The following is a 57,671-nucleotide window of genomic DNA, read 5'->3' as shown; positions in this document are numbered from 1 at the left end:
TGATGCTTACTTCATTGTCGAGTAATACGCCGCTAAATTAGCCATATCAGCATCACTTAACATTGCTGCCATCGGTTGCATTACCGCTGCATTACCACCACTACGTTGTTTGTTTTTATACGCTTTTAATGATGATTCAATATATTGAGCATTTTGCCCTTTTAGATTTGGGTAACCTGGGATAACTGCAATACCATCAGCGCCATGGCATGATGCGCAAATAGCCGACTTTGCTTGGCCAGCGGCGGCGTCTCCCGCGGCAAATGTCGGTGCTGAGGCCAGTAATGCGATAACTGCCAATCCAATTGTTTTTTTCATTATATTGCTCCATTTATATTTTCAGTTATTTTGACAAGTTGGTCTCAAATGTCTATTTCAAGCCTGATTTCTTCCAGATCAGCTCACACTCTTTGCCTGAAAAGGTGCGACAGACAAACAATCCAGCAATAGCGGCAAGCTCTTCATTATAAAAAATCATCGGTAATCTACTTCTTTGCCAACTCGGGATCCCATACTCTTGATACAGTTTTTTCATTTTACGACTGCGTTCCCGTGTCTCAGGATGAACTGTCAGCCCTAAAACATTGAAGCGCACTTCTATTTTTTCATCTTGATTTGGTGCTCTTAACAATAAGCTTTGCTGATCATTTTTATTGTTTAACCCTCTCTCTTCCACTCCCATAGAAAAAATTAATCTACCAAGATCATCTGGTAACTCTAAGCTAGAGTTCAGCTCTTTTTTCCAAGCTGAAAGATCTTGGTATTGAGGTAAACAATATAGGTTATCTTGAAAACGCCTTAGTTGAATAGCGCCTAATTCCAATTGTGGATTAGCGTCTTCTTTGGCTTTTGCTACTTCATTCCACAATATTTGTAATTGCACTTGGCTTGGTAAAGGGATAGCAAACTGCTTTAACCACAGTCTTAATAACATATTACGAGCTAATTCCGATTCACCATTTAACTGTGAAATAGACATGCCTTGATACGCATTTTGAAACGCCATTAATTTAGGGTGAAGTAACTCACTTAACAGACTTTCTTGCTCGGCACATAATTGAGCACTGCGTGACACAGCAGATGCAAAACTTGGCCAACGTTGTATCAAATTAGGAACAATCTCATGACGCAAAAAATTGCGATCAAATCGAATGTCCTTATTACTTTCATCTTCAACCCATTCAAGCTCATTACCTTGCGCGTATAGCTCAATTTCAGTTCGAGAAACCGTGAGTAATGGTCGGCACTTATAGCCATTAGATAAAGGAATTACCGCAGGCATAGAAGATAAGCCTGCTGGCCCACTGCCTCTTTTCAATGCCAGAAAAAAGGTTTCAACCTGATCATCTTGATGCTGACCTGTGAGTAATAAACTATTGGCTTGCATATGTTTTTCTAAGGCTTGATAACGAGCTTTTCTTGCAACCTCTTCTAAACTGTCTTGCGCACTAACAACAAGTTGTACTCGCTCAATATGAAGCGGAATAGACAATAAATCACAATGTGTTTGGCATACCGCTTCCCAATCAAAGGCATGTTGACTTAATCCATGATTTACATGAACTGCAATGCATTCCAATTGTTTCTCTTTCGCATAAATAGAGGCAAGATGAAGCAAGACCATAGAATCAATACCACCACTTAAAGCGATGACTAGATGCGGTTTGGCTACAGGATAAGAATCCAATTGGAATGAGAATTGAGAGTTAAGCATAACAGTATGTCCAGATAATAAAAAAGCGAGCACTTAGGCTCGCTTTCACTTTACTCTATCTGACAGAAATTATCAGCAGTAACCGTAGCTCATTAGGCGTTGGTAGCGACGATCAAGCAAGGCTTCTTTATCAAAACCGTCAAGTTCATTTAATTGTTCAATCAAACGAGCCTTAATATTTTCAGCGGTTGCCTTATGGTTACGATGCGCACCACCTAATGGCTCATCAATGATCGTATCAATCAACTCAAGCTCTTTTAGACGAGGAGCAATAAGACCCATCGCTTCAGCAGCTTGTGGCGCTTTGTCTGAATCACGCCATAAGATTGAAGCACACCCTTCTGGTGAAATTACTGAGTAAGTAGAATACTGAAGCATGTTAACGTAATCACCGACACCGATAGCCAATGCGCCACCAGAACCACCTTCACCAACCACGTTACAAATCACAGGAACACTTAGTTCTGACATGATTTTTAAGTTCATCGCGATCGCTTCAGATTGTCCACGCTCTTCTGCTCCAACACCTGGATAGGCACCCGCGGTATCGATAAACGTAATGATAGGCATGTTAAAACGCTCCGCCATTTGCATTAAACGTTTTGCTTTACGGTAGCCTTCAGGTTTTGGCATGCCAAAGTTACGCAGTACTTTTTCTTTTGTACCACGGCCCTTTTGATGACCAATAATCATCACAGGACGACCATCTAAACGCGCCATACCACCAACTAATGCTTTATCATCAGCAAAAGCACGATCACCCGCTAATTCATCAAACTCGGTAAACATATGTTCGATATAGTCTAGTACATATGGGCGCTCTGGGTGACGAGCAAGCTGTGCCACTTCCCATGCGCCTAAGTCACTAAATGTTTTCTTTTTAAGCTCTAAACATTTATCTTCTAATTGCTTAATTTCTTTTTCTAGATCAAGCGTATTATCTCCACCACGACGAGAAATATCACGCAGTGCTTCAATTTTAGCTTCTAGTTCTGCAATCGGTTTTTCAAATTCAAGAAAATTTAGGCTCATCAAAGAATCCTTGTTAGTTCAAGGCCGCTCAAATTAGCAGCCTTAGTTATTCTAGTTAAATTCAAGCTCGACTTGCTGTTCGCCAAGCAACGACTTCAAATCATCCATCAGTTGGTCTGTTGGTGTAACTCGCCACTCTGTCCCTAAGACCAACTTAACACGAGCATCAGCTCGCTGATAATATACATTTACCGGAACCGTCCCTGCCCGATTAGGCTCTAGTATTTGACTAAAGCGCTCAAAAAATTGGTTATTAATTTGTGTTTCAGTAACAGAAACGGACAATCCACGAGCGTATTTTTCTCGTGCGTCTCCCAATGACATCACTTCACGGGCAGACATTTTAAGCCCACCATTGAAATCATCAAAGCTGACCTGTCCAGAAACGAGCACTATTTTGTCAGTTTCTAGCAAATCGGCGTATCGATCAAGTGCATCAGAGAATAACATGACCTCCATTCGACCCGATCTGTCATCCAAAGTCATCAAACCAATACGACTGCCTCGTTTTGTTGTCATTACTCTAGCAGCAATAACTAAACCTGCAACCGTTACCGTTTGATCGCGCCTCGTAACGTGAGCATCATTCAAACGCCATGTTGTATATCGAGACAGTTCTTTAATATACGCATTAACAGGGTGTCCCGTTAAGTAGAGCCCTAAGGTTTCTCTTTCCCCTTCAAGCCAGACTTTTTCAGGCCATCTTGGTACATGGATATACGCTTGCTCAACTTCTTCTGGTGCTTGAGTTAATACCCCAAACATGTCCGATTGACCAAATGATTCTGCTTGATGGTGCTGTCCTGCCGCTTTCATTGCATCATCTAAAGAGGCCATTAATGCAGCACGGTGTGGACCTAATCGGTCTAATGCACCAGAACGGATCAGCTTTTCAACCACTCGTTTATTGGCTTTCTTGGTATCAATTCGAGCACAAAAGTCGAATAAATCACGGAAATGTCCGCCTTTATTTCGTGCTTCAATAATGCTTGCTATTGGGCCTTCACCAACCCCTTTGATTGCACCGATACCATACACAATCGCACCACTCTCATCGACATTAAAACGATAAAGCCCCGCATTAACATCAGGTGGTAACACTTTTAATTTCATACGGAAACATTCATCAACAAGACCAATGATCTTATCGGTGTTATCCATATCTGCGGTCATTACTGCCGCCATAAACTCTGCTGGGTAGTGTGTTTTTAACCATAATGTTTGGTAAGAAACTAAGGCATAAGCGGCTGAGTGAGATTTGTTAAAACCGTAGCCGGCAAACTTTTCCACCAAGTCGAAGATTTTCATCGACAACTCACCATCGACACCATTGGCAATCGCACCTTCTTTAAAGGTACCACGCTGCTTTGCCATCTCTTCAGATTTTTTCTTACCCATTGCACGACGAAGCATATCTGCGCCACCTAGCGTGTAACCCGCTAAGATCTGTGCGATTTGCATTACTTGTTCTTGATACAAAATAATGCCGTAAGTTGGCTCTAGTGTTTCTTTTAATGATTCATGTTGCCATGTGGCATCAGGGTAAGATACCTCTTCTCGACCATGTTTACGGTCAATAAAGTTATCTACCATGCCTGATTGCAAAGGACCAGGACGGAAAAGTGCTACGAGTGCGATAATATCTTCAAAGCTGTCCGGTTGCAGACGCTTAATAAGATCTTTCATACCACGGGATTCTAGCTGGAATACTGCTGTTGTTTCTGAATTTTGAAGTAACTTAAATGACGCTTGATCATCTAATGGGATCGATTCGATGCGTACTGGGTCTTTACCTTCTTTTTTCAGACGAGGGTTAACAAGACCCAATGCCCAATCAATAATGGTTAATGTTCTTAGTCCCAAGAAATCGAACTTAACTAGACCTGCAGTTTCAACGTCATTTTTATCAAATTGCGTTACTGGAAAATTACCATCAGCATCACAATATAGTGGCGCGAAATCAGTAATGGTCGTGGGTGATATAACAACACCACCAGCATGTTTACCGGCATTTCGAGTACAGCCTTCCAAGATACGACACATATCAATCAAGGCTTTAACTTCTTCATCGGCCTCGTATAATTCTGGAAGTTGAGGTTCCGCTTCAAACGCCTTAGTCAGCGTCATCCCAGGATCTGGTGGTATTAATTTAGATAGGCGGTCAACAAAACCATAAGGGTGGCCAAGAACACGGCCAACATCACGAATTACTGCTTTTGCAGCCATAGTACCAAAGGTAATGATCTGAGATACCGCATCACGGCCATACATTTCAGCAACGTGTTCAATAACTTGATCACGTTTATCCATACAGAAATCGATATCGAAATCGGGCATAGATACACGTTCTGGGTTCAAGAATCGTTCAAATAGAAGATCGTATTCAAGGGGATCGAGATCGGTAATATCTAATGCATAGGCAACTAATGAACCCGCACCTGATCCTCGACCTGGACCTACCGGAATATCATTATCTTTAGACCATTGGATAAACTCCATTACGATCAAGAAATAACCAGGGAAACCCATTTGGTTCACAACGTCTAATTCGACTTGCAGACGTTCATCATATTCTGGACGGCGCTCTAAGCGTACTTTTTCATCTGGGAATAAAAAGGCTAGACGTCTTTCTAGACCTTCTTGAGACTTCTTGACTAAAAAGTCTTCAATCGTCATCCCTTCGGTTGGAAAGTTCGGTAAGAAGTACTCCCCCAAGCGAACGGTAACATTACAGCGCTTTGCTATTTCAACACTGTTTTCTAACGCTTCAGGAATGTCAGCAAAAAGTTCACACATCTCTTCTTCTGAGCGTAAATACTGCTGTTCACTATAAAGCCTTGGTCGACGAGGATCGACAAGAGTAAAGCCGTCATGAATCGCCACACGAATTTCATGGGCATCAAAATCATCCGCTTTAATAAAGCGAACATCATTGGTTGCGACTACTGGCAATCCTTCTTTTTCAGCTAGCTCGACAGCAAAGTGAAGATAACTCTCTTCATCAGGACGACCCGTTCGAGTTAGCTCTAAATAATAATGTTCCGAAAAATGAGTTTGATAAAAAGCAACACACTCATTAGCTAGCTCTTTGTTACCTTTAAGTAAGGCTTTGCCGACATCACCACTTTTACCACCAGAAAGAAGTATTAACCCTTCTTTATGCTCAACTAACCACTCTTTATCCATCACGGGAGTATGTTGAACATGGCCTCGTAAATAAGCTTTAGATATTAATAAGGTAAGATTTTTATAACCTTCATTATTTTTAGCTAAAACCGTTAAATTAAACAGTTCATTACCAAACTCTGTTGACTGAACTTTAAAGTCAGCACCAATGATCGGTTTAACCCCTGCTCCATGCGCTGCGTAATAATACTTAACCAAACCACATAGGTTAGTAAAGTCAGTTAAGCCCATGGCTGGCATGTTCATTTCAGCCACTTTCTTCACTAATGGTGGAACTTTAGAAAGTCCATCCACTAATGAGAAGTCACTGTGTACTCTTAGGTGTACAAATTTAGGTTCTGACATTACTCAATTCCTAACACACGTTTTACAGGCTTAAAGCTGCGTCGATGCTCTGAAATAACCCCATGCTCTTCAATTGCAGCAAAATGCGCTTTTGTTGGGTAGCCTTTATGCTTGGCAAAACCATATTGAGGAAATTCTTTATCTAGCTCTTCCATTTCTCTGTCACGAGTTACTTTTGCAATAATGGATGCCGCACTGATCTCTTGAACTCGTAAATCACCTTTTACTACCGCTAGAGCGTCCATAGGTAGAGCGGGTATTTTATTGCCATCAATTAAGGCAAAATCTGGGGTTATCTTTAATCCCGCAATGGCTCTTTGCATCGCAACCATCGTAGCTTGTAAGATATTCAACTCATCAATTTCATGAGCCTCACAGCGACCTAATGACCATGCTAATGCTTTTTCTTGGATTTCAGGAAACAGTAAATCACGTTTTTTATCTGTTAATTTTTTAGAATCCGTTAATCCTTCAATAGGGTTATTAGGATCTAAAATAACGGCAGCAGTCACAACAGCACCGACAAGCGGGCCTCGGCCTACTTCATCAACCCCTGCAAATAATTGATAACCTTCAGGATATTCAAATGGTGGTAATTCTTTAGTGTCTGTTTTTTTTGTCATGTGATTATTCTGCTGTTTCTTTATTGATTAGACGTAATACGGCGTGAGCGGCTTGCTTATCCGCGTCTTTTTTAATCCACTGATGCATTTCAGTGAACTTTTCAATCAGTTCGTGATTATCGTTATTTAATACTTTTTCCATTGCAGGATAAAGAAAATCTGGATGACACTCTTCTTGAATAAACTCTTGTACCAACTCTTTTCCTGCCAATACGTTAGGCAAAGAAACGAACTCTGTAATAGACAGCTTTTGAGCGATCCAACCCGTTAGTTTGTTTACTTGATACCCAACAACCATTGGTCGCTTAACTAACATACATTCTAGAGCAACTGTGCCAGAAGCAAGCAATACGGCATCTGCTGCTGTCATTACATTACGAGCTGTATCTTGAATAATAGTAAAGTCTAATTCTGGTGCCGTTTCTTTCCAGATGACTTCAAATTGTTCACGTCGTTTTTCATTAACCGCAGCAACAACAAAGCCTATCTCTGGATGTTGTTTATGAATGCGCTGACAGGTTTCAATGAAGGGTTTAGCGATTAATGCCACTTCACCACCACGGCTGCCCGGTAAAACAGCAAGCCATTGACGATCTTGCTCCAATCCAAGCAGCTCTCTTGCCGCGGCTTTATCACTTTGCATTGGAATCGCATCAGCAAGCGTATGACCAATAAATTCACAGGCCACATTATATTTATCATAAAATGCTTTTTCAAAAGGCAAGAACGCCAATACTAAATCAGTAGCTGCATCAATTTTAAAGATGCGTTTTGGTCGCCAAGCCCATACAGAAGGACTCACATAATGAACCGTTTTAATGCCTTTTTGTTTTAATGTTTTTTCTAAGCGTAAGTTAAAATCTGGAGCATCAATACCAATAAAAACATCCGGTGGATTTTGCGTAAAGTAACGCACAAGCTCCGCTTTAACTTTTAATAAGCGCGGCAAACGACCTAATACTTCTACCAATCCCATTACCGCCAGTTCTTCCATATCAAATAATGACTCACAGCCTTGAGCTATCATTTTTGGTCCACCGATCCCAACAAACTCTGCATTAGGATATTGCGCTTTAACTGACTTAATAAAGCCTTCACCTAGCGTGTCACCTGAAAGTTCGCCAGCGACAATGCCGATTCGTAATGGTTTGGTCATTTTTGCTCCAAAATAAAAAAGGCCTACATCAAGAGGCCTTTATAATATGCTTATATATTTTCTAAACGCCGTGATTAACGAATAATACCGCGCGTTGATTTCTCAAACAAATCTAAGAAGCCTTGAAGCACTGGAAATTCATCAATTTCTTTATTTATTTCTGCTTTTGCCTCTTCTAGCGTATTACCATTACGATAAAGGGCTTTATAAGCACGGCGAATTGCATGAATTTCAGGTCGCTCAAAACCACGACGCTTTAGGCCTTCGATGTTGATACCAAAAGGTTTACAGTGGTTACCTTGTGCCATAACAAACGGAGGTACGTCTTGAACAACAACAGAAGCGCCACCAATAAAGCTATGTGCGCCAACTGTACAGAACTGGTGAACAGGTGATAATGCAGAAACAATCGCATAATCTTCAACTGTTACATGCCCTGCTAACGTGGCGTTATTACCCATGATGATATTGTCACCAAGGATACAATCGTGTGCGATATGAACATTTACACAAAGTAGGTTATCACTACCAACAGTAGTCACACCACGATCTTGAATCGTACCACGGTGAATCTGAACACTTTCACGGATAACATTACGATCGCCAATAACAACGGTAGTAGCCTCACCATTGTATTTTTTATCTTGGCTTTCTTCACCAATAATTGCAAAAGCAAAAATACGGTTGCCTTTACCTATCGTCGTATCGCCCTTGATGACAACGTGCGACATAACTTCGGTGTCTTCTCCGATCGTCACATTACCTGAAATATAAGTAAACGGACCAACAGAAGCATTAGCTCCAATAGTTACGTTTCCTTCAATCACCGCTGATGGGTGAATTTTAGCAGTTTCATGAATCATAATTAAAACTCTCGTCTTGCACACTTAAGTTCAGCAGAACAAACGACATCACCGTCAACTTTAGCCACACCATTAAATAATGCGATGCCACGACGGTCTTTAATAAATTCAACTTCAAGAACTAATTGGTCACCTGGTACTACTGGTTTGCGGAATTTTGCTTTATCGATACTTGCAAAGTAATACAGTTCATTTTCAGCAGGAGCACCAAATGATTTAAACGCCAATAAACCGGTTGCTTGAGCCATCGCTTCAAGAATTAATACACCAGGAAAGATAGGCATTTGAGGGAAGTGACCAGTAAATTGAGGTTCATTCACTGACACATTCTTGATCGCGTGTAAGTATTTCTCTTCTTCGAAATCAGTTACTCGGTCAACCAATAGAAATGGGTAACGATGAGGTAGTAACTCTTGGATTTCAGTAATATTTAATGTTTTATTTTCACGAGTCAAAATAGTATTCCTGTAAAACAATATCGTATCTGAACAATAGTGTAGCTCAAATAGAGTAATAATAGATAGAAAAAGGTCTGCAAAATGCAGACCAATACTTATTAATTAGAATGTAGTAAAGCCAATATTAATCAACTAGCTTTTTCTCAACGGCTTTTAGTCGCTTGTTCATTTCATCAATTTTATGAACTCGAGCCGCTGTTTTACGCCATTCTTTATTGGTTTGTAGTGGAATGCCTGATGAATACATACCTTTTTCATCAATACCTCTCATCACCATGCCCATACCAGTGATAGTCACACCATCAGTAATTTCGATATGACCATTAATTACCGAGCCACCGCCAATAATACAGTGCTTACCAATTTTAGTACTGCCAGCAACTATAGTACCACCAGCCATCGCAGAACCAGATCCGATTTGTACGTTATGCGCAATTTGAATTTGGTTATCAATGATTACATTGCTTTCAATAACCGTATTATCAATCGCACCACGGTCAATTGCCGTATTAGCGCCGATCTCAACATTATCACCAATAATCACAGAACCTAACTGTGGGATTTTAACCCAAGTACCACGATCATTCGCATAGCCAAAGCCATCAGAACCAATCACGGTTCCTGATTGTACGAGACACGATTCACCAAGTTCAACACGGTGGTAAATAGAGACATTTGCCCACAATTTAGTATTTTTACCAATTTTGGCTTCTTGTCCAATAAAGCAACCTGCACCGATAATTGCACCATCAGCAATAACGGCTTTTGATTCAATAACTGCATTATGTCCAATAGCAACACCTTCACCAATCACTGCATCGTCAGCAATGAATGCTGACGCCGCGATGTCTTTTGCTGGTGCAGGTGTTGTATCTAACGCTTGTGCCGCTAATGCAAACCCTAGGTATGGGTCCTTCATTATTAATGCGTTTGATTGGCAAAATTCAATATCTGCTTCTTTTACTATCACCGCAGACGCTTTACATTCTGCTAAGTGCTTACGGTATTTAGCGTCTGAAAGAAAAGTAATATCTCCTTCAGAAGCTTTACTCATCGAAGCGATAGAGTGAACAACAACATCTCCATTTCCATGAACTGTTGCACCAAGTTTTTCTGCCAATTCAGCAAGCGTAATACGTATCATGATGAACCTTATTTAATTGCTTTAATTACTTTTTCAGATAGGTTGTCTTCTGGTTTTGCCCAAAGCAGTGTCGCTGCATCAACAACCATATCGTAACCTTCTTTGTTTGCTACTTTTTCAACAGTTTGTTGAACTTGCATAATCAGTTTCTGACGCTCTTCACCTTGACGACGACGGTTATCTTCATCCAATGCTTGTGCTTTTAATTTGTAATCTGATTGTAGAGATGCAATTTCACGCTCTAGTTTCGTTTTACCAGATGCACCTAGTAGCTCACCGTCACGTTTGATTGTTTCTACTTTATCTTTGATTTTTGATTCTAAGCTGCGTAGTTCATCAATACGATCTTTAAATTCAGCACGAAGTTTTTCTGAAATAGCTTCACGCTGTGGCATCTGTTGAACGATTTGAGCCATGTTCACATAACCAATTTTAGTTGCTGCTTCTGCTGCATTAGCAAAAAAAGAACCACTTAACATTACTGCGCCTAAAGCGGCTACTTTTACTAATTTTTTCAAAATCATATCCTTACTTGATTATTATTGACCTAAATAGGTTTGTTTTACATTAACACTTTTCTATTAGAGCTATCAATACTTAGAAAGTTCGACCGATGGTGAAACTGAAGAATTCTTCATCATCACCTTCATAAATTTTCACAGGTTTCGCTACTGAGAATACTAATGGCCCCATCGGTGACATCCATTGCACAGCGGCACCATATGAAGAACGGAAGTTGGCTGGATCAGAATAGTCGTAATAATATTGATTACCACTTGCGATTTTACCGTCATATTTTGCTTCGGTATCCCACACACTTGCCATATCAAAGAACACACTGGTTCGGATCTGGTTTTGAGTTTCTTCACTAGCAAATGGAGTTGGGACAATCAATTCTACACTGGCTAGCGCTGTCGCATTACCACCAGTTGAATCATCCGTAACGATATATTCAGGATTGTTTCCTCCAGCAGAACCAGAACCTTGAGCATATACTGCCCTAGGTCCTACTGAGTTTGAACCAAAACCACGTAAGGTTGTAAAACCACCTGCATAAAAGTTCTCATAGAATGGATACAGGTTATCATTGCCATCGGTTTCTCCATAACCGTTACCATAACCCGCCTTACCACGCATCAATAGAGCAAACTCATGCTTTTTAGTTAATGGGAAGTATTGGCGTACTTCATATTGTGCTTTAAAGTACTTAGCATCTGAATTTGGTGTTGATATTTTATATGATGCACGTTGATAGTTACCTGCGGTTGGGAAGTATCCTTTGTTCAGGTTATTACGTGTCCACGATAAAGTAATATCAAAATCGTTTAAATTTAACTCATTATTTTTATCATCATAAGCATCACCAACCGATTTTTTAAACTTACTTACTTGTTCGTTCTCATCCAAGTTACCGATCTTATTATGAGTATAACCAACACCAATCTCAAAATAGTTAAGCTCATCAAATGGAAAGCCCCAGGTTAAACTTGTACCGTAACTTTGGTTGGTATAATCAACAATACCTGCATCGGACGCTTCAAATTCGTTATAGAAAACCTTACCACCCAAGCTGACACCATCAAGGTTCCAGTAAGGGTCTCGGTAGTCTAAGCTGATGTTCTTTTGATAATCATTCATCATGGCATTGATACCGACACGGTTACCAGAACCAATGAAGTTATCTTGCTGAAGACCGATTTGGAAACTGATGCCGGATTCAGAACCATAACCAACACCAAAGTTTACGCTGCCCGAGTTTGCTTCTTTTACAGAATAAACCAGATCAACTTGATCATCTGAACCAGGAACACGGATTGTTTGTACATCTACCGTTTCAAAGAAACCAAGACGATTAAGACGGTTTTTACCTGTTTCAATTGATTTTGAGTTTAACCACGCACTTTCCATTTGGCGCATTTCACGACGTAATACTTCATCTTTAGTCGAGGTGTTACCGACAAATTTAATATCACGGACGTACATACGATTGCCCGCTTCAACATTAATCACTAAAGATACGGTTTGGTTCTCATCATCAAATTCAGGCATGGTACGAACTTGAGGGTAAGCGTAACCCGCTTCACCTAAGATTCGCTTTACGTTTTCTTCTAAGCGAGTAACGGCAGAACCGTTATAAATATCGCCATCTTCAAAAGTAACCAGCTTTTTAAATTCGTCTTCTTTACCGATTAGCTCGCCTTGAAATTTTATACCATTAACCGTGTAAGGAGCACCTTCTTCAATCGTCAATGCAATATAAACGCCTTTTTTATCTGGCGATATTGATACTTGAGTTGAATCTACTTGGAACTTCAAATACCCACGGTCTAAGTAATATGAACGTAAAGCTTCAATATCACCTGCCAATACTTGTTTTTGGTATTTTTCATCCGCTAAAAAGTTCCACCAAGCAACATCAACACTTAGATTAAAGCGGCCAAGCAATTCTTCATCAGTAAAAACGTCATTACCAATAAAGTTAATTTGTTGAATTTTAGCTGATACACCTTCAGTAAATACAAATTTCAAATCCGCTCGATTTCGAGGAAGTGGAGTAACAACCGCGTGTACCGTCGCATTGTATTTACCGACACTGAAATAGAAATCCTCTAAGCCTTTTTCAATATTACTTAGTGTCGTTCTATCTAAAGCTTCACCGACACGAATAGAAGAGGCTTCTAAGTTCTGCTGCATCTGCTCTTCTTTAATGGCTTTATTACCAGAAAAAGAGATGTTTGCAATCGTTGGTCGTTCAGTAACCTTGATCAGTAATGCATTACCATCACGGTATACTTTAACATCTTCAAAGTTACCAGAAGCAAACAGTGCTTGAATGACTTGTGATACATCCTGCTGGCTCATGGAATCGCCAACTCGAACTGGAGTTTTAAGTAATGCAGCACCTAATGCTACACGCTGTAATCCCTCAAAGCGTATATCATCAACCACAAAAGTTTCTGCGCTCTGCGCTGCTACACTGCTAAAAAGCAGCGAAGCAATCAACAATTTTTTCATCGCCATAATACGTTTTATAATTCCCTTGCTACTACTTAAAGGCGCATAAAGTCGTTAAATAAAGCGACAGCCATTAATGACATGATCATTGCTGTACCTACTTTATAACCAATTTCCTGAATTCTTTCCGATACGGGTTTACGAGTAATACCTTCAATAGCAAAAAAGAGTAAATGTCCGCCATCCAATACCGGGAGAGGCAATAAATTAATAATACCTAAATTAACACTAATTAAAGCTAAAAATCCTAAAAATGATACTAAACCATACTCAGCGGTAGTTCCTGCTCCTTTTGCTATGGAGATCGGGCCACTTAAGTTATTTAAAGCAACATCACCTGTGAACAATTTTTTAGTCATCGTTAATGTTAAATCAATAATACTGCCTGTTTTTTCAATCGCTTTTCCAAACGCAATAATTGGGCTGTACTGTTTTTCATAACGATAGCCTTCAGGCCATTGCTCAAATACAGGAGAAACACCTGCGAAACCGATCACATCACCTTTCGCATTTTCTTTACTATCTGGCGTTAATGCCAGAGTAATTTCAATCCCATCACGAAGAACCGTGACTTCAATCGTTTTATTTGGGTTAGCTTGAATGGCGTTCACCATATCTTGCCACTTCGTTACCTGAATTTCATTGACTGAAACTAAGCTATCTCCAACAAGTAACCCTGATTTTTCAGCGGCACTGTTCGCACTAACGTTAGCTATATTAAGTGTCAATTCAGGGCGGTAAGGTAAAAAACCTAATGACAGCATCGGTGAATCTTTTTCTGGGTCAAATGCCCACTCAGATAAATCAAGATTTTTAGTAATATCTACACCAATATTATTTTTATCGCTGTAGGTTACCGTCATTGATTCATCACCAATATGAGAAACAATCGCCATGTTTACCGCTTCCCAATCGGAAGTTTCGATTCCTGAAATGGCTTTTAGTTCCACTCCAGATTCAATTCCTGCTTGAGAAAAAATAGAATTATTATCAATATGACCAACAACAGGCTTAAGTGCTGTCACTCCGATCATAAAAGCAAGCCAGCATGCTATCACGGCAAAAATAAAGTTTGCGATAGGACCTGCAGCAACAATCGCACTTCTCTGCCATAGAGGTCGATTATTAAAGGCGTGTTTTTTTAGCTCTTCAGGCACATCATCAACACGCTCATCCAACATTTTCACATAACCCCCAAGAGGGATCATTGAAATGCTGTACTCGGTGCCATCTTTGCCTTTTTTACTCCAAAGCGCTTTACCGAAACCAATTGAAAACTTCTCAACAATTACACCACAACGGCGCGCAACCCAAAAGTGGCCGTATTCATGCACAGCAACAAGAATGCCTAGTGCAATAATAAATGATGCTAAATTCCATAGAAGTTCTGACATAGTTAAACCTTTTTAATTGCCTCATTGGCATAATGACGCGCCATTCTATCTAGGTCAATCAGGCTTTCCAAGCTATCTAGCTCAAGGTTTTGGAAGTTTGCACATACTTTGTTCAAAACCAGCTCATTAATTCGAGCGATATCGGTAAATTTAATCTCACCGTTCAAAAAAGCGGCTACCGACTGTTCGTTTGCCGCATTTAAACCCGTTGTGGCATGTTGGCCTAAATAACACGCATCAATAGCCAATTTTAAACATGGGTATCGAGAAAAGTCAGGCGATATAAAACTAAATTCACCCACTTTAGTAAAATCTAGAGGCTCCACCCCTGCATTGACTCTCTGAGGATACGACATAGTGCAAGCGATTGGTGTTCTCATATCAGGAAGTCCCATCTGAGCTAGCACAGAACCATCTTTATATTGCACCATAGAGTGAATGACAGATTGTGGATGAATAACCACTTTCAATTGTTCTTTGCTCGCATTAAATAGCCAACGAGCTTCAATATACTCTAAGCCTTTATTCATCATGGTCGCTGAATCAACCGAAATTTTAGGTCCCATTGACCAGTTTGGATGGGCAATTGCCATCTCAGGAGTCACCGTTTCAAGTTCACTTACATCGGTATAACGAAAAGGACCACCAGAGCCTGTTAATAAAATAGAGCTAATACCATTAGCATCTAAATCACAACGACCAAGTTTGTCTTGAATTGATTGAGGGAGGCATTGGAATATTGCATTATGTTCACTATCAACCGGAAGCAATTCAGCACCATACTGCTCAACGGCATCAATAAACAGTTGACCAGACATCACTAAAGCTTCTTTATTTGCTAACAGAATACGTTTACCCGCTTTAACTGCTGACATCGTTGGTAATAGACCGGCTGCACCAACAATAGCGGCCATCACGGTATCAACTTCATCAAGCTGAGCTATATGACACAAGCCCTCTTCACCAGAGAATACTTCCGTCGTTATGTTATGCTCTTTTAGCTGCAGTTTTAGATTATCAGCAGCCGTCTGGCACGCCATCGCAACGTATTTAGGCTGCCATTCACAGCAAAGTTCTAGCATTTTATCGACATTAGAACCCGCACCCAGAGCCACAATTTCAAATTGATCCACGTTCTGTTTTGCGACTGAAAGTGTACTACTGCCAATTGAGCCCGTAGCGCCTAAAATAGTTAACTTGCGCATAATAAAATTGCCATGATGAGTAAAAGATAGAAAAACGGTAGATAATAATATCTACCGTATAACTTAAAATGAATTAGGTGACATTCATTGCCGAATATCAACCGCCTGCTTAAAAGAAATATAAGAAAGCAAAAACAGGGAATGCCGCAGTTAAACTATCGATGCGATCTAAAATACCACCATGACCAGGAATGATGGTGCCGCTGTCTTTAATATCAGATGCACGCTTAAACATGCTTTCTACTAAATCGCCCAATACTGAGATGATTATAGTCGCTATAAATATTCCCATCATTGTTGCTGTGCTTTCAAAACGAATATCAAAAGCTCTTGCTGCAAACCAGCCAATGATAATAGCGGTGATAATACCACCAATTAAACCTTCAATCGTTTTGTTTGGGCTTACCGCTGGTGACATTTTACGTTTACCAAAGGTTTTACCCGCAAAATAAGCACCACTATCAGCGGCCCACACGAGTAAACAAACTAATAATACTAATTTCGCACCATAGAAGTTATCTAATGCATAACTGTCTGCACGAAGTAATAGAATACTCCACAAAAATGGGATCATGGTTAGCCAACCAAAAAGGTGCTTTAAAAGGGAGTTGTTTTGCCATAATTTCTTACTACTTGGAAACGTAAGAACAAGCCCTGATGCGACTAACCACCAAACCGTACCTATCAATAATATCGCTTGATGCCCATCACTTGGGATCATCAATTCAAATGTTGATGTAGGAAGTAAGATTAAAGAGGCAGCAAGGGCTGCTACAGAAGGGATTAAAGCGACATATCGTGATTTTGATTCAGTAAACTGAGTCCACTCCCAAAAACCAACCAGAGTAATTGCGGTAATCGCAATTAAGAAGCCTTGCATTGGCAACATAAAAATGCCAGCAATGACTAGAGGTGCTAAGATAAGAGCAGTAATAATGCGCTGTTTCAAATTTTATCGATCCTTTTCGTTCATTAGAGCTTGGATTTGCTCACCGGTACAACCAAATCGTCTTTCTCGACTTACAAACCAAGCTACAGCATCCGCTAAGCTTTGTTCATTAAAGTCAGGCCAATATTGGTCGGTGAAATAAAACTCAGCATACGCCATTTGCCACAACATAAAGTTGCTAATACGACATTCGCCACTGGTTCTTATCATCAAATCCACATCAGGCAAATCTGACATTGTCAGCTTAGAAGAAATCATTGCTTCATCTATATTATCTGCCTGTAAATTACCTTGCTCTACTTGATAAGCAAGGTGTTTAACTGCTTGGGTAATATCCCACTTGCCACCATAATTGGCTGCAATATTTAACACTAAGCCTGAATTCTCACAAGTTAATGCTTCAGCATCCACAATCTTCTTTTGAAGACGAGCGCTAAATTGAGAAGTATCACCTATCACACGTAACTGAATATTATTCTTATGAATGCGTTTTACCTCACGAGAAAGTACCGTGATAAACAACTCCATAAGAACGCTAACTTCTTCTTCGGGACGGCGCCAATTTTCACTACTAAAAGCAAAAAGTGTAATCGCATTGATGCCTAATTTACTCGCCGCTGATATGGTTTTTCTCACCGCATCAACACCGGCTTTATGACCAAAGACACGAGGTTTCCCCTGAGCTTTCGCCCAACGCCCATTACCATCCATAATTACCGCAATATGTTTTGGTAATACATCAAATGATAAAAACTCGTTGCTAGTTGGACTGGTCATATAACTCCCTTAAAAATAAAAGCGCTGATGTCTTCACACAGCGCTTCTTATCGTGTTCATCGCCAATATCATATCATTAATTCAATGAAAACATCAGTCTGAACAATGAGTAATAAAAGTAAATTATACTTCCATTAACTCTTTTTCTTTAACTGCAAGTACTTCATCAATGCTCTTCACTGCAATATCAGTTAGCTTTTGGATGTCGTCTTGTGTTCTGCGATCGTCATCTTCAGAGATTTCTTTATCTTTAAGAAGACCTTTAACATCACCGTTTGCATCACGACGAATATTACGAACAGCCACACGAGCACCTTCAGCTTCGCCACGTACAATCTTAACAAGATCTTTACGACGTTCTTCTGTTAGCGGTGGAAGTGGTACACGAATCACGGTACCAGCAGACATTGGATTTAAACCAAGATCTGACATCATGATCGCTTTTTCAACAAGCCCAGCAAGCTCTTTATCAAAAACAGTAATTGCAAGAGTACGTGAATCTTCAGCAATAATATTAGCTACTTGATTGATTGGCGTTCTTGCACCGTAATACTCAACACTAAGACCAGATAGTAGGCTTGGGTGAGCACGGCCTGTACGAATTTTTAACAGGTTATTTTTAAGTGCTTCAACACTTTTTTCCATACGCTCTTGAGCGTCTTTTTTGATTTCGTTAATCACAACTTCACCTTAATTGTTATTTTTATTTCGGACGATTATTTAGCGCTACTGATTAATGTACCTTCAGCTTCACCCATAACAACGCGACGTAATGCACCTGGTTTGTTCATATTGAACACACGGATAGGCATTTCATGGTCACGAGCAAGAGTAAATGCAGCTAAGTCCATAACTTTTAATTCTTTTTCAAGAACAGTGTTGTAATCCAGTTTATCATATAATTCTGCATCAGGGTTAGATACTGGATCTGCCGTAAACACACCATCTACTTTGGTTGCTTTTAATACTACGTCTGCTTCGATTTCAATACCACGTAAACACGCAGCTGAATCTGTCGTAAAGAACGGATTACCAGTACCGGCAGAGAAGATCACTACACGACCTTGACGAAGTTGAGCGATAGCATCAGCCCAGTTGTAATCGTCACACACACCTTTAAGAGGAATTGCTGACATTACACGAGCATTAACATAAGCACGGTGAAGTGCATCACGCATAGCAAGGCCATTCATTACGGTTGCTAGCATACCCATGTGGTCACCTACAACACGGTTCATACCTGCTTCTGCAAGACCTGCACCACGGAAAAGGTTACCACCACCGATTACAACACCAACTTGTACGCCAAGTTCAATCAGTTCTTTTACTTCTTGAGCCATACGCTCAAGTGTTGCAGGGTCAATACCAAAACCCTCTTCGCCTTGAAGTGCTTCACCACTAAGTTTTAATAGAATACGCTGATATACTGGTTTCGGGTTCGTCGTCATGGTTCTTACCTTTTCACTAAGAGTTGTCGAAATAACTGTAGCCATTTGATATTACTTCACGGTTGTAAAGCAAATGGTTACAACTATCACTGATATTATGCTAATTACACAATTATCAAATTAATTCTTTATTCACAAAAAGACCGCAGCATAGCCACGGTCTTTTTTATCAACAATACGAAAGGATTAACCTTTTTGTACTGCAGCTACTTCGTCAGCAAAGCTCATTTCAGCCGCTTTCTCGATACCTTCACCAACTTCTAAACGTACGAAGTTAGATACTGATGCGCCTTTTTCTTTAAGAATTTCAGCAACAGTTTTCTTAGGTTCCATGATGAAAGCTTGACCTGTTAGAGAAACTTCGCCCGTGAATTTCTTCATACGGCCGATAACCATTTTCTCAGCGATTTCTTGAGGTTTGCCTTCGTTCATAGCGATTTCAACTTGAACAGCTTGCTCTTTTGCTACTACTTCAGCAGGTACGTCAGATGGGTTAACGTACTCAGGTTTAGAAGCAGCAACGTGCATAGCGATGTGCTTAAGCGTATCAGCATCACCTTCACCAGCAACAACAACACCAATTTTCTCGCCGTGACGGTAAGAAGCTAGTGCAACACCTTCAACAAGTTGAACGCGACGGATGCTGATGTTTTCGCCAATTTTAGTAACTAGAGCGATACGAGCGTCTTCAAATTTAGCTTGAAGAGCTTCGATGTCTAGACGCTCTGCTAGAGCTGCTTCAGCAACTTCGTTAGCAAATGCTAGGAAGCCGCCATCTTTAGCTACGAAGTCAGTTTGACAGTTAACTTCAAGAAGAACGGCAACGCCAGCTTCTTCTTTAATAATGATTGTGCCTTCAGCAGCGATGTTTCCTGCTTTTTTAGCCGCTTTTGCTGCGCCAGATTTACGCATGTTTTCGATTGCTAGCTCGATGTCGCCTTCAGCTTCAACAAGTGCTTTCTTACATTCCATCATACCAGCAGCAGTACGTTCACGAAGTTCTTTAACTAGAGCAGCAGTTACAGTTGCCATTCTCAATTCCTCAATATAAATAGGTATAAAAGTTAAAAATCAGGGGCCAAATTGGGCCCCTGCTAACTATATTTAGTTTACTACGAAACTAAAAGACTCACTAGGAGCAAATAATAATTCGACGAGTCGAAAAAATTACTCAGCTTCTACGAAACCGTCTTTTTCAGCTACAGCTGCAACGTCTTGGTTACGACCAGACTTTACAGAATCAGCAGCAGCGTTCAGGTAAAGTTGGATAGCGCGGATTGCGTCATCGTTACCTGGGATAATGTAGTCAACGCCATCTGGGTTTGAGTTAGTATCAACAACAGCAAATACTGGGATACCTAGGTTGTTTGCTTCTTTAACTGCAATGTGCTCATGGTCAGCATCGATAACAAATAACGCGTCTGGAAGACCGTTCATGTTTTTGATACCACCTAGAGATTTCTCTAGTTTTTCCATGCTACGTGTACGCATAAGCGCTTCTTTCTTAGTGATTTGCTCGAAAGTACCGTCTTGAGATTGAACTTCAAACTCTTTTAAACGCTTGATAGACTGACGAACAGTTTTAAAGTTAGTAAGCATGCCGCCTAACCAACGGTTGTTCACGTAGTACTGGTCACTGTTGATTGCAGCTTCTTTAACAGCTTCAGATGCAGCGCGCTTAGTACCAACGAAAAGAACTTTACCTTTTTTGCTACCGATTTTAGCAAGTTCTGCTAAAGCTTCGTTGAACATAGGTACAGTTTTTTCTAAGTTGATGATATGAACTTTGTTACGAGCACCAAAGATGAATGGCTTCATTTTTGGGTTCCAGTAACGAGTTTGGTGACCGAAGTGAACACCAGCTTTAAGCATATCGCGCATTGATACAGTTGCCATTTGAGAATTCCTCTATTAAATGGGGTTAAGCCTCCACATACCCCGCTTATAATCCGACCCTAACAACTTGATTGAAACAATCAAAAAATTGAGCACCCCGGACAGCGTGACGGTATGTGTGTGATTTAAAATTAAAGTATAGTCGGTATTGAGAACAAATTGTTCATCAATCCGGCGCGCTTTATACCATAAAAACGCCGCTAAAATCTACTATTTTCAAAAAAATCATTCCACTCACCTTCTAAACAAGAATTATTTTTCATTCTTCTTCATGTTGAAAGATAAACACAGCCTAGGTAAACTAAGAACAATTATCGTTTAACCAGAACGATTTATTTCTAGATAGAGAAAAGCCCATGTCAGTAAATATTAAAAGCGCTGCAGAAATTGAAAAAATGCGCGTTGCCGGCCAATTAGCCGCAGAAGTACTTGAAATGATTGAACCCTTCGTAAAAGCTGGGGTAACAACAGAAGAACTTGATCAAATTTGCCACAAGCATATTACTGAAGTACAAGGTGCTATTCCTGCTCCCCTGAACTACCATGGTTTTCCTAAATCTATTTGTACTTCAATCAATCACATTGTGTGTCACGGTATTCCAGCAACACAAGATGAGCAATACAATGGTTTTACTAAACCAGCAGTACTAAAAGATGGCGATATACTTAATATCGACATCACAGTAATCAAAGATGGTTACCACGGCGATACTTCAAAAATGTTTTTGATTGGTGACGTTAGCGCAACCGATAAACGCTTATGCTTAATTGCACAAGAAAGTTTGTATGTAGGTATGCGCAAAGTAAAACCTGGTGTAAAACTGGGTGAAATTGGTACTGCTATTCAAAAGTACATCAAGGGCACAACACCAAAATGCTCTATCGTTCGTGATTATTGTGGCCACGGTATTGGTGCAAAATTCCATGAAGAACCACAAGTTGTTCACTACAAAAACAGCGATCGTACTGTATTAAAAGCAGGCATGACCTTCACTATTGAACCAATGATTAACCTAGGTAAATTTGGTTGTCTTCAAGATGATAACGATGGTTGGACGGTTTATACTGGTGACGGTAAAAATACCGCTCAGTGGGAACATACTATTTTAGTCACTGAAACTGGTTGCGAAGTATTAACCCTTCGCGCAGAGGAAACGATTCCTCGCCACATGAAAAACAAATAATAAACATAAACAGAAGGCTTTGGTCTTCTGTTTTTTTATCAGCAGGGATTGCTATGAAATACACATCGCCTCTTGCTTTATCTGATCAGCAACTCACCATTACTGAATTAAAACAGCAACTCACTCTTTTTTTTCAACATCAAACGGATTGCTTTCATCAAAACCAACTTGTTTCAGAGTTGGTTCTTCAGCGTGCAGCCTATTTCGATCAATTACTCTCGCGTTTATGGCTATTTTTTAAATTTAATGACTCACCTAATGCCTCACTGATTGCTGTTGGTGGTTATGGCCGAAGTGAACTTCATCCATTATCTGATATTGATATACTAATCTTAACCAGTGATGCCACTAGTGACGAATTTTGTCAAAAAATCAGTAACTTCGTCACGTTATTGTGGGATTTAAAACTAGAAGTAGGCCACAGCGTTCGCTCATTAACAGAATGTATCGAGATTGGTAAAAATGATTTAACTGTCGCAACCAATCTGCAGGAAGCTCGTTTAATCTGTGGCAATGAAGATCTTTCCCACCAATTAAAATTAAACATCCATTCTGATAGCTTTTGGCCGAGCGAAGCGTTTTACCAAGCCAAAATTGAAGAACAAAAAAAACGTCACAGTCGCTATCACGACACCACCTATAATTTAGAACCAGATATAAAATCAAGCCCTGGTGGATTGCGAGATATTCACACCCTAAGTTGGATTGCTCGACGTCATTTTGGTGCGACGTCTCTACTTGAAATGAGCCAAGCAGGGTTTTTAACCGACGCTGAATATCGAGAATTATTAGAATGCCAAGAGTTTTTATGGCGTATAAGGTTTGCTCTGCATATTGAACTGAAACGATATGACAATCGCCTTACTTTTGGTCATCAGCCACAAGTCGCTGAACATTTAGGTTTTATTGGTGAGGGTAATCGCGGTGTTGAGCGCATGATGAAGGAATTTTATCGAACCCTACGTCGCGTCGCAGAGCTCAATAGTATGCTGTTGAAAATTTTTGACCTTGCTATTATTAACCAAGGCGAACAAGAAAAAGCCATTATAATTAATGATGATTTTCAGCGTCGAGGTCGATTTATTGAAGCAAGAAAACCCGCCTTATTTCAAGCTCGACCTGATACTATTCTTGATATGTTCTTGCTCATGGCAAATGACTCATCTATTGAAGGCGTTGCTCCACCAACAATGCGACAACTGCGTACCGCTCGCCGACGATTAAATCGTTTTTTATGTGATATCCCTGAAGCTCGTGACAAGTTCATTCAACTAACACAGCACCCTAACGCTCTTCATAAGGCCTTTAGCTCTATGCATAAGTTAGGTGTACTTTCAGCCTACTTACCTCAATGGAGTCACATTGTAGGACAGATGCAATTTGATTTATTCCATGCTTATACCGTTGATGAGCACAGTATCCGTTTACTAAAGCATATTAATACATTTTTGGATTCAGAAAATAGACAAAAACACCCAATTTGCTGTGAAGTTTATCCAAAGATAATTAAAAAAGAATTATTGATTATTGCCGCCATTTTTCATGATATAGCAAAAGGGCGAGGAGGAGATCACTCTGAATTAGGCGCTGTTGATGCTTATGAATTCTGTATTACTCACGGATTATCGAAACCTGAAGCTAATTTAGTCTCTTGGTTAGTTAAGAGTCACTTACTGATGTCTGTTACCGCTCAACGCCGTGATATTTATGATCCCGATGTTATTACAGAGTTCGCTAAACAGGTTCGAGATGAAGAGCGCTTAGATTACTTAGTCTGCCTGACGGTTGCTGATATTTGTGCAACTAACCCTGATCTTTGGAACAGCTGGAAACGTTCTCTCATTGCCGATTTATACAATGCGACTCAAAGAGCATTACGTCGAGGATTAGAGAATCCACCCGACATGCGTGATCGTATTCGCCATAACCAATACATGGCTTCAGCACAATTACGTAGTGAAGGATTTACTCAATGGGAAATTGAAGATTTATGGCGTCGCTTTAAAGCTGATTATTTTTTACGTCATACTCACCAACAAATTGCGTGGCACAGCAATAATTTGCTTCGCCACTTAGATAAAGAGTCATCACTCATATTAGTCAGTAAAAATGCAATTCGTGGTGGTACTGAAATTTTCATTTACAGTAAAGACCAAGCCCACCTATTTGCAACCGTTGCTGCTGAGCTAGATAGACGTAGTATTACCATCTATGACGCTCAAATCATGTCGAGTAAAGATGGCTACGCGCTAGATACCTTCATGGTTCTGGATCAACACGATGAACCAATAGATGAAGAGAGACAACAGCGCTTAATTGAACAATTGTATGCGGTTGAGCTTGAAACCCAAGAAAGTCACATTAAAACCCGTCGACCACCACGTCAATTACAACATTTTACGGTAAAAACTCGCATGGAGTTCCTGCCAACAAAAACAGGTAAACGCACCTTGATGGAATTTGTTGCCTTAGACACTCCAGGATTATTGGCAACCGTTGGAGCGACTTTTGCTCAGCTAGGCGTGAACCTTCATGCTGCAAAAATTACAACTATCGGGGAAAGAGCAGAGGATTTATTTATTCTTACCTCAGATATAGGTGGTCGATTAGATGATGAAAAGCAAGCTGAACTAAAGGCCGCATTAATTGAAAACGTCGATAATCTAATTAATTGATATTTATAAATGAAAGTGAGAAGTTCAACTAAACGGACCCACGCCACAAGTTTGCCGTTCACTATTTGTGCTCATCCTTATCTTAGATAAAGATTGAAGCAACAACATAATAATGGAGTAAATTATGTACCCACACCTAGTTAGCCTTGGAATTTCAGAACCTGAAAAAATAGACCGTTACTCTCTACGACAAGAAGCCCAAAAAGATGTATTAAAAATTTACTTTGGCAAACAAAAAGGCGAATTATTCGCTAAAAGCGTAAAGTTTAAATACCCGCGCCAAGTAAAAAATGTCTTAGTTGATGGTGGTAGTCATCGTTATAAAGAAACCACTGAAATTAATCGCAACCTAACCCTCATTATTGATGAGCTTAATAACATCACACGCCCAGAAAAAGAAACACCTGCGGACGTGAAAAAGAAAATCCTTAAAGATCTTCGTCACTTAGAAAAAGTAGTGGCAAGTAAAATTGAAGAAATAGAGCGTGATCTAGATAAGCTTTAAAGCGTTTTTTATATAAAAAAATGGACCAATTAAGGTCCATTTTTTATAAGTAGAATATGCACATTACCTATTAAGGCATTTGCTCAAATTCTTCCTCACCCTCTTTATCTACAGGTGTTGGCATTAAGTGCTCACGAGTAATACCTAATTTCAGAGCCAGTGCTGATGCTACATAGATAGAAGAGTAAGTACCTATCGTGATACCTAATAGCAATGCAAGTGCAAAGCCGTGTATCATCGCCCCCCCTTGAGTGAACAATGCGATAACTACAAATAGCGTCGTTGCCGAGGTTATCAAAGTACGGCTTAATGTTTGCGTAATCGCATCATTAATAATGTCGTTAGAATCACCCTTGCGCATTTTCAAGAAGTTTTCACGAATACGGTCAAACACAACAATGGTATCATTCAAGGAATAACCCACTACCGTTAATAACGCTGCGATAATCGTCAAATCGACTTCAATTTGTAGGAATGAAAAAATACCCAGTGTAATGATAATATCGTGAGCCAGTGCTAATACGGCACCTGCTGCAAGACGCCATTGGAAGCGCATCGAAACGTAAGCCAAGATACACAATAAAGAAACAAGAATAGCTAAACCACCCGCTTCAGTTAGTTCGTCCCCTACATTAGGGCCAACAAACTCAATACGACGCATCTCAACTTGATCACCTGTGCCTTCTTTAATAGCACTGATAATCTGGTTGCCTAATTCTTCCCCTTTAATCCCTTCTCGAGGCTGAAGGCGAACAATAACATCACGTGCAGTACCAAAGTTTTGAACCGTTGCATCGCCAAAACCCTTTGCTTCTAATGCACTTCGGATATCAGGTAGTTGCGCAGGCTGTTCAAAGCCGACTTCAATCAGTGTTCCACCCGTGAAGTCTAAGCCCCAGTTTAACCACTTTGTCGATAATGTTGCGATAGAAGCAACAATCATCAACATTGAGAAAAGAAAGGCAGCTTTAGACCAACGCATGAAGTCGATCGTTTTCTCTGCTTTCATTAATTGAAACATAATAATGAGTCCTTAGATCGACAGCTTGTCTACGCGCTTACCGCCGTAAACCAAGTTAATCACACAACGAGTACCAACAATCGCAGTAAACATTGACGTTAAAATACCGATAGATAACGTAACAGCAAAACCTTTAATTGCGCCAGTACCTACAGCAAATAGGATGATAGCCGTAATTAACGTTGTGATGTTCGCATCGGCAATCGTACTAAACGCATTAGCATAACCTTGATGAATCGCTTGTTGTGGATTACGCCCATCACGCAGCTCTTCTCGAATACGCTCGAAAATAAGTACGTTAGCATCAACCGCCATACCTACCGTCAATACGATACCGGCAATACCAGGAAGCGTCATCGTCGCACCAGGGATCATCGACATAACACCAATGATTAATACCAAGTTTGCCATTAAGGCTAAGTTCGCAACCAGACCAAAACCACGGTAATAAACCAAAGTGAAGATCATTACTGCAACCATACCCCAAATACACGCCTGAATACCCATATCGATATTCTGTTGCCCCATTGATGGACCAATCGTACGTTCTTCAACAATCGAGATAGGTGCAATCAGAGCACCAGCACGAAGTAGCAGTGCTAGGTTGTGAGCTTCAGCTTGTGAGTCGATACCTGTAATACGGAAGCTACGACCAAGTGCAGACTGAATCGTCGCTTGGTTAATCACTTCTTCCGTTTTAGAAAGAATAACGCGACCTTCTGGCGTACGACGACCACTGTCTTTGTACTCTGTAAATACCGTTGCCATTAGCTTACCGATATTTTTACGAGAGAACGCAGTCATCTTGCTACCACCTTCACTATCTAGTGAGATATTAACCTGAGGACGGCCATACTCATCAGCGCTTGAACTTGCATCTGTAATGCTTTCACCGCCAAGAATAATGCGCTTTTTAAGAACAACAGGGCGACCATTACGATCTTCTTTAATCTCGCTACCTGCTGGCGCTCGACCATTTGCTGCTGCCGCAAGATCCGCCCTATCATCCACTTCTCTGAATTCAAGCGTTGCTGTTGCACCTAGAATTTCTTTTGCTCGCGCTGTATCTTGTACACCCGGCAGCTCAACTACGATACGGCTTGCACCTTGACGTTGAACAAGCGGTTCAGCAACACCTAATTCGTTCACACGGTTACGAATAATCGTAATGTTTTGCTCAACCGCATAGTTACGAATTTCTTGTAGACGCTGATCTGTAAATCTTGCTGTTAATTTGAATTGACCATTTGATTCTGATTCTACAAAGGTCATATCACGATGAACATCAGACAATACTTTTTTGGCTTCCGCTAATTGCTCTTGATCACGAAGTACGACTTCAATCGCATCTTTTCCAGAATCACGAATCGCACGGTAACGGATCTTAGCTTCACGAAGATCAGTACGGAAAGATTCTTCTTGTTGACCAATTAGCTTAGTCATTGCGGCATCCATGTCGACTTCCATTAAGAAGTGAACACCACCACGTAAATCAAGACCTAGCTTCATTGGTGCAGCACCAATAGATGTCAACCAGTCAGGAGTAAGCGGAGCAAGGTTTAATGCAACAATGTAATCTTTACCTAACGATTCATTGATAATATCTCGAGCACTGATTTGGGAATCAGTATCGTTAAAGCGAACAAGAACACTGCCATTTTCGAATGCAATAGACTTATACGCAATGTCATTATTTTTTAAATTTTCAGCAACAACATCCAGCGTTGAGGTTTGAACCTCTGTACCACGACTACCCGTGATTTGAACTGCTGGATCTTCACCATAGAGGTTTGGAAGAGCATAGAGAGCTGAGATAAGTAGCACTGAAACTACCATCAAATACTTCCATAAAGGGAAACGGTTTAACACAGCGATGTCCTTAACGAAAAATACCCCCTAACCGAAATTAGAGGGTACAGTTTTTATAGTGATTTCAGGGTGCCTTTTGGCAGAACCGCTGAAACAAAATCCTTTTTAATTGTCACTTCGTTATTCGCATTTAGCTCAATTACGATGTAATCATTTTCTTCAGATGCTTTAGTAATTTTACCTACTAAACCACCTGCAGTAAGAACTTCATCGCCCTTACCCATAGAAGACATTAGGTTTTTGTGTTCTTTTTGACGTTTCGCTTGTGGGCGATAAATCATAAAGTAGAAGATAACGGCAAACATACCAAGCATGATAAACATTTGCATACCACCGCCTTGTGGCGCTGCTTCACCAGCTGCATGAGCCTGAGAGAAAAAATTCATTTAATAACGTCCTCGTTAATCTAGTTTCTAATTTCCGGTTTCTAAAATGTGACCATACACATATCCTTTAGATATATGGGTGATAACTCTGTTTTTAAAGGTCTTTTAATGGTGGAACTTCACGATCGCGGCGTGCGTAGAATTCCTCTACAAACTGCTCAAAACGTTCTTCTTCCAGTGCCTTACGGATGCTCGCCATAATACGTTGGTAATAACGTAAGTTATGAATTGTATTTAGACGCGCACCTAAAATTTCATTACAACGATCTAAGTGATGTAAATAAGACTTGCTGTAATTCTGACAAGTATAACAATCACACTCAGGATCTAGTGGTGTTGTATCTGTTTTATGTTTCGCATTACGGATCTTGATCACACCGCCAGTCACAAATAGGTGACCATTACGTGCATTTCGCGTTGGCATAACACAGTCAAACATATCAATACCGCGACGAACACCTTCAACCAAGTCTTCTGGTTTACCAACACCCATTAGGTATCGTGGCTTATCTTCTGGTAATTGTGGACATGTGTGCTCTAAAATGCGGTGCATGTCTTCTTTTGGTTCACCGACTGCTAGGCCACCAACAGCATAACCATCAAAACCAATTTTCGTTAGTGCTTCAACAGACACATCACGTAAATCTTCATATACACCACCTTGAACAATACCAAATAGTGCATTCGGGTTTTCTTGGCGATCAAATTCATTGCGGCTACGATCAGCCCAACGGATTGAACGTTCCATTGAAATACGCGCTTCATCATGCGTTGCAGGATATGGCGTACATTCATCAAAAATCATAACGACGTCAGAACCAAGATCGTACTGGATTTGCATTGATTTCTCTGCATCCATAAAGATCTTGTCACCATTTACAGGGCTACGGAAATGTACACCTTCTTCAGTGATTTTACGTGTTTTACCAAGACTGAATACTTGGAAACCGCCTGAATCAGTTAAGATCGGGCCTTTCCAGTTCATGAAATCATGTAAATCACCGTGCAGTTTCATGATCTCTTGACCAGGACGCAACCATAAATGGAATGTGTTACCCAGTAAGATCTCAGCACCAGTGCCTTTTACTTCTTCAGGTGTCATGCCTTTAACAGTACCGTACGTACCTACTGGCATAAATGCTGGAGTCTCAACCGTACCACGGTCAAATTGTAATTGACCACGACGTGCGCGACCTTGTTTTTTAAGTAGTTCGTATTTCACGAAACCTCCAATAAGCCAGAGAAACAATCTGACAATTTGTTTAATTTGCTCACATTAAAAGGGTAATGTAGCACCTCTGTATTTCCACCTTACGATTATAAAGAATAATGGCTAATACAGTCGAAAACATCCTGTTTTCTATTTCACTGGCTCCGTGAGCGAAATCTAAATTGATCTTTGCGTTTAACGTGTATTAATTACACCGTTTTTTTCGTAATGAACATCGCATCACCGTAACTAAAGAAACGGTATTTATTATTTACCGCTTGATCATACGCCTTCATGGTATTTTCATAGCCCGCAAAAGCACTTACCAGCATAATCAGAGTAGACTCAGGCAGATGGAAGTTTGTTACCAATGCATCCACGACTTGAAATTCATACCCTGGGTAAATAAATATTTCAGTGTCATCAAAAAATGGCGCTAACTCTGTACCTTGTTTTAACGCATGTTGCGCCGCACTTTCAAGTGAGCGAACCGAAGTCGTACCAACAGAAATAACACGACCACCACGAGCTTTAGTTGCTTTAATGGCATCAACCACTTCTTGAGAGACTTCTGCATACTCTGAATGCATGTGGTGTTCTAAAATATTATCAACACGAACAGGTTGGAATGTACCCGCGCCAACATGAAGCGTAACGTAGGCAAATTCTACGCCTTTTGCGTTCATTTTTTCTAGAATCTCTGTATCAAAGTGTAAACCAGCTGTTGGGGCTGCAACCGCTCCCGGTTTTTCATTATAAACCGTTTGGTAACGCTCTTTATCTGCATCTTCATCTGGACGGTCGATATAAGGCGGTAACGGCATGTGACCGATTTCATCTAAAATATCTAATACTTTCTTTTCAGAAGTAAAACGAATTTCAAATAAAGTATCATGGCGGGCGACCATTTCTGCTTCATACTCTTGATTCTCACCTAACCACAGTTGATTACCAGGCTTTGGTGATTTAGAGCAACGTACATGTGCTAACACTGAGTGCTCATCAAGAACACGCTCAACCAACACTTCTAACTTACCGCCAGAGGCTTTAACGCCAAACATACGAGCAGGGATAACACGCGTATTGTTGAATACAACAAGATCACCACTTTGTACTAAATCAAGTACATCAGTAAACTGACCATCATGTAATTCACCACTATTACCATTCATTTGTAATAGGCGACTTGCCGTACGCTCAGGTTGAGGGTAACGCGCAATAAGTTCATCGGGTAATTCAAAATGGAAATCGGATACTTGCATGGTTTACTTCTTCATCAAAAATGGCAGACAGAGTAGTATATTCACGCGAAGAGCAATAGCAAGGAATGAAGCAATATACCTCTCAAATTTTCAATAAATATACACTTTGCAGATTGAAATTGACTTTAAACAGAGAAAGTCCCATCAATATTTTTGTCTCTTCAAAAAATCTAGCTAGCTCGCACTTTTTTCTTTCATCTGCCTCTATATTTACTAAAGGATACATAAATCAGCAGGAGCAATTATGTTTACCATTAACGACTTGATGACAACTCATCCTCACACCCTGCTTCGTTCGAATTCTTTAGAAGATGCCAAAGCATTAATGGACGAACACGGTATTAGGCACATACCTATTGTAGATACAGATCACTCATTGGTTGGATTAGTCACTCAACGAGATTTATTAGCCGCTCAGACATCATGTTTAGAAAAGCCAACTTTCGAAGATATCTCCACTCTAGATATTCCACTCAATGCAATCATGCATGAAAATATCATGAGTATTTCTCGACACGGAGGATTAAAATCAGCGGCAGTATTCATGCAAAAACACAAAGTGGGTTGCTTGCCCGTTGTTGATCATGGGAAGTTGGTAGGAATAATTACAGACTCAGATTTTGTTACCATTGCGATTAATCTATTAGAGTTGCAAGAGGAAGTCGATCCGATGGAGATCGATGAATAACGATAATTAGCAGGCAAAAAGAAAGGGAGACTCCATTCTCCCTAAAACGTGATAATACGACTCTTTTTTTATTATGTGGATATAAGATTAGCGATACCAATATAATTTATGCCATTGGTATTAATTAAGCATTGGTTTTAAATTGCTCTTCTTCTGTTGAGCCTGTTAGCGCAGTCACTGATGAATTTCCACCTTGAATGGTATTGGTCATAATATCAAAATAACCCGTACCTACTTCTTGTTGGTGTGCAACAAACGTATAGCCCTTGTCTGCGGCTTCAAACTCTTTACGTTGAACCATTTCAACATAATGACGCATTCCCTCACCTTGTGCATAAGAGTGCGCCAGTTCAAACATGTTAAACCACATGTTATGAATACCCGCAAGCGTAATGAACTGGTATTTATACCCCATATCTGCCAGCTCTTGTTGGAACTTAGCAATGGTTTCTGAATCCAGATTTTGTTCCCAGTTAAACGATGGTGAACAGTTATAAGCTAATAGCTGATCTGGATACTCAGCATGAATCGCCTCTGCAAATTTACGCGCTTCTTCTAAACATGGCGTTGCGGTTTCGCACCATACCAAATCAGCATAAGGTGAATACGCCAGACCACGAGAGATAGCTTGGTCAATACCTGCGGTTACTTTGTAGAAACCTTCTGCCGAACGCTCGCCTTCAATAAATTCTTGATCGTACGGGTCACAATCAGAGGTCAGCAGATCGGCGGCATTAGCATCGGTTCTTGCAATAACCAATGTTGTTGTGCCTGCCACATCAGCAGCGAGTCGTGCTGCTACCAGTTTTTGAACCGCTTCTTGAGTTGGTACTAATACTTTCCCCCCCATGTGACCACATTTTTTCACTGACGCTAGCTGATCTTCAAAGTGAACCCCAGCAGCACCCGATTCAATCATATTACGCATCAACTCATAACCATTTAACACGCCACCAAAACCGGCTTCTGCATCGGCAACAATCGGTAGGAAGTAATCAATCCCTTCCTCTGGAGTTGAGCCATTTGACCATTGGATCTGATCTGCTCGACGAAAGGCATTATTAATACGTTTAACTACCGAAGGTACTGAATCTACAGGATAAAGAGATTGGTCAGGGTACATGGTCGATGCGGTGTTGTTATCTGCGGCAACCTGCCAACCAGAAAGATAAATAGCTTCAATTCCTGCTTTTGCTTGTTGGACTGCTTGGCCACCCGTTAGCGCACCAAGACAGTTCACATAGCCTTTTTTAGACGTGCCATTCACGAGTTCCCATAATCTATCTGCCCCTTTTTGTGCAATGGTATTTTCTGGTGCAAATGAACCTCGAAGGTTGATCACCTCTTCAGCCGTGTAAGGACGAGTTACGCCATCCCAACGTGGGTTTTCTGCCCAATCTTTTTCTAGTGCATCAATTTGTTGTTGGCGAGTTTGCGGTTTAAATGTCGTCATAATCGTTCCCTCTCTTATAAGTATTCATAGCCAGGTAGTGTTAAAAAGTCCGTGAGTTGATCACTGGTGGTTAGTTGCTCCATCAGTTTTGCAGCTTGGGCAAATTGTCCCGAGTCAAAACGCTCAGTTCCCAATTCACCCTCAATTACTTTTATCTCTTCCAATAACAGGGTTCTAAACAAATCAGCCGTTACAACAGCACCAGTGTCTAATGTTTTTCCATGTTGTATCCATTGCCAAATAGACGTTCGTGATATTTCTGCTGTTGCAGCATCTTCCATTAATCCATAAATAGGGACACATCCATTACCTGTGATCCACGCTTCAATGTATTGAACTGCGACACGAATGTTATGACGCATGCCCTCTTCTGTTCTTTCACCTTCACAAGGTGCTAATAACTCTTCGGCGGTAATGGGCTTGTCATTTTCTCGACTGATATTTAGCTGATTGGTTCGCTCGCCTAATACCTTATCGAACTCTGCTCTCGCAGTGTCTGCTAATCCTGGATGAGCAACCCAAGTGCCATCATGTCCATTATTGGCTTCCAGTGATTTATCGGTTTGAATTTTATTCAACACCCAATCATTTTTTACCGGATCTTTCGATGGGATAAAGGCGGCCATTCCTCCCATCGCAAACGCTCCTCTTCGGTGACACGTTCTGATCAGTAATCGTGAATAGGCATTTAAAAACGGTTTTTCCATTGTCACTACTTGGCGATCAGGTAGCACGCGATCCGGATGATTTCTTAAGGTTTTAATGTAGCTAAAAATGTAATCCCACCGGCCACAATTTAACCCTACAATGTGCTCTTTCAAGCTGTATAAAATTTCATCCATTTCAAATACCGCAGGCAGGGTTTCTATCAATACCGTCGCTTTAATCGTGCCTTGCTTTAAACCAAACTCACGCTCTGAAAAAGTAAATACATCACTCCACCACGCCGCTTCTTGATAGGCTTGTAGTTTAGGAAGGTAGAAGTATGGAGCACTGCCTTTTTTTAATGACGTCTGGTAGTTGTGATAGAAATAAAGCGCGAAATCAAACAAAGCTCCAGGAATAGCGACACCATTAAATAGCACGTGTTTTTCAGGAAGATGCAGTCCTCTAACTCGACAAATCAATACCGCTGGATTTTGTTTTAGTTGATATACCTTTTGCGTTTTAGGATTGGTGTATTGGATCGTGCCATTCATTGCATCTCTAAGGTTAATCTGTCCGTTTAATACCGCTTCCCATGAAGGTGCCAGTGAATCTTCAAAATCGGCCATAAATACTTTTACATTGGCATTTAATGCATTAATCACCATTTTTCTGTCCGTAGGCCCTGTGATCTCAACGCGTCTGTCTTGAAGATCACTTGGAATCCCTTGAATACTCCACTCAGACTCTCGAATAGATCGTGTCTCTGTCAAAAAGTCAGGTAGCTCTCCTGCGTCTATTTTTCGCTGCCTTACTTGACGTGTTTCTAAAAGTTCAGGCACTCGATGCGCAAACTTTTCGACAAGATGGGTAAGAAAGCGAATCGCTCCTGCACTTAATACTTCATTAACTTGAGGAAGACTCGGCCCAATAATGGATAATTCTTGTTCTTTCGTCGTCATGGTATCTGTCATGGTTTGCGCCTCCGGCAAAATTACATTTGTAACTAAAACACTACGAATCAGTATTCATGTTTCATCCTATTTATCGTTCTTGCTGTTTACGTCTATTACATTCTCGAAAGAGCGAATGAATTACAACCCCTACCAAAGGCTAATATCACCTTGAATTTTCAATGAGATGTCGACATAAAACAGAAAGTTGAGTTATGAGTAAATGATCTACAACCATAATTGTCAAAGATTAAATTTTACATTTACTTAACACAAGAAGGGCGTAACGTTCTTAAAATTACGTTATAAAATTACATAAATTAAAGTTGTAAAATTGAACATGTAAAATTCACAGTTTTAATTTCACAAAGAAAACAGCCGGATAGAATAAAAAAGGCGCTATAGGTAAGCTTGTTTAGAGAGGAATAAAAAGAAAGTGGCGATATACAACAAGAAGAAAAGAAATTAACTGGTCAGATCTGTTTGGGAATAAATATAGAGAAGTGAGAATCCGGTCACTAATTACCCTATTATTCAAAAGTAGAAAAGCGCTTATTTAAACAATAAATAAGCGCCATAAATATGAAAATAAAATTATAAAATATGTTTAACAACATCTGCAAGTTGGTGAAAAGCTTGTAAGCGAGATGAACTTGGACGCCAAACCAGTCCAATTTCTCGTGACGCTTCTTGACCTGGCGGTTCAACGACAACAAGGTTTTGATTATCTAATAAACCATGCTTGATAGCCATTTGAGGAATAAATGTCGTCCCTAACCCATTAGCCACCATTTGCACTAATGTATGTAAACTGGTTGCCGTAAACGGATTTATTTTTTCTTTTTTCGTTAATTTACAAGCAGATACCGCATGATCTGTTAAGCAATGCTCTTTCTCTAGTAAAAATACATATTCATCAGGTAGCTCATCATAACGGATCGGGGTAGAAATTGAGCGAGCCTGATCTTTACTTATGACCATTTTAAACGGGTCATTCCCAACAACCAGGCTGTCCATTCCTCCAATATCAACAGGCAAGGCAAGAATAAGAACGTCTAACTGCCCCTGACGCAACGCGGCTAATAAATTAGTCGTGGTATCTTCTCTTAATAGTAGCGTTAATTGTGGGTAGGTTTTATTCACCTCTTGCACTAAATCACACAGTAGAAAAGGAGCAATCGTAGGAATACAACCGACACGAAGCTGACCTTGCATTGCATCACCTTGGCATAAAGAGCCGAGCTCAATTAAATCTTGCCCTTTTGCTAGCAACTCACGTCCTTGAGCTACGACTTTCTCGCCTATTGGAGTAAAAACCAATGTTTTTTTATCACGCTCGTATAAAGGACAACCAATTAACTCTTCAAGGTTTTGTATCCCTTTACTTAATGTTGATTGGCTGACAAAACATTTTTCTGCCGCGTCACCAAAATGGCGAGTCTCATGCAGGGTAATAAAGTAGTGTAACTGTTTTAATGATGGCCATTTGTTCATCGTTTTTCTCGATTACATTAATCTATTTAATTCGCTTTTTTCAATCATACCTTTTGTACTATAGTTTGTCCTGTTGAAACAATTTATTGTTTTCAAAAACAAAGCCAAACACGAAGTTTGGAAAATCTAATTTTTAGGAGATTCAAAAATGGTACTAGTAGGTCGTCAAGCACCAGACTTTACTGCTGCAGCTGTTCTAGGTAATGGCGAAATCGTTGATAACTTCAACTTCAAAGAATTCACTAAAGGTAAGAAAGCGGTAGTATTTTTCTACCCTCTAGACTTCACTTTTGTTTGTCCTTCAGAGCTAATCGCTTTTGATAACCGTCTAGCTGATTTCCAAGCTAAAGGCGCGGAAGTAATCGGTATCTCAATCGATTCTCAATTCTCTCACAACGCATGGCGTAACACTGCTATTGAAGATGGTGGTATTGGCCAAGTTAAGTACCCACTAGTTGCTGACGTTAAGCACGAAATCTGTAAAGCATACGATGTTGAGCACCCAGAAGCTGGTGTTGCTTTCCGTGGTTCTTTCCTAATCGATGCTGACGGCCTTGTTCGTCACCAAGTAGTTAACGATCTTCCACTAGGTCGTAACATCGACGAAATGCTACGTATGGTTGACGCACTAAACTTCCACGAGAAAAATGGTGAAGTTTGTCCAGCGCAATGGGAAGAAGGCAAAGCAGGTATGGACGCATCTCCAAAAGGCGTTGCAGCATTCCTATCTGAACACGCTGACGACCTAAGCAAGTAATTGCTAACCTAGAGTATTTACATCAAATACTCGACTGCACCTAAGCTCAACGGTGCATGTGGCTAGAATATTAAAAGCGTATAAACGCAGTAGCCTAAAATCAGAAAGTTTGCCTAATATTAAAGCCCTGAAGTTATCTTCAGGGCTTTTTCTTTTCTATTCATAAAACTGAGAAGTTGGCTCTTTGTTCTAGCGCGTAATTCTGACGCCCGCTTCACACATCTAAAGTTAAATATCCCTTACACTACCCTATTCCCCATTATTTTTTATTTATCCATCATGTCTATTAAAATTGAAGTCTGTATCGATAACTTAGAGTCACTGCATAATGCGATAAGTGGTGGCGCAGATCGCATTGAGCTTTGCTCTTCACTTGCTTTAGGTGGATTAACACCAAGTTTTGGTTTCATGAAAAAAGCAGCGGCTATCTCTTCTATTCCTGTTTATGCCATGATCCGTCCTCGCCAAGGCGATTTTTTGTATGACAACGATGATATCTCAGCCATGATTGAGGATATTCATGCTGCAAAATTAGCTGGCTTACAGGGGGTTGTCTTTGGGGTATTAAAAGCCAATGGCGATATTGATATGCCATTATCTGCACGGCTAATGAAAATCGCTAATGACAATGACTTAGGTGTTACCTTCCATCGCGCCGTTGACCAATGTTCTAATTATAAAAAAGCGATTGAAAACATTGCAGAGCTTGGATGTGAACGCATTCTGACCTCAGGTCTTGCAGCTAATGCCTACGATGGTATTAACGTTTTGACTGAAATGGTTAAATTAGCAAATGGGCGATTTGAAATATTAGCAGGCGCTGGTGTCACTGCTGAAAATGCAAAAGAGATCATTGAAAAGACAGGCATAACTGAAATTCATTTATCGGGTAGATCGTCTCGCCCAAGTAAAATGAAATTAGTATTAAATGGTGTAAAAATGGGGGGTGGTGATTTAGATGATTTTATTATTCCGGTTACTGATGCTAAAAAAATTGATGCCGTAATACAAAAAATTAGTTAATACGCTTATGCTAATGAAAAAATGCCAGAGACTTGATCTCTGGCATTTTTATTATCAGATAACTGCGTTTTTCTATTTTGCTAACTGAACAAAGTTAACGTCGATCGTCGTCTCAGTCCACTCTTTATCTACTTCACCATGAATAACTAGTTTCGTTTCTGGCGTTGCTTTAATTCCATTCCAATCTTGATTATCAATCTCAATTCTTACTTCACCAGTTTCATCTTTAAATTGGTACTCTTCATTACCTAATGAAGAGGTGATGTAACCCGTCAATACTACCGCTGCATCATCTGCTGAATCTAACGCTGAACGCACAGTACTTACTGAAACAGAGCTAGGTCCATTAAATCCACCAGTAACAGGTGCGTTTTGTGCAGCAAAAACAGTTGAAGATGCGAATACTAATGCGCTTGCTAAGATAATTTTTTTCATTTTATGGTGTCCGAAATTTATAATTAAATACTAAGTAACGCTATATTAGAAGTAGTAAGCTGAACTCAACATGAACGACGTTGAATTAGTTACGCTATCCGCTTGATAACTTGCTGAAGCGCCTAACGCTAGGTTTGGGATCACCATGTATTCAAGACCCACGCTTGCGATACCGCCTAGTGCTGTTTCTGATTTTGATGCCCCAAGAACGTAACTGCCGGGTACAATAATCTCCATGTCGGTAAGATCATTTTCGCTTTCAGTGTAAGCGGATGAATCGAAATTGTATTTTGTAACCGTTAAACCTAAGCCAGTCTTTAGTTGTAACCTTTCATTAATATTGTAGAAGTATACTGGCTTAAAGGTAAATTGGCTCGCATCTAAATCAGCATCCCATTCACGTTCAGTTTTAACTGGGAAAACATAGCTTAAAAACTTACTTCGAGAATCATCACTCTCAAATTTCTTATAACCTAATTCTAGACCAAAATCGTTAAGACGATAGCCAACAAAGCCACCGAATGCAGAACTTGAATCTTCAGGTGTTAGTGTGACGTTATCTTGTGAAAAAGTAGATGAATAATCATGACTCATGTTTGTTACGCCATATTCTAAGCCAACGTATGGAGCAGCAACCGTTGCTGTTGAAGTTGCAGCCATTAGCAAAAATACATACTTTTTCATTATAAATTCAATCCTATCGTTATGGGGTTAAGCTTGGTCTTAGTTCGTTATGTAGGTACTATAGAGGGTAGATCGTGAAGGAAGCGTGAAGAGTGATTAAATAATTTAAATTTATAAGGAAATAATTCACTATGGCAAAAGATCTATTCGCTACATTAGATTTAAATTTATTGAGAACTTTTTTAATTCTTTCTCAAGAGTTAAATATGCGTAAAGCCTCTGAGCGCTTATTTGTTTCTCAACCGGCAATCAGCCAAGCATTGCAAAAGCTGCGCAATCATTTTGATGATGAACTCTTTATTAAAGTTCGCCACGGTCTGAAACCAACTCCTTTTTCTGAAGAGTTAGCCGAAAACATTCAACCCTACCTTGATGGTTTATCTTCTATTTTAAATTCATCTCAAGAATTTCAGCCAGCAAATTTAAATAAAATGCTAAAAATAGCCCTAGCGCCTCAAGTATTAACCTGCTTATCTGGTGCGTTATTTCATGAAATAAAAGAAAAAGCGCCCAATGCTGATCTGCAACTTGTAAATTGGTCAGAATCAACTTTTGATGATCTTGCCAAGGGAAAATTAGATATGGCTATCAATTACGAGTATGACAAAGTTCCGAAAGAATTGCTTTCAAAAAAACTAATGACAATAACAGGTTGCGTAATAATTAGAAAAGATCACCCAATAGAGAAAACTATCGCTACCCCTTATGATTTTGAAGGATATGAACTTGCATCATTAATTATCCCAGGCTGGAACGATAATAAAAGCTTAGCGAGTGAAGTTTTAACCAATATGGATATTGAGCACAAAATAGGGTTTCGCTCAGAGCTTCCAATGGCACTAATAGATGTTGTTCAGCATACAGATATGTACTTCCCATCCACCTCACTTTTCCCTATACATCAACATTCAGGCTTAAGACGTATTGACCTCTGTTTTGATGACATTCCATTAAACTACCCTATTTATAGTTACTACCATCAAAGGCATAAAAAAAATGCTCTACATCATTGGATAAATCAATTGATTACAGATTTATTATCGCAAGCTAACATTAAATAATCGTTATAACTGACGCACTAAAAAAGTAAAAGAAATAAGCAAAACTTATAATCAATATAATTACAGGTGATTAGAAAACAACCACCGAACTCAATATTATTCATTCCATCAAACGGAAACAGATTTATCGGTAAGCAAGGATGCTCATTACTGATCTAACTTATGATTAATATTGAGAGTTATAAAATGAAAAAATCTATCTTAGCACTATCCCTAACTGCCATCTTTTCTTCTTCTGTTATGGCTGAAACCATTCAGAACCCAGCAGAGCTTCCTGGAATTGACAACTCTGTACCATCTGTATCAGAGCGACCAAGCCCTGATTTTGGAAACACGCCCAACTGGGGATTAGGCCCTACTCAACCACCAATGGTAACAGAGCCTGAATGGCAAGTTCCTTCAACTCCAGTTGAACGTCCGCAGCCAGATGCTCCTGTAGATCGACCACAACCGACAGACCCAGATTTTGGTATCTCAGTTCCAACGCAACCACCAGTAGATGACAATACACCAAGCCGTCCAACCCCTGACTATGGTGATACACCTCACTGGGGAGTTGGTCCAGATAAACCTGTCGATCGTCCGGAACCTGTAGACCCTGATTTTGGACAAGCGGTTCCTGAGCAGCCACCAATGGATAATTCTCCAGAAAGGCCACAACCTCAGAAACCAACGCAACCGCCAGTTGATGATAATTCACCTGAACGTCCTCAACCTCAAGTTCCAGTGCAGCCGCCAATGGATGACTCTCCTGAATGGGGGATCCCACATGCAACAGAAGTTGAGCGAATCACTGCTTTAGAAAATGATTTCAAAGTAATGGCTGAAGAGAATAATCGTCGCTTCAATGAGCAAGATGAGAAGATTGATGGCGTTAGAGCGGGTTTACATGCTGTAGCCAATGCGCGTCCATTTGTAACCAGTGGTGAGTTTGCTATTGGTGCAGGTGTTGGTTTCTCTGGCTCAAAAGAGGCATTGGCACTTGGTGGGGCTTACGGTATTAATGAACAATTAAGTGTTTCTGGTACTTTCCACTATGAATCATCTGGTAGCTACTCATCTTCAGATGTTGCAGGTGGTGTCGGTATTCAATACAGCTTTAAATAAATAACTCTCGCCCCACCAAGGATTGGTAGGGCTCTTTATTCTATCTATAATTTGATCTTATTTTAACTACACAATATTTTGTCTTTGACGCGTTATCTTATGATAGCCCTTGCCTCTGCCTCTCATACAGAGGCTTTTTTTGTACATTTCATATACTTCTCACCAATGGCACGAATCTGTTTTTTCTGATTGGCTAGATAGAACCAGAACCGAAAACGTCTATCCTCATTAATAAGCTCTGGTTATGAATGAGATAAACACTAGTGATTAGCGATGTATACAAAGATTTCTTACTATAGCTCTATCAAAACAATTAAAGATAAAACAAAGCACGGATGCTGTTTTAAATGATTATGAGAGAGTATCCAATATGAAAAAATCACACCTAGTTCTTGCTATCGCAACTCTATTTAGCGCAAACACTTTTGCTAATGACTTCCATTTTTCACCTGAAATTAAAATCGGTCCTTATGGTGGCTTTGGTATTCAAGCTGGTGTTACCGATGCTTTAGGCTTTGATGCGGCTTTTATTAGCTACGGGCGTACGGTTTATAGTAGCTCAATGTATGATGAAACTATCGATTCATATCGCTTTGGTGTTCAGCATATGTTTGGTGCATCTAAAATTCACGGTATGCAACTTGAGATAGGTATTGCCGATTATGATGGTAAGAAAACCAAAAGTGGAGAAACAACAAAAGAAAGCGCATTAGGATCAAGCATTGGCGCATCTTATGTTTTCCAAGCTACTGACCACCTAGGACTAAGAGCAGGGGTTGATTTGAACTACTTCCCAATGAGCGATACTTATATACCCTATGAGCTATCAACTAACGTCAATATTGGTATGACATTCACTTTTTAATTATACCAATCACATTACGTTGAGATACAAAAATGGCGCTGTTTTAGAAACAGCGCCATTTTTATTTAATTAAATTTCAAATCAAATTACATCGCAAAGTTTACGATTGGGAAACAAGGTAAGAAACCATTTTCAGCACAGTTAATCAAACCAACCTGAACACCTTTGATGTCAGATGTCATGTTGAAAAAACCAACTTGAACATGAGAGTCATTTGAAAGGTTAGCAACACCAACATCAACCATGGTGTAACCTTCAGAGTAGTTCACTGCAGATACGTTTGCACCTTTAACATTATTAGTAAGGTTTACAAAACCTAAGTTAGCACCTAAGTCATCGCCCATATGCCAGTTAAACAGACCAAAAGATGCCCCGGTCATGTTGCCATTAACTTTGTTTGCACCGATAAATAGTGGCAAGTTAACACCTGTTAGGTTATCACTTTCTGACATACCAAGAGCAAAATCAACACCGGTTACATCACCAGTTTTACCATGAAGAGCCGCTAAACGAACGCCTTTTACTTCACTTGCTGCTGGAGCGTTAAACCCATTCAATGATGAAAACATCACAGGTGTACTATCCGCCATAGCGAATGATGAAACCATAGATAACGCCGCGCAAGTACCAACTAAAATCTTCTTCATAAGATATTCCTTTATTGCTTTAATTTATGATTATTAACTGAATCTATTTTTGTATCATTCGTCGTACAATAAGTACGACAGTTCATAATATACGCATTAATTCTAATAAATACAGCATAGTTCAAAAAGTAACACTATGATTATTATTTTTAAGTCAGATCCTTACTTGATCACATCATCTATATTTTGATCACCAATATGGCGCACATCTTTTCCTTTTACAAAATAAATAATGTACTCACAAATATTCTGGCAACGATCTCCCACTCGCTCAATTGCACGAGCCGCCCACATCACTTTCATCACGCTTGGGATTGAACTTGGATCTTCCATCATATAGTTCATTAACTGCCGAATAACAGCATCATATTCCGCGTCTATTTTATCATCAAATTTATACGCTTCTGTAGCTGCTTTTACATCCATTCGAGCATAAGCATCCAACACTGAATGCATCATTTTAACGGATTGGCGACCTAGAGACTCAAGAGAAACCAATAACGACTGGTGTTTATTCGAGAAGTTTTCTAGTGATACTTTTGCTATTTGAGAAGCGACGTCACCAATTCGCTCTAAATCGGTAATGGTTTTGATTATCGCCATAACCAAACGCAGATCACTGGCCGTCGGCTGTCGCTTAGCAATAATGCGAGTGCACGCTTCATCGATTGCAACTTCCATCGCATTTACTTTATGATCTTCATGCATTACTCGTTTTGCTAAATCAGCATCGTGATTGTGCAATGCCTCTAATGCATAGGTAAGCTGCTGCTCCACCATCCCGCCCATGGTTAATACATGAGTTCTAATGGCTTCAAGCTCTGTGTTAAATTGGCCTGAAATATGTCGACCAAGCTGCATGGTATGTCCTTATTTTATTATTGGCCTATCGTAGGATAGTTACCCATAACGGCCTGTAATGTAGTCTTCTGTTTGCTTATGTACTGGCGATGTGAAAATCGTATTTGCATTACCGTATTCAACCAATTTACCTTGATTGATAAAAGCGGTGTGATCACTTACTCGTGCCGCTTGTTGCATATTATGCGTCACAATAACAACGGTATATTTACTTTTTAGCTCATAGATAAGCTCTTCAATCGTCAGAGTAGAAATAGGATCCAATGCTGACGTTGGCTCATCGAGTAATAATACTTCTGGTTCAATAGCGATAGCTCTAGCAATCACTAAACGTTGCTGCTGACCGCCTGATAACCCAAAGGCATTTTCATGTAATCGATGTTTGACTTCATCCCATAATGCAGCGGCTTTCAACGCATCTTCAACCGCTTCATCTAATACTCGCGCTTCTTTTATCCCTTGTAAACGTAAACCGTAAACCACATTCTCATAAATTGATTTAGGAAACGGATTTGGCCTTTGGAATACCATTCCTACACGGCGACGCAGCGAAGGTATGTCAGTATTAGGTTGATAAATATCATCACCAAACAACTTAATTGACCCTTTAATTTTGCAGTTATCAACCAAGTCGTTCATGCGATTAATGCAACGCAATAAGGTAGATTTACCACAACCGGACGGCCCAATAAACGCCGTTACTTGCCCTTTAGGGATCCGCATCTCTATATTTGATAATGCTGATGTCTTCGCATAATTTAAACTAAGATTATTAATCTCTATGGCAGTATTTTCATCCGATAAATTATTTACGTCTATTGGCGATAGAAAAGAGAGATCCGGTGATAATGAATACATACAGTTATAACTCCAATGTTCTATATTTCTCTCGTAAATTATTACGAATCGCGATAGCCGTTAAATTTAATCCGATGATAACAGTGACTAATAAAAAGGCCGTTGCATACACAATCGGTCTTGCCGCTTCAACATTGGGGCTCTGAAAACCAACATCATAAATATGATAACCAAGGTGCATAAATTTTCTGTCTAAATGTAAATAAGGCGCAACACTATCAACGGGTAAAGAAGGAGCCAGTTTAACGACACCAACTAACATAAGAGGCGCGACCTCTCCCGCGGCTCTTGCTACCGCTAAAATAAATCCCGTCATGATAGCAGGGCTTGCCATAGGCAAAACGATCTTCCATAAGGTTTCAAACTGAGTTGCACCTAACGCTAAAGAGCCATGACGCACTGAGTTTGGAATACGACTGAGCCCTTCCTCTGTTGCAACAATGACGACGGGTAATGTTAAAATAGCCAAGGTTAATGCTGACCATAACAGACCTGGTGTTCCAAATGTAGGGGTCGGCAACTCATTAGAATAGAACAACTGGTCGAGTGTTCCACCCACCACATAAACAAAGAACCCCAAACCAAATACGCCATAAACAATAGATGGTACACCTGCAAGATTTATCACCGCGATTCGAACTAACCTCGTTAGCATATTTGGTTTCGCGTATTCATGAAGATAAATCGCAGCAATAACCCCTAATGGCATCACAATAACAGACATAAGAAGAACTAATAAAATAGTACCAAAAATAGCAGGAAAAACGCCTCCTTCTGAATTCGCTTCTCGCGGACTATCAGAAACAAAGTTATACAACTCATCAAACCAATGGCCTATTTTTTCTTGCAGTGACATCGCATTAGGAAACCAGATATCAACCACATTATCACTGCTTAATTTATAGCTATTTCCCTGACTGTCTTTTAAGGTTAAATAGCTGTAACTCAATTGATTTAAAATTCTTTTAGCTTGGTCATTGAGCGCATTTTCTTGTTGCTTACGCTCACTACTAGATAACGCTAAACTTGGTAATGCATCAAGTTGACGATAGAGCTTATATTGTTCTTGTTCTAATAAATCAATTTTTGCTTTTTCACTTCGAACCCATGACTCTACCTGCTGTCGGTTAAGCTCAAGACCATTCGATGTTTTAATAATAGTGCCAAAATATTTACCGTGTTGAAGTCTATCGACCACAACAAGATCTTTAGGTTTAGTAACCGATTGGATCTTATCCTGATTAATATTAATAAAATCGAATCCATTAACATCTCGGTTTCCAACTTTTATTATTAAACGCTCTTGGTTCTCTGAGCTTTTCCCATGAAACTTTTCAACATCATACAATTGCCCGATAATCACTTGTCCGTCTGTTGTGTGCCACTCTTGCAATGCCGTAGGCCAAAAATAAGATAAGCCCTTCCAACCAATTAATAGCAGAATACCAAGCACGGCAATCATACTAATGCTCACTGAGCCCGCCGTGAGCCATATCCAAGGCGAACCTGATTTAATCCAATGCTTCATTTATTTACCTTCATTAAGATCAAACCTATAAGCTACGATACTTTTCACGTAACCCTTGGCGTATCCATTCAGCCAAAGAGTTCACAAAAAAAGTAAACACAAACAGTAAAAATGCGGCTAAGAAAAGCATTCTAAAGTGAGTGCTTCCTATCTCAGATTCTGGCATTTCAATCGCAATATTTGCAGCAAGGGTTCTCATCCCCTCTAAAATATTACCATCCATAATCGGGGTATTTCCGGTCGCCATTAATACAATCATGGTTTCACCCACCGCTCGCCCTAATCCCATCATTACCGCAGAAAAAATCCCCGGACTCGCCGTTAGCAGCACCACTTTGGTTAGTGTTTGCCATTGCGTTGCCCCTAACGCTAATGAGCCTTCAGATAAATGTTTTGGTACTGAGAAAATGGCGTCTTCAGCAATGGTATAAATCGTCGGAATAATCGCGGCTCCCATCGCTATCCCTACGACTAAGGCATTACGCTGGTCGTAACCGACGCCGTTATCACCAAGGTAGCTACGCAAATCACCATTAAACAACCAATTTTCGATAACGTACCCATATTGAAAAGTCAGATACCCAACCCCTATTAAAGCTGGGATCAATAATATTGCATGCTGCCCTCGCGGGAGCTTTCGCATGATATGTGCGGGTAATATGTGCCAGATAAACGCAATAATAATCATACTTAAGGGAAAGAGCACAAATAGGCTAAATACTGCGACTAAATTATTTTCAACAATAGGGGCTAACCAAATACCCGCTAATAAACCAATGATCACCGTCGGCAGGGCTTCCATTATCTCAATCGTCGGTTTTACATATCGGCGAACATTAGAGGACATAAAGTAAGCGGTATAAATGGCACTACCAATGGCTATTGGTCCTGCGAAAATAAGCGCATAAAACGCCGCTTTTAAGGTTCCAAAAGCCAATGGCATTAAACTGAATTTAGATTCAAAGTCATCGTTCGCCGCTGTCGATTGCCAAATATACGCAGGCTCTGGGTAGCCTTCATACCATATTTTTCCAAATACTGATTGAACACTGACTTCAGGGTGGGTGTTGGTTACCTCAAAGCATTGCCACCCTTTTTGAGTTAATACAATAAGCCTCTCTGCATTGGGAGGCTGAGTTGCCGCCAATACTTCTTCATTAAACAGATGCTGGCTATACAACGCTTTTTCTGTTGTCGTATGGACTAAAGATACATTGCCTTTAGCATCAATAATAGTCACTCCTTTACGGTAAACCTCTGGTGCTAATTGCTTAATCGGAGCATCTACATTAAAAGTTCGAATTAAGGTTAGTTGACGCTTTTCATCCTTAATCGTATCAAACCACTGCGATAAACTGCCATTCTCACTCTGTACTAATACCGAATGAGCACCAGACAATAACGTCAATTTTTGAGCTGATTCTTTTAATTCAATACGCTCTCGTAAATTGGCTTTATGATCTTTTAATGTCCAAACTTGTAGCTCATGTTGATATAAGAAATACAAAAAATCATTATTTGGGGTGATCACCATGGATAATAATTTTTTTGTCTTGTCTAGTACATCCCCTTCAAACTCAATCGGGATCGCTTTCCAAATGGACTCCCCCGTCATTTGGTTAATCACACTATCAAGTTCAACTCCTAATAATCGCTTATCTTTAGTTTGTGCTAAAACAACCCCTTCGGTTGCCGTTAAGCTAAGCGCAACTTGTGTAAGCTCCTTCTTTTGTTCATCAATTTGAATCAGAGGGAATGGAGTGAAGCTTTCAACATAAGGAATAAGTTGGCGAAGTCCTTGTTTGTAATTAGTTTGAAAGCCAATTTGAGCGAATTGTACTTGACCCTTTGCATCCCCAAAAGCGAACCAATCTTGGCTTTCAATGGTGGCAGCAAAAGCCGTTGGATTCGTGATAATTTGTGTTTCACTGATCTGCTTTTTGTTAACAAGATCAATAAACTGAACTCGACCATTATCATCAATTCGGTAGGCCATTTTTCCTTGCTCATCAGAGCCAATAGCAAGGGTGGCATTATCATAAGATGCTGAATATTGAGATAAAGGCTCAACCGTTGCAGAAGTAAAAATAGGAGCAATAACCGCCAATAAATAAAAACAAATGAGCATAAGGGCTGCGATGATCCCTATGCCACTGGATTTAACCCAAATACGCATAATCAGATCGACAACATAGCGTTGTCTGTCTCGAATACTCTGATTAGGTTTGGCGTATGCCATGATGAGATAACCTCTGTATTTATTAAATGATTGTTTACGTATTTTTCAGTATAGGAATGACACTATAATGACAACTTAATGGAGTTCTAATTTAGAAAGCTCTTGTAAGACAAAACGTTCCGATAATGCGATATAGCCATCCTGCTCTACTCTTTTCTGCCCTTCTAATGACAGCATATAACGAATAAATTCAGTTTCTAAAGGCTGAAGTTTGGCCGTTGGTGGCTTATTGATGTAAATATATAAAAAACGAGCTAAAGGATATTGACCACTAATAATAGTGTCAGTGCTTGGTTCAATATAATCCGTCCCTTCCCTTGTAATTGGCAACAACTTCACACCCGACATTTGATAACCAACACCAGAGTAACCAATCCCATTTAATGATGCGGAAACACCTTGAACCACGGATGCCGACCCAGGTTGTTCGTTAACATTCACTTTAAAATCACCGTTACACAAGGCGTTCTTTTTAAAATAGCCATAAGTACCAGAGACTGAGTTTCGACCAAATAATTGGATTCGGTGTTTAGACCAGCTGCTATTAACCCCTAAATCTTGCCAACGATTAATGGGGCTTACAGAACCACATCGTAATGTTGCCGAAAAAATAGCATCGAGCTGACGAAAGTTCAGTCCTTTTATTGGGTTATCTTGATGCACAAAAATTCCGAGCGCATCAATAGCAACTCGAATTTCAGTTGGTGGATAACCAAATTGTCGTTCAAATGCGGCTTTTTCACTTTGCCGCATTCGCCGACTCATAGGGCCAAATTGGGCCGTACTTTCAATTAATGCTGGCGGCGCCGTTGACGATCCTGATGCTTGAATTTGAATATTTACATTAGGATAAATTCGTTGAAAATCTTCAGCCCATAAGGTCATCATATTCGCTAACGTATCTGAGCCTATTGAGGATAAGTTACCCGAAATTCCGGCAACTCTTTCATAGGGGGCGAGTTTTCCATCATAAGAAAACGCATTTGATATAAACCCAAGCCAAAGTAATCCCACGGGGATCAATACCCTAAACCATCGCTGCTGTTTATACTGCGTCTTCTTCATTATTCCATTACTTTAAAATCAATTTTTTAGGGAGAACAAACGAGAAAATACTTCCTTTACCCAATTGGCTCTGTATTTCTAACTGCGAGTCATGATGACTAAGTGCATGTTTTACAATTGCAAGCCCAAGTCCGCTACCACCAGTATCTCTTGAACGCGCCTTATCTACACGATAAAAACGCTCTGTTAAGCGAGGAATGTGCTGTGGTTCAATTCCTTGTCCACCATCCTTTACGCTTAATTTAGCGCCGAGGTTCGTAACCTGCCATTCAACAACAATATCTGCACCATCAGTCGTATGTTTTACCGCGTTATAAACCAAGTTAGAAATCGCACTGCGTAGCTGATCTTCATCCCCCAATACTTTAAGACGAGGATCGACATCAAAGCGAATACTGTGGTTACGCTCACCACTTAATGCGATGGCCTCTTTCTCTAAAATATCTAACATAGAAGGCACATCAACATGATCTTCTAATTGAGACGTCGCTGCGGCTTCTATTTTTGACAGCGTCAGTAATTGTTCAACCAAGCCTTCCATACGTGATAATTGTTCCGTCATTACCCCATGTGCTCGGTTCCACATTGGGCCAACCAGCATTTCTGGGTCTTCCGACATCTCTAAATAACCACGAAGAACGGTCATTGGTGTACGTAATTCATGAGAAACGTTAGCAAAAAAGTTGCGGCGCATGCCTTCTAATTGTTTAACTTGTGTGACATCTCGAACCACCATTAAAAACTCACCATCGCTATACGGCACAATACGTATCTCAAGTGTCTTATCCGTGTTAATTGGCGATGGCATATCTAATGGCATATCAAACTGTTGAGCCATTAAATATTGAACAAAATCAGGGGTTCTAATTAAGTTGGTAATAGGATGCCCTGAATCGTCAGGCCAACGAAATCCCAGCAGTGATTGCGCTAGGCTATTACACCATACGATATTACCTTCATGACGAAATACCACTACAGCATCAGGCAGTGCTTCTGCCCCTTGTCGAAAGCGACGAATTAACGTAGACAGCTCTTTACGACGTTTTTTATGGCGCTTTTGTAAGCGATAAGTCTCATCAAAAATCGGCTCCCAACTCCCTGAGGCTGACGGCGGTGTTGCTTTTCGTCCCTCATGCAGCCAGCGCGACATTTTAATTTGATTATGTAAATGCCAAATTAATAAAATAAATGAAGCAAGAAATAATAGTGGCCATAGCGCATCAAATAAATACCCAACAATCACCCAAGGTACGTAAAAAAACGCCAGTTCTCCAACGAGCTTTTTCCATGAGAGACGTTCAACCATGTATTTTACCTTTTGCTTCTATTTATATTTAAAAATTAAGACGTTTGAACAGAGAAACGATAACCCGCTCCACGAACGGTTTGCACTAAGCGATCATGACCATCCATTTCTAATGCCTTGCGTAAACGACGAATATGAACATCAACGGTACGATCTTCTACGTATACATTCGTACCCCAAACGTTATTCAATAATTGTTCACGGCTGTATACACGCTCTTGGTGAGTCATAAAGAAATGCAGCATTTTAAATTCTGTCGGGCCCATATCTAATGCTTTGTCATTGGCTGTAACACGGTGTGATACTGGGTCTAATTTTAACCCTTGAACCTCAATCAACTCTTCAACAGAGGTTGGGGATACTCGACGAATAACGGCCTTTAAACGCGCCATTAACTCTTTTGGTGAGAATGGTTTGGTAATGTAATCATCTGCGCCGACTTCAAGACCGCGAACTTTGTCTTCTTCTTCGCCGCGAGCCGTTAGCATGACTACTGGGATTTTTTTGGTAAATTCATCGCGCTTAAGATGTTTGATTAAATTGATGCCTGAGCCACCTGGCAACATCCAATCCAACAAAATTAAATCAGGGTAAGGTTCGCAGAGTAAACCCAGTGCAGTGTCATAATCTTCTGCTTCTATCGGTTCATATCCTTTCTGCTCTAATACAAAACACAGCATCTCACGGATTGGCGCTTCATCTTCTACTACAAGTATCCTTCTCGACATTCTTTTACCTAAATTAGCCAACAAAATTTATAACGCTATTATTAAAGCTAATTATGACACTTTTGTGACTATTGAAAAGAAAAGTTCATATTCTTCTTATTGATATCTCTACCTGAGTGTCATTTATCCAAGATCCTGAAATCTATACAAGCAATATTCAACAAAATCTCCTATCATAAGCGCACTTAAAAAAGACAGGAATTCAGCAGCATGATGTGGTTTAAAAATTGTTTAATTTATCGTTTTACTAAAGAAGTTGATCTCAACCCTGAGCAACTTGAAAAACAACTGAACGATTTTCGTTTCACACCTTGTGGTAGCCAAGATATGCAAAAGTTTGGCTGGGTAACTGCAATGGGCCGTCATGGTGATATGCTGACTCACGTAGCAAGCAAAAATATTCTTATCTGTGCAAAAAAAGAAGAAAAAATGTTACCCGCGTCAGTGATTAAAGAATCAATGAACGCAAAAATTGATGCTATGGAACTTGAGCAAGGTCGCCCTCTTAAGAAAAAAGAGAAGGACTCAATCAAAGATGACATCGTTATTGATCTTCTTCCACGAGCATTCAGCAAGCATCAACAAACCTATGCATTAATTCTTCCAGAAGCGGGGTTTATTATTGTTGATGCAGGCAGTTACAAAAAAGCAGAAGACGTATTAGCGTTGCTTCGTAAGTCCATCGGCAGCTTACCTGTTGTTCCTCTTACGTCAACGCAACCGATTGAGAATGCCTTAACTGAGTGGGTGAAAACAGGCACGACTCCTCAAGGTTTTGAGATGGGTGAAGAAGCGGAACTAAAAGCAATTTTAGAAGATGGCGGTGTGATCCGTTGTAAGCAGCAAGAATTAGTCTGCGATGAAATCCATGCTCATATTGATGCCAACAAAGTGGTCACTAAGTTAGCACTAACTTGGCAAGACCGTTTAGAGTTTATCCTTGCAGATGACCTATCGCTAAAGCGCCTAAAATTCAGCGATGAAATTAAAGACCAAAATGAAGATATTGGTTTTGAAGATAAAGCAGCACGTTTTGATGCTGATTTTTCTCTAATGAGTTCAGAGCTTGATGCTCTGCTACCTGATCTATTCAAAGCACTTGGTGGCATTGAAGAGAAAGAGTAAGACGATACGCTTCGCTAACTATAACGCTTCGCGTCTAGAAACTATAAAAGCTGTGTGCGTCCGCTCTTATCGTTTCTAGGTAGCGTAGCGTATAGTCTCTATGCCTATGACTCTGGTTAAATACAAATCCCCGCCCTCAACCCTAGCACTTCTCTCACTTTCCATGTAAAATCCGGCCTCCTTCATATCCTTGTGATATGACCTGACCTGAGATCAGAATACAACATTGGGAAGCAATCATGTTTAAGCCAGAACTACTTTCGCCTGCGGGCAGCCTTAAAAATATGCGTTATGCGTTTGCCTACGGTGCAGATGCCGTTTATGCCGGCCAGCCACGTTACAGCCTTCGTGTTCGTAACAACGAATTCAACCATGAAAACCTTGAAATAGGCATTAACGAAGCACACGCGCAAGGTAAAAAACTGTATGTGGTATGTAATATCCAACCACATAACTCAAAGTTAAAAACCTTCATTCGTGATTTAGAGCCAATTGTTGCAATGGGCCCTGACGCATTAATCATGTCGGATCCTGGTTTAATCATGATGGTTCGTGAAGCTTTCCCTGAAGTAGTTATTCACCTGTCAGTTCAAGCCAATGCGGTTAACTGGGCAACCGTGAAATTCTGGGCAACTCAAGGTGTTGAGCGTGTGATCTTATCTCGTGAATTATCACTAGAAGAAATTGAAGAGATCCGTGAGCACTGTCCTGATACAGAACTCGAAATTTTTGTACACGGTGCATTATGCATGGCGTACTCTGGTCGCTGCTTGTTATCTGGTTACATGAACAAGCGTGATCCAAACCAAGGCACATGTACTAATGCATGTCGTTGGGAATACAAAGCTGAAGAAGCTAAAGAAGATGAAAACGGCCAAATCGTTGAAGCGAATCCTACCGGTGTTGAGATCCAAGATGTGGAAGTTCAAAACGAGCGTCCAGACAACACACTAGGTTTAGGTAAACCAACAGACGAAGTGGTCCTTCTTTCTGAATCTCACCGTCCTGAAGAAAAAATGGCTGCATTTGAAGATGAGCATGGTACTTACATCATGAACTCTAAAGATCTTCGTGCTATCCAACACGTAGAACGACTAACTAAGATGGGGGTTCACTCTCTTAAAATTGAAGGTCGTACTAAGTCTTTCTACTACTGTGCTCGTACTGCTCAAGTTTACCGTAAAGCGATTGATGATGCGGTTGCAGGTAAGCCATTCGATGAAAGCCTAATGGGTACGCTAGAAAGCCTAGCTCACCGTGGTTACACAGAAGGTTTCCTACGTCGCCATACACATGATACGTACCAAAACTACGATTACGGCTACTCTATCTCTGATTCTCAACAGTTTGTTGGTGAGTTCACAGGTAAACGCCGTGGTGATCTAGCAGAAGTTGATGTTAAAAATAAATTCCTTGTAGGTGACTCTGTTGAGATCATGACACCGCAAGGTAACCTGACACTGACTCTAGATGTAATGGAAAACCGTAAGAGCGAAGCTGTTGAAGAAGCAAAGGGCAATGGCCACTTTGTCTTCATTCCAGTTCCTGCAAATGTGGATCTAGAGTACGGTCTTCTAATGCGTAACTTACACACGGGTGAAGATACTCGTAACCCACACGGCAAGTAAGTAATGGCGTTATTGATCAATAAAAAATGCATCAACTGTGATATGTGCGATCCTGAGTGTCCCAACGAAGCGATTAGCATGGGCGATAAGATCTACGAAATTAATCCAGATCTTTGTACTGAATGTAAGGGGCATTACGATGTTCCTACTTGTCAATCAGTTTGCCCAATCAACAATTGTGTCGTTTCAGATCCAAACAACATAGAAACAGAAGAAGAGTTATTAGAAAAATTCGTTAAGCTTCAAGGCCTAGCATAATAATCTCTAATAACCAGATCTGATCCAAATAAAAACGCCCAGCGATATCACTATCTCTGGGCGTTTTTGTATCTGATTTACAAAGTAAGTAGCTAACAATACAAAAATACTCGTTTATTTTTTCACCAGACCATATGGCTTACTTTTGAATATCTTTGGTTCATTTTGAATCGTCGGTGCAGCATGTGGTGTTTGCCAATCAAGTAGCATAATCGCTAATACATTACGGTGCTCACCCTCGGTTAAGTCAGTACTATTTGATGTTGATGGCACCATATTCTTCTCACGGTTAATCTCATTTTGAATGTATTTTTGTGTTTTATAGACTACAGGGTCGTCTTCTAACCCTGCCAGTAAGAAGGTAATTCCTACTTCTGAAATAATATCTGCTTTTGTTCTCTTTAAGATAGTGTCGATGTTATTTCGCAGATAATCGTATACCCATTGGTGATCAGATTCTTTTAATGGGTATTGATAATATTGAGAATCAGCCAATAAAATATGCGTTAATCCGTAGATCTTATTACCGTATTGCTGCTTAGAAAGTGCTGTATCTTTCTTATCTGGATAGGTTAATTTAAATGCTTCTATAAAGTCATCAACCACATCTTGCTCACCCAACTGTCGTAACCAATAAACTTGATTCGCTAGTTGAGCCGCCCATGCTTTGATCATCGCCTCATCCGTCGCGTATTTTTTAAAATCATAACGACGGATTATTTCTCGCAGCTGTTTGTCATTACGATGCTTCAAACCGTATTCATTAGCACGAGCCATTGAGCCAAGTAAGTCAACACCAAAATAGAGGTACTCTGGCATAGTTTTGGTGGCTTGATAGCGTAAAATACTACGGATATCAGTCTCATCTACATAGATGCTTAGCCGTTTATTGGAATACGCTTCAATCTTTTTTGGTGTATGTACTTCAGAAGAAAATTGATTAAGTCGACTTGCCACTCGTGCCATATCAGACCAAACGGCCGCTGAGTATTTAGGATCCATCGTTTGGCGATACATACGTAATCCGTAATGACCCGCTTTAAATGCCGACAGTGTATAGAGCTGAGTTTCATAGGTATGACGAATTGAAGCGGCATCTTGCTTAAAGCTTGGGAGCGCTTTTCCACCCTCGATCATTTCTGCATTGGCAATAGCTGAACTAAGCAGAAAAACAATAAATAGCGATAACGTCCGTTTAAATAACCCCATACGCACTCTCTTCTACAGTAAGAAACTAAAAACACTACTGGTTACATAATAAACGAGAAGAATAGAAAATAGTCAGCAATATGTAAATAAACAGAGTCTGATCATTTGTTGGCGGCATAAAAAAACCTAATGATATAAAATGAACATCATTAGGTTTAAGTTTATTGGCTGATGGATTAACTTATTTAGTTAAATCATCAAAGAAGTTCTTAACGCCTGATAAGAATCCTTCTGATTTAGGGTTGTGCTTCATCGCATCTTTCCCATCAAATGATTCTTGGAACTCTTTAAGCAACTCTCTTTGGCGTTTGGTTAATTTAACTGGAGTTTCAACAATCAATTTAACGATTAAGTCACCAGTGCTGTGTGTACGAACGCCTTTAACACCTTTGCCACGCATACGGAACATACGCCCCGTTTGAGTTTCTAGAGGCACTTTCAAGCTTACACGACCATCAAGAGTAGGGACTTCAACTTCACCACCCAGTGCTGCCATAGTAAAACTTACAGGCACTTCACAGTATAAGTTGTTACCGTCACGCTCAAAAATATTATGATCTTTTACATGTACTTGTACGTATAGATCGCCTGCTGGTGCGCCATGCTCTCCCGCTTCACCTTCATTAGATAAGCGAATACGGTCACCAGTATCAACACCGGCTGGGATCTTAACATTAAGCGTTTTAGTCTTTTGAACTCGACCTTCACCATGACAAGAGTTACATGGGTCTTTAATGATCTTACCTTTACCATGACAGGTAGGACAAGCCTGCTGTACAGCAAAGAAACCTTGACGCATTTGAACTTGGCCATGACCGTGACAAGTGCTACAAGTTGATGAAGAGGTGCCTTTCTTAGCGCCTGTACCTTCACATGGATCACAAGAGACTAATGTTGGTACTTCAATCTCTTTATCACAACCACGAACCGCTTCTTCTAGCGTAAGTTCCATGTTGTAACGTAAATCTGAACCGCGTTGTGCACGTTGTTGACCACCGCCACGACGGCCGCCACCAAAGATGTCACCAAACACATCGCCAAAGATATCGCCAAAGTCACCTTGACCGCCACCGAAGCCGCCACCGCCCATACCACCTTGTTCAAAGGCTGCATGACCGTATTGATCATAAGCTGAACGTTTTTGAGCATTCGTTAAGATCTCATACGCTACTTTTACTTCTTTAAACTTTTCTGGTGCGGTTTCATCGCCCTGATTACGGTCAGGGTGGAATTTCATCGCTAGACGTTTATAGGCTTTCTTAATATCACGCTCTGAAGCATCGCGGCTTACGCCCAATACTTCATAAAAATCACGTTTAGACATGCTTTGGTCACCAATTCTTTTGATACTGCTGGCAGTGACACCATTAGTATGAGTTCAATCTAGATAATCAGGTTCAACGTTCGAGAATGATTATCTAGATTGACCTATTAATTACGAATTTGCGGGCGCTAGAGAAAACTCCAACGCCCGCAATATATTTTTTCATTCGAAGCATTTAAGATATAGGGCTTTTGCTCTTTTCTTAAATGACTAAGGCAATGATTTCTTTAAGCTAGAAGTATTAAGTCCAAGGCAAAAGCACGCCATTTCTTGGCAAACAAAAGCGCGAACGCAAATGAGTACTTTCGACGCAGGAATCACCCCTTCTAGCGACAAGAAATTACTTGTCTTTTACTTCTTCGAATTCAGCGTCAACAACATCATCTTCTTGCTTAGGTTGCTCACCCGCTTCA

At 40.2% G+C, this 57,671-nt stretch carries 51 protein-coding genes; 12 read left to right on the top strand and 39 right to left on the bottom strand.

Features of this window, described 5'->3' with window-relative positions:
- Positions 1-6 precede the first annotated feature (6 nt).
- The 19 genes from PVK62_RS10325 to rpsB all read right to left on the bottom strand — a co-directional run bounded on the left by PVK62_RS10325 (position 7) and on the right by rpsB (position 21,205).
- Positions 7-318: a c-type cytochrome gene (locus tag PVK62_RS10325; protein ID WP_274444269.1), complete on the bottom strand. Its 312-nt coding sequence runs from the start codon at positions 316-318 to the stop codon at positions 7-9.
- 52 nt (positions 319-370) lie between these two features.
- Positions 371-1,714, bottom strand: coding sequence for a tRNA lysidine(34) synthetase TilS (tilS, locus tag PVK62_RS10320; RefSeq protein WP_274444267.1), 1,344 nt, complete (start codon positions 1,712-1,714; stop codon positions 371-373).
- Positions 1,715-1,786: 72 nt separating this feature from the next.
- Positions 1,787-2,746: an acetyl-CoA carboxylase carboxyl transferase subunit alpha gene (gene accA, locus PVK62_RS10315; RefSeq protein ID WP_274444265.1), complete on the bottom strand. Its 960-nt coding sequence runs from the start codon at positions 2,744-2,746 to the stop codon at positions 1,787-1,789.
- 51 nt (positions 2,747-2,797) lie between these two features.
- Positions 2,798-6,277 carry a DNA polymerase III subunit alpha gene (gene dnaE / locus PVK62_RS10310; protein WP_274444264.1) on the bottom strand — a complete coding sequence of 1,160 codons (3,480 nt, stop codon included), beginning with the start codon at positions 6,275-6,277 and terminating at the stop codon, positions 2,798-2,800.
- Positions 6,277-6,900 (bottom strand): ribonuclease HII, encoded by a 624-nt coding sequence (gene rnhB / locus PVK62_RS10305; RefSeq protein WP_274444263.1) that lies wholly within the window; start codon positions 6,898-6,900, stop codon positions 6,277-6,279. The genes dnaE and rnhB overlap by 1 nt, the downstream gene beginning before the upstream one ends.
- Before the next feature lie 4 nt (positions 6,901-6,904).
- Positions 6,905-8,056: a lipid-A-disaccharide synthase gene (lpxB, locus tag PVK62_RS10300; protein WP_274444261.1), complete on the bottom strand. Its 1,152-nt coding sequence runs from the start codon at positions 8,054-8,056 to the stop codon at positions 6,905-6,907.
- A gap of 74 nt (positions 8,057-8,130) precedes the next feature.
- A complete protein-coding gene (gene lpxA / locus PVK62_RS10295) occupies positions 8,131-8,919 on the bottom strand; it encodes an acyl-ACP--UDP-N-acetylglucosamine O-acyltransferase (RefSeq protein WP_274444260.1) in 789 nt (262 codons plus the stop codon).
- Between the two features lie 2 nt (positions 8,920-8,921).
- The gene (gene fabZ / locus PVK62_RS10290; protein WP_130047701.1) at positions 8,922-9,374 is read right to left on the bottom strand and encodes a 3-hydroxyacyl-ACP dehydratase FabZ; all 453 of its coding nucleotides are present in this window, start codon (positions 9,372-9,374) and stop codon (positions 8,922-8,924) included.
- Between the two features lie 127 nt (positions 9,375-9,501).
- Positions 9,502-10,521, bottom strand: coding sequence for a UDP-3-O-(3-hydroxymyristoyl)glucosamine N-acyltransferase (lpxD, locus tag PVK62_RS10285; protein WP_274444259.1), 1,020 nt, complete (start codon positions 10,519-10,521; stop codon positions 9,502-9,504).
- An 8-nt stretch (positions 10,522-10,529) separates the two neighbouring features.
- Positions 10,530-11,045 carry an OmpH family outer membrane protein gene (locus tag PVK62_RS10280; RefSeq protein ID WP_122034340.1) on the bottom strand — a complete coding sequence of 172 codons (516 nt, stop codon included), beginning with the start codon at positions 11,043-11,045 and terminating at the stop codon, positions 10,530-10,532.
- A gap of 73 nt (positions 11,046-11,118) precedes the next feature.
- On the bottom strand, positions 11,119-13,542 hold the full coding sequence (bamA, locus tag PVK62_RS10275; protein ID WP_274444258.1) for an outer membrane protein assembly factor BamA: 2,424 nt from the start codon (positions 13,540-13,542) through the stop codon (positions 11,119-11,121).
- Between the two features lie 29 nt (positions 13,543-13,571).
- Positions 13,572-14,930: a sigma E protease regulator RseP gene (gene rseP, locus PVK62_RS10270; RefSeq protein ID WP_274444257.1), complete on the bottom strand. Its 1,359-nt coding sequence runs from the start codon at positions 14,928-14,930 to the stop codon at positions 13,572-13,574.
- A gap of 2 nt (positions 14,931-14,932) precedes the next feature.
- On the bottom strand, positions 14,933-16,135 hold the full coding sequence (gene ispC / locus PVK62_RS10265; protein WP_274444256.1) for a 1-deoxy-D-xylulose-5-phosphate reductoisomerase: 1,203 nt from the start codon (positions 16,133-16,135) through the stop codon (positions 14,933-14,935).
- A 109-nt stretch (positions 16,136-16,244) separates the two neighbouring features.
- Positions 16,245-17,084 carry a phosphatidate cytidylyltransferase gene (locus PVK62_RS10260; protein WP_274444255.1) on the bottom strand — a complete coding sequence of 280 codons (840 nt, stop codon included), beginning with the start codon at positions 17,082-17,084 and terminating at the stop codon, positions 16,245-16,247.
- Positions 17,085-17,087: 3 nt separating this feature from the next.
- Positions 17,088-17,861 carry an isoprenyl transferase gene (locus PVK62_RS10255; RefSeq protein ID WP_274444253.1) on the bottom strand — a complete coding sequence of 258 codons (774 nt, stop codon included), beginning with the start codon at positions 17,859-17,861 and terminating at the stop codon, positions 17,088-17,090.
- A 123-nt stretch (positions 17,862-17,984) separates the two neighbouring features.
- A complete protein-coding gene (gene frr, locus PVK62_RS10250; protein ID WP_122034353.1) occupies positions 17,985-18,542 on the bottom strand; it encodes a ribosome recycling factor in 558 nt (185 codons plus the stop codon).
- 35 nt (positions 18,543-18,577) lie between these two features.
- A complete protein-coding gene (gene pyrH, locus PVK62_RS10245; RefSeq protein WP_274444250.1) occupies positions 18,578-19,309 on the bottom strand; it encodes a UMP kinase in 732 nt (243 codons plus the stop codon).
- Positions 19,310-19,495: 186 nt separating this feature from the next.
- Positions 19,496-20,341 carry a translation elongation factor Ts gene (gene tsf, locus PVK62_RS10240; RefSeq protein ID WP_274444247.1) on the bottom strand — a complete coding sequence of 282 codons (846 nt, stop codon included), beginning with the start codon at positions 20,339-20,341 and terminating at the stop codon, positions 19,496-19,498.
- A gap of 135 nt (positions 20,342-20,476) precedes the next feature.
- On the bottom strand, positions 20,477-21,205 hold the full coding sequence (gene rpsB, locus PVK62_RS10235) for a 30S ribosomal protein S2 (protein WP_274444246.1): 729 nt from the start codon (positions 21,203-21,205) through the stop codon (positions 20,477-20,479).
- Positions 21,206-21,561: 356 nt separating this feature from the next.
- Here rpsB and map point away from each other — a divergent pair, with 356 nt between their 5' ends.
- The 3 genes from map to PVK62_RS10220 all read left to right on the top strand — a co-directional run bounded on the left by map (position 21,562) and on the right by PVK62_RS10220 (position 25,569).
- Positions 21,562-22,389, top strand: a complete 828-nt coding sequence (gene map, locus PVK62_RS10230) for a type I methionyl aminopeptidase (protein WP_274444245.1) — start codon at positions 21,562-21,564, stop codon at positions 22,387-22,389.
- Between the two features lie 53 nt (positions 22,390-22,442).
- Entirely contained in the window at positions 22,443-25,064 is a 2,622-nt protein-coding gene (gene glnD, locus PVK62_RS10225) for a bifunctional uridylyltransferase/uridylyl-removing protein GlnD (RefSeq protein WP_274444243.1), read from the top strand.
- A 124-nt stretch (positions 25,065-25,188) separates the two neighbouring features.
- On the top strand, positions 25,189-25,569 hold the full coding sequence (locus PVK62_RS10220; protein WP_274444241.1) for a DUF3461 family protein: 381 nt from the start codon (positions 25,189-25,191) through the stop codon (positions 25,567-25,569).
- 70 nt (positions 25,570-25,639) lie between these two features.
- Here the strand turns inward: PVK62_RS10220 and secF are convergent, their stop codons facing one another.
- From secF to queA, 5 genes are all read right to left on the bottom strand, one after another.
- Positions 25,640-26,590 (bottom strand): protein translocase subunit SecF, encoded by a 951-nt coding sequence (secF, locus tag PVK62_RS10215; protein WP_274444239.1) that lies wholly within the window; start codon positions 26,588-26,590, stop codon positions 25,640-25,642.
- A 12-nt stretch (positions 26,591-26,602) separates the two neighbouring features.
- Positions 26,603-28,459, bottom strand: coding sequence for a protein translocase subunit SecD (gene secD, locus PVK62_RS10210; protein WP_130044030.1), 1,857 nt, complete (start codon positions 28,457-28,459; stop codon positions 26,603-26,605).
- Between the two features lie 53 nt (positions 28,460-28,512).
- A complete protein-coding gene (gene yajC / locus PVK62_RS10205; RefSeq protein WP_122034371.1) occupies positions 28,513-28,845 on the bottom strand; it encodes a preprotein translocase subunit YajC in 333 nt (110 codons plus the stop codon).
- 94 nt (positions 28,846-28,939) lie between these two features.
- Entirely contained in the window at positions 28,940-30,067 is a 1,128-nt protein-coding gene (gene tgt, locus PVK62_RS10200; RefSeq protein WP_122034374.1) for a tRNA guanosine(34) transglycosylase Tgt, read from the bottom strand.
- 197 nt (positions 30,068-30,264) lie between these two features.
- A complete protein-coding gene (gene queA, locus PVK62_RS10195; protein WP_274444235.1) occupies positions 30,265-31,317 on the bottom strand; it encodes a tRNA preQ1(34) S-adenosylmethionine ribosyltransferase-isomerase QueA in 1,053 nt (350 codons plus the stop codon).
- 244 nt (positions 31,318-31,561) lie between these two features.
- On the opposite strand from queA, the gene PVK62_RS10190 reads away from it, so the two are divergent.
- Positions 31,562-32,005 carry a CBS domain-containing protein gene (locus tag PVK62_RS10190; RefSeq protein WP_274444233.1) on the top strand — a complete coding sequence of 148 codons (444 nt, stop codon included), beginning with the start codon at positions 31,562-31,564 and terminating at the stop codon, positions 32,003-32,005.
- 124 nt (positions 32,006-32,129) lie between these two features.
- Here PVK62_RS10190 and aceA read toward each other — a convergent pair whose 3' ends face one another.
- From aceA to PVK62_RS10175, 3 genes are all read right to left on the bottom strand, one after another.
- A complete protein-coding gene (aceA, locus tag PVK62_RS10185) occupies positions 32,130-33,458 on the bottom strand; it encodes an isocitrate lyase (RefSeq protein ID WP_274444232.1) in 1,329 nt (442 codons plus the stop codon).
- A 14-nt stretch (positions 33,459-33,472) separates the two neighbouring features.
- Positions 33,473-35,077, bottom strand: a complete 1,605-nt coding sequence (gene aceB, locus PVK62_RS10180) for a malate synthase A (RefSeq protein WP_274444231.1) — start codon at positions 35,075-35,077, stop codon at positions 33,473-33,475.
- 573 nt (positions 35,078-35,650) lie between these two features.
- Entirely contained in the window at positions 35,651-36,550 is a 900-nt protein-coding gene (locus PVK62_RS10175) for a hydrogen peroxide-inducible genes activator (RefSeq protein ID WP_274444229.1), read from the bottom strand.
- Positions 36,551-36,698: 148 nt separating this feature from the next.
- Between PVK62_RS10175 and PVK62_RS10170 the strand changes: the two genes are divergently transcribed.
- Together PVK62_RS10170 and PVK62_RS10165 are read left to right on the top strand one after the other, a co-directional pair.
- Positions 36,699-37,307, top strand: a complete 609-nt coding sequence (locus PVK62_RS10170; RefSeq protein ID WP_122034387.1) for a peroxiredoxin C — start codon at positions 36,699-36,701, stop codon at positions 37,305-37,307.
- Between the two features lie 279 nt (positions 37,308-37,586).
- Entirely contained in the window at positions 37,587-38,330 is a 744-nt protein-coding gene (locus tag PVK62_RS10165) for a copper homeostasis protein CutC (protein ID WP_274444227.1), read from the top strand.
- Between the two features lie 72 nt (positions 38,331-38,402).
- Here PVK62_RS10165 and PVK62_RS10160 read toward each other — a convergent pair whose 3' ends face one another.
- Positions 38,403-38,765, bottom strand: a complete 363-nt coding sequence (locus PVK62_RS10160; protein ID WP_274444225.1) for a YgiW/YdeI family stress tolerance OB fold protein — start codon at positions 38,763-38,765, stop codon at positions 38,403-38,405.
- A 45-nt stretch (positions 38,766-38,810) separates the two neighbouring features.
- Positions 38,811-39,449: an AcfA family outer membrane beta-barrel protein gene (locus PVK62_RS10155; protein ID WP_274444223.1), complete on the bottom strand. Its 639-nt coding sequence runs from the start codon at positions 39,447-39,449 to the stop codon at positions 38,811-38,813.
- 131 nt (positions 39,450-39,580) lie between these two features.
- On the opposite strand from PVK62_RS10155, the gene PVK62_RS10150 reads away from it, so the two are divergent.
- From PVK62_RS10150 to PVK62_RS10140, 3 genes are all read left to right on the top strand, one after another.
- Entirely contained in the window at positions 39,581-40,510 is a 930-nt protein-coding gene (locus tag PVK62_RS10150) for a LysR family transcriptional regulator (RefSeq protein ID WP_274444220.1), read from the top strand.
- Positions 40,511-40,696: 186 nt separating this feature from the next.
- Positions 40,697-41,617: a YadA C-terminal domain-containing protein gene (locus PVK62_RS10145; protein ID WP_274444218.1), complete on the top strand. Its 921-nt coding sequence runs from the start codon at positions 40,697-40,699 to the stop codon at positions 41,615-41,617.
- Positions 41,618-41,987: 370 nt separating this feature from the next.
- Positions 41,988-42,482, top strand: a complete 495-nt coding sequence (locus PVK62_RS10140) for a hypothetical protein (protein WP_274444216.1) — start codon at positions 41,988-41,990, stop codon at positions 42,480-42,482.
- An 86-nt stretch (positions 42,483-42,568) separates the two neighbouring features.
- Here PVK62_RS10140 and PVK62_RS10135 read toward each other — a convergent pair whose 3' ends face one another.
- The 8 genes from PVK62_RS10135 to phoB all read right to left on the bottom strand — a co-directional run bounded on the left by PVK62_RS10135 (position 42,569) and on the right by phoB (position 51,714).
- On the bottom strand, positions 42,569-43,129 hold the full coding sequence (locus PVK62_RS10135) for a VC2662 family protein (RefSeq protein WP_274444214.1): 561 nt from the start codon (positions 43,127-43,129) through the stop codon (positions 42,569-42,571).
- Positions 43,130-43,291: 162 nt separating this feature from the next.
- Complete coding sequence (gene phoU / locus PVK62_RS10130) at positions 43,292-43,990, bottom strand: phosphate signaling complex protein PhoU (RefSeq protein ID WP_130044013.1); 699 nt, start codon at positions 43,988-43,990, stop codon at positions 43,292-43,294.
- A 39-nt stretch (positions 43,991-44,029) separates the two neighbouring features.
- Complete coding sequence (gene pstB, locus PVK62_RS10125) at positions 44,030-44,848, bottom strand: phosphate ABC transporter ATP-binding protein PstB (RefSeq protein ID WP_274444213.1); 819 nt, start codon at positions 44,846-44,848, stop codon at positions 44,030-44,032.
- 4 nt (positions 44,849-44,852) lie between these two features.
- Entirely contained in the window at positions 44,853-46,376 is a 1,524-nt protein-coding gene (pstA, locus tag PVK62_RS10120; protein ID WP_274444211.1) for a phosphate ABC transporter permease PstA, read from the bottom strand.
- Positions 46,377-46,401: 25 nt separating this feature from the next.
- Complete coding sequence (locus tag PVK62_RS10115) at positions 46,402-48,615, bottom strand: ABC transporter permease subunit (protein WP_274444210.1); 2,214 nt, start codon at positions 48,613-48,615, stop codon at positions 46,402-46,404.
- Between the two features lie 75 nt (positions 48,616-48,690).
- On the bottom strand, positions 48,691-49,680 hold the full coding sequence (locus PVK62_RS10110; protein ID WP_274444209.1) for a PstS family phosphate ABC transporter substrate-binding protein: 990 nt from the start codon (positions 49,678-49,680) through the stop codon (positions 48,691-48,693).
- A gap of 7 nt (positions 49,681-49,687) precedes the next feature.
- Entirely contained in the window at positions 49,688-50,986 is a 1,299-nt protein-coding gene (phoR, locus tag PVK62_RS10105; protein ID WP_274444208.1) for a phosphate regulon sensor histidine kinase PhoR, read from the bottom strand.
- Positions 50,987-51,021: 35 nt separating this feature from the next.
- Entirely contained in the window at positions 51,022-51,714 is a 693-nt protein-coding gene (gene phoB / locus PVK62_RS10100; protein WP_274444207.1) for a phosphate regulon transcriptional regulator PhoB, read from the bottom strand.
- A 213-nt stretch (positions 51,715-51,927) separates the two neighbouring features.
- Between phoB and rdgC the strand changes: the two genes are divergently transcribed.
- From rdgC to PVK62_RS10085, 3 genes are all read left to right on the top strand, one after another.
- On the top strand, positions 51,928-52,839 hold the full coding sequence (gene rdgC, locus PVK62_RS10095) for a recombination-associated protein RdgC (protein ID WP_274444335.1): 912 nt from the start codon (positions 51,928-51,930) through the stop codon (positions 52,837-52,839).
- 239 nt (positions 52,840-53,078) lie between these two features.
- Positions 53,079-54,467: a prephenate-dependent tRNA uridine(34) hydroxylase TrhP gene (gene trhP / locus PVK62_RS10090; RefSeq protein WP_274444206.1), complete on the top strand. Its 1,389-nt coding sequence runs from the start codon at positions 53,079-53,081 to the stop codon at positions 54,465-54,467.
- A gap of 3 nt (positions 54,468-54,470) precedes the next feature.
- The gene (locus tag PVK62_RS10085) at positions 54,471-54,725 is read left to right on the top strand and encodes a YfhL family 4Fe-4S dicluster ferredoxin (protein WP_274444205.1); all 255 of its coding nucleotides are present in this window, start codon (positions 54,471-54,473) and stop codon (positions 54,723-54,725) included.
- 114 nt (positions 54,726-54,839) lie between these two features.
- Here PVK62_RS10085 and PVK62_RS10080 read toward each other — a convergent pair whose 3' ends face one another.
- Together PVK62_RS10080 and dnaJ are read right to left on the bottom strand one after the other, a co-directional pair.
- Entirely contained in the window at positions 54,840-55,934 is a 1,095-nt protein-coding gene (locus tag PVK62_RS10080) for a DUF3541 domain-containing protein (RefSeq protein WP_274444204.1), read from the bottom strand.
- A gap of 181 nt (positions 55,935-56,115) precedes the next feature.
- Complete coding sequence (gene dnaJ / locus PVK62_RS10075) at positions 56,116-57,258, bottom strand: molecular chaperone DnaJ (RefSeq protein WP_274444203.1); 1,143 nt, start codon at positions 57,256-57,258, stop codon at positions 56,116-56,118.
- Positions 57,259-57,671 lie beyond the last annotated feature (413 nt).

It is taken from the genome of Aliivibrio sp. S3MY1 (assembly GCF_028765575.1).
GTDB lineage: Bacteria > Pseudomonadota > Gammaproteobacteria > Enterobacterales > Vibrionaceae > Aliivibrio.
Note: the sequence above shows the minus strand (reverse complement) of the source record. Positions and strands in the feature narration are given on the sequence as shown.

Excerpts from the sequence above, each read along its gene's own strand:
- queA (WP_274444235.1), bottom strand. The coding sequence starts at position 31,317 with ATGCAAGTATCCGATTTCCATTTTGAATTACCCGATGAACTTATTGCG.
- PVK62_RS10150 (WP_274444220.1), top strand. The coding sequence starts at position 39,581 with ATGGCAAAAGATCTATTCGCTACATTAGATTTAAATTTATTGAGAACT.
- PVK62_RS10325 (WP_274444269.1), bottom strand. The coding sequence starts at position 318 with ATGAAAAAAACAATTGGATTGGCAGTTATCGCATTACTGGCCTCAGCA.
- trhP (WP_274444206.1), top strand. The coding sequence starts at position 53,079 with ATGTTTAAGCCAGAACTACTTTCGCCTGCGGGCAGCCTTAAAAATATG.
- dnaE (WP_274444264.1), bottom strand. The coding sequence starts at position 6,277 with ATGTCAGAACCTAAATTTGTACACCTAAGAGTACACAGTGACTTCTCA.
- PVK62_RS10165 (WP_274444227.1), top strand. The coding sequence starts at position 37,587 with ATGTCTATTAAAATTGAAGTCTGTATCGATAACTTAGAGTCACTGCAT.
- PVK62_RS10220 (WP_274444241.1), top strand. The coding sequence starts at position 25,189 with ATGTACCCACACCTAGTTAGCCTTGGAATTTCAGAACCTGAAAAAATA.
- PVK62_RS10175 (WP_274444229.1), bottom strand. The coding sequence starts at position 36,550 with ATGAACAAATGGCCATCATTAAAACAGTTACACTACTTTATTACCCTG.
- PVK62_RS10255 (WP_274444253.1), bottom strand. The coding sequence starts at position 17,861 with ATGACCAGTCCAACTAGCAACGAGTTTTTATCATTTGATGTATTACCA.
- rseP (WP_274444257.1), bottom strand. The coding sequence starts at position 14,930 with ATGTCAGAACTTCTATGGAATTTAGCATCATTTATTATTGCACTAGGC.
- PVK62_RS10145 (WP_274444218.1), top strand. The coding sequence starts at position 40,697 with ATGAAAAAATCTATCTTAGCACTATCCCTAACTGCCATCTTTTCTTCT.
- rdgC (WP_274444335.1), top strand. The coding sequence starts at position 51,928 with ATGTGGTTTAAAAATTGTTTAATTTATCGTTTTACTAAAGAAGTTGAT.
- rpsB (WP_274444246.1), bottom strand. The coding sequence starts at position 21,205 with ATGGCAACTGTATCAATGCGCGATATGCTTAAAGCTGGTGTTCACTTC.
- ispC (WP_274444256.1), bottom strand. The coding sequence starts at position 16,135 with ATGCGCAAGTTAACTATTTTAGGCGCTACGGGCTCAATTGGCAGTAGT.
- lpxD (WP_274444259.1), bottom strand. The coding sequence starts at position 10,521 with ATGATACGTATTACGCTTGCTGAATTGGCAGAAAAACTTGGTGCAACA.
- PVK62_RS10160 (WP_274444225.1), bottom strand. The coding sequence starts at position 38,765 with ATGAAAAAAATTATCTTAGCAAGCGCATTAGTATTCGCATCTTCAACT.
- PVK62_RS10085 (WP_274444205.1), top strand. The coding sequence starts at position 54,471 with ATGGCGTTATTGATCAATAAAAAATGCATCAACTGTGATATGTGCGAT.
- PVK62_RS10190 (WP_274444233.1), top strand. The coding sequence starts at position 31,562 with ATGTTTACCATTAACGACTTGATGACAACTCATCCTCACACCCTGCTT.
- glnD (WP_274444243.1), top strand. The coding sequence starts at position 22,443 with ATGAAATACACATCGCCTCTTGCTTTATCTGATCAGCAACTCACCATT.
- PVK62_RS10140 (WP_274444216.1), top strand. The coding sequence starts at position 41,988 with ATGAAAAAATCACACCTAGTTCTTGCTATCGCAACTCTATTTAGCGCA.
- PVK62_RS10280 (WP_122034340.1), bottom strand. The coding sequence starts at position 11,045 with ATGATTTTGAAAAAATTAGTAAAAGTAGCCGCTTTAGGCGCAGTAATG.
- PVK62_RS10080 (WP_274444204.1), bottom strand. The coding sequence starts at position 55,934 with ATGGGGTTATTTAAACGGACGTTATCGCTATTTATTGTTTTTCTGCTT.
- aceB (WP_274444231.1), bottom strand. The coding sequence starts at position 35,077 with ATGACAGATACCATGACGACGAAAGAACAAGAATTATCCATTATTGGG.
- phoU (WP_130044013.1), bottom strand. The coding sequence starts at position 43,990 with ATGCAGCTTGGTCGACATATTTCAGGCCAATTTAACACAGAGCTTGAA.
- phoB (WP_274444207.1), bottom strand. The coding sequence starts at position 51,714 with ATGTCGAGAAGGATACTTGTAGTAGAAGATGAAGCGCCAATCCGTGAG.
- PVK62_RS10115 (WP_274444210.1), bottom strand. The coding sequence starts at position 48,615 with ATGGCATACGCCAAACCTAATCAGAGTATTCGAGACAGACAACGCTAT.
- map (WP_274444245.1), top strand. The coding sequence starts at position 21,562 with ATGTCAGTAAATATTAAAAGCGCTGCAGAAATTGAAAAAATGCGCGTT.
- dnaJ (WP_274444203.1), bottom strand. The coding sequence starts at position 57,258 with ATGTCTAAACGTGATTTTTATGAAGTATTGGGCGTAAGCCGCGATGCT.
- yajC (WP_122034371.1), bottom strand. The coding sequence starts at position 28,845 with ATGAATTTTTTCTCTCAGGCTCATGCAGCTGGTGAAGCAGCGCCACAA.
- lpxA (WP_274444260.1), bottom strand. The coding sequence starts at position 8,919 with ATGATTCATGAAACTGCTAAAATTCACCCATCAGCGGTGATTGAAGGA.
- secF (WP_274444239.1), bottom strand. The coding sequence starts at position 26,590 with ATGTTTCAATTAATGAAAGCAGAGAAAACGATCGACTTCATGCGTTGG.
- pstA (WP_274444211.1), bottom strand. The coding sequence starts at position 46,376 with ATGAAGCATTGGATTAAATCAGGTTCGCCTTGGATATGGCTCACGGCG.
- PVK62_RS10155 (WP_274444223.1), bottom strand. The coding sequence starts at position 39,449 with ATGAAAAAGTATGTATTTTTGCTAATGGCTGCAACTTCAACAGCAACG.
- lpxB (WP_274444261.1), bottom strand. The coding sequence starts at position 8,056 with ATGACCAAACCATTACGAATCGGCATTGTCGCTGGCGAACTTTCAGGT.
- PVK62_RS10170 (WP_122034387.1), top strand. The coding sequence starts at position 36,699 with ATGGTACTAGTAGGTCGTCAAGCACCAGACTTTACTGCTGCAGCTGTT.
- aceA (WP_274444232.1), bottom strand. The coding sequence starts at position 33,458 with ATGACGACATTTAAACCGCAAACTCGCCAACAACAAATTGATGCACTA.
- accA (WP_274444265.1), bottom strand. The coding sequence starts at position 2,746 with ATGAGCCTAAATTTTCTTGAATTTGAAAAACCGATTGCAGAACTAGAA.
- pstB (WP_274444213.1), bottom strand. The coding sequence starts at position 44,848 with ATGTATTCATTATCACCGGATCTCTCTTTTCTATCGCCAATAGACGTA.
- bamA (WP_274444258.1), bottom strand. The coding sequence starts at position 13,542 with ATGGCGATGAAAAAATTGTTGATTGCTTCGCTGCTTTTTAGCAGTGTA.
- pyrH (WP_274444250.1), bottom strand. The coding sequence starts at position 19,309 with ATGACGACGAACCCGAAACCAGTATATCAGCGTATTCTATTAAAACTT.
- PVK62_RS10135 (WP_274444214.1), bottom strand. The coding sequence starts at position 43,129 with ATGAAGAAGATTTTAGTTGGTACTTGCGCGGCGTTATCTATGGTTTCA.
- phoR (WP_274444208.1), bottom strand. The coding sequence starts at position 50,986 with ATGGTTGAACGTCTCTCATGGAAAAAGCTCGTTGGAGAACTGGCGTTT.
- tilS (WP_274444267.1), bottom strand. The coding sequence starts at position 1,714 with ATGCTTAACTCTCAATTCTCATTCCAATTGGATTCTTATCCTGTAGCC.
- rnhB (WP_274444263.1), bottom strand. The coding sequence starts at position 6,900 with ATGACAAAAAAAACAGACACTAAAGAATTACCACCATTTGAATATCCT.
- PVK62_RS10110 (WP_274444209.1), bottom strand. The coding sequence starts at position 49,680 with ATGAAGAAGACGCAGTATAAACAGCAGCGATGGTTTAGGGTATTGATC.
- tsf (WP_274444247.1), bottom strand. The coding sequence starts at position 20,341 with ATGGCAACTGTAACTGCTGCTCTAGTTAAAGAACTTCGTGAACGTACT.